The following is a 57671-nucleotide window of genomic DNA, read 5'->3' on the forward strand; positions in this document are numbered from 1 at the left end:
AGCAAAACCCCCTCGGCAAACCCCCACCTCCTCCTCCCCCCCCTCGGTCCGCGTCCGAGGTCGTGAGGGGGGTGGGTCTCAGGCGGTGCCGCGGCGGGCGCGCAGCGCGCTGAGGGCCTCGTCGAGGAGGGCCGCGCCGTCGACGTCGGACCGGCGCTCCTTCACGTAGGCGAGGTGCGTCTTGTAGGGCTCGTTGCGGGGGGCCTCGGGCGGGGCGTCCCGGTCCTGCCCGGCGGGCATGCCGCAGCGGGGGCAGTCCCAGTTATCGGGGGGCACGACCTCGCCGTCGACCGCGAAGCTGGGGTTCGACTCGTGGCCCTGGGCGCACCAGTACGAGACCTTGACCCGGGGGGCGAGCTCGCCGCGCTCCATCTCCCCCATCGGGCCCGCGCCCACGCGCGAGCCACGGATCGCGTTGCCCCCGGCCATGTCAGTCTCCGAACTTCATGATGAGGCCGAGCATGACCACGCACAGGCCCCAGGCGACCGAGGCCGCGACGGTCAGCCGGTTGAGGTTGCGTTCCGCCACGCCGGAGGAACCGACCGAGGAGGTGAGGCCGCCGCCGAACATGTCGGACAGGCCGCCGCCGCGCCCCTTGTGCATGAGCACGAAGAGGACGAGCACGATGCTGAGCAGCACGAGCAGCACGCTCAGGATCACCTTGAGCCAGATCACGGTGGGACAACTCCTCGGGAACGACGCGCGACGCCGGCGGGCGCCCCGACGATGATAAGCGATGACCCGCGGGCCGGGCGCACCTTGGACGAGCGACGGGGCACGGCCCGGGCTGCTCGCCCGCGCCGTGCCCCGTGCCCGGTGTCGGGTAGGTCAGCCGCCGACGTGCTGCTGGTAGCGCACGATCGCGGCGAACTCCTCCGCCTTGAGGCTGGCCCCGCCCACGAGCGCGCCGTCCACGTCGTCGCCCGCCATGATGGCGGCGATGTTGCCGGACTTGACCGAGCCGCCGTAGAGGACGCGGACGGAGTCCGCCAGCTCGGGCGAGTAGAGCTCCGCCAGGCGGGCGCGCACGGCGGCACACACCTCCTGCGCGTCCTCGGGCGTGGCGACCTCACCGGTGCCGATGGCCCACACGGGCTCGTAGGCGACGACGACGGATGCCGCCTGGTCGGCGTCCAGCGCCTCGAACGCGCCGGTGATCTGCGCGGTCACGTGCTCGACGTGCGTCCCGGCCCGGCGGACCTCGAGGCCCTCCCCGACGCAGATGATCGGGGTGATGCCCGCCCCGAGCGCGGCGGCGGCCTTGCGGCCCACGAGCGCGTCGTCCTCGGCGTGGTACTCGCGACGCTCGGAGTGCCCGACGACGACGTGGCTGACGCCGAGCTTGGCGAGCATCGCGGCGGAGATCTCGCCCGTGTAGGCACCCGAGGCGTGCTCCGAGACGTCCTGCGCGCCGTAGGCGATGTCGAGCTTGTCGCCGTCGACGAGGGTCTGCACCGAGCGAAGGTCGGTGAACGGCGGGACGACGACGACCTCGACCTGCTCGTGGTCGTGCTTGGCGTCGGTGAGGGTCCACGCGAGCTTCTGCACGAGGTGAGTGGCCTCGTGGTGGTCGAGGTTCATCTTCCAGTTGCCCGCCATGAGCGGGGTGCGAGCGTTCATGCGTTGTCCTCCAGGACGCTGAGACCGGGCAGCTCCTTGCCCTCGAGGAGCTCGAGGGAGGCGCCGCCACCGGTGGAGATGTGGGAGAAGGTGGACTCGTCGAACCCGAGGAGCCGCACGGCGGCGGCGGAGTCGCCGCCGCCGACGATGGTGTAGCCGTCGGCGTCGGACAGCGCCTGCGCGACCGCCTTGGTGCCGGCGGCGAACGGGGCCATCTCGAACACGCCCATCGGCCCGTTCCAGACGACGGTGCGGGCACCCGCGATGGCGGCGGCGTAGGCCGTGGAGGTCTCCGGGCCGATGTCGAGGCCCATCTGGTCGGCCGGGATCTGCTCGGCGGGAACCGTGGTGGCGGGCGCATCGGCGTCGAACGCCGGGGCGACGACGACGTCGGTGGGCAGGAGGATCTGGACCCCGCGCTCGGCCGCCCGGTCGAGGTAGCCGCGGACCGTGTCGAGCTGGTCCTCCTCGAGCAGCGACGTGCCGACCTCGTGGCCCTGGGCCGCCAGGAAGGTGAACGCCATGCCGCCGCCGACCAGCAGGGTGTCGGCCTTCTCGACGAGGTTGGCGATGACGCCGAGCTTGTCGGAGACCTTCGACCCGCCCAGGGCCACGGCGTAGGGCCGCTCGGGGTCGTTGGTCGCCCGGGACAGGGCCTCGACCTCGGCGAGGACGAGCTGACCCGCCGCCGCGGGCAGCACCTGCGCGATGTCGTAGACCGAGGCCTGCTTGCGGTGGACGACGCCGAATCCGTCGGAGACGAAGGCGTCGGCGAACCGGGCGAGGTCGGTCGCCATGGCCTGCCGCAGGGCGTCGTCCTTCGAGCTCTCGCGGGGATCGAAGCGGACGTTCTCCAGCAGCAGCACCTGGCCGTCGGTCAGCGCGTCGACGGCGGCCGCCGCGCCGTCGTCCACGACGTCGGGAGCCAGTGCCACGTCGTGGCCGAGCAGCTCGCCGAGCCGCGCGGCGACCGGGGCTAGGCTGAACTCCGGGTTCGGCTCACCCTTGGGTCGGCCGAGGTGCGCCATGACGACGACCCGCGCACCGGCGTCGACCAGGCGCGTGAGGGTGGGCAGTGCGGCGCGGATGCGCCCGTCGTCGGTGATGGTGGTGCCGTCCAGCGGGACGTTGAAGTCCGAACGGACCAGCACGCGGCGTCCGGCGAGGTCGCCGAGTGACTCGATCGTCTTCATGCGGTGCTCCTTGCTCGTCGAGGGGTGGTCGGGCCGGGCCCGCACAGGCCGCGACGCCCGCGCACGGCGCTGCTGCGCGGTGGGCGGACGTCGCGGTCAGGCGGTGACGGCGTCGGTCAGAGACGCGCGCCGATGTAGGCGGCCAGCGTGACGAGCGACGAGGAGTAGCCGAACTCGTTGTCGTACCAGGCGACGACCTTGACCTGGTCGTCGATCACCTTGGTCAGGCCCGCGTCGAAGATCGACGTGTGCGAGTTGCCCACGATGTCCTGCGAGACGATCGGGTCCTCGGTGTACTGGACGATGCCCTTGAGCTCCTCGGACTCCGCGGCGGCCTTCATGGCGGCGTTGACGGACTCGACCGTGACGGGCTTGCTGGCGGTGAACGTGAGGTCCGTCGCGGAGCCGGTCGGGGTCGGCACGCGGAGCGCGTAGCCGTCGAGCTTGCCCTTGAGCTGCGGGAGCACGAGCGAGACGGCCTTGGCGGCACCCGTCGAGGTCGGGATGATCGACAGGGCGGCGGCGCGGGCGCGACGCAGGTCCTTGTGCGGGCCGTCCTGGAGGTTCTGGTCGGCCGTGTAGGCGTGGATGGTGGTCATGAGGCCGCGCTCGATGCCGAACTCCGCGTCGAGGACCTTGGCCATCGGCGCGAGGCAGTTGGTCGTGCACGAGGCGTTGGAGACCACGTGGTGGTTCGCCGGGTCGTACTCGGTGTGGTTCACGCCGACGACGAACGTCGCGTCCTCGTTCTTGCCGGGGGCCGAGATGATGACCTTCTTCGCGCCGGCCTCGATGTGCGCCTTGGCCTTGGTCGCGTCGGTGAAGCGGCCCGTGGACTCGATGACGATGTCGGCGCCCAGCTCGCCCCAGGGCAGCTTGGTCGGGTCCGGCTCGGCCAGCGCGCGGAAGGTGACGTCGCCGACGCTGATGTTCTCGTCGTCGTGGGTCACCTCGTCGGCCAGCACGCCGAAGATCGAGTCGTACTTGAGCAGGTGCGCGAGGGTGCGGTTGTCCGTGAGGTCGTTGACGCCGACGATCTGCACGTCGGCGCCCGACGCCAGCAGCGCACGCGTGAAGTTGCGTCCGATACGGCCGAAGCCGTTGATGCCAACCTTGATGGTCACTGTGGTTCTCTCCTCCTCGGTGCACCGGTCGGGGCGCACGCATGTCGGTCGGGCCTGCGTGGGCGGCGCCCGCGACGGACCGTGGCCGTCGGCGTCATCCCCACGCCCCTGATCCTAGTCGGACGCGCGGACGGGCAGCAGCGGCGATCGTCCGTCGTCCGCCCACGGTGAACGGATGCGCACGGATGACCGCGTCGGCGACCCGTCGATGGGAGGAGGCCCACCCGCGGCCCGGCCGGTTCCGGCGGCACGGGCGGGCACGGACGGGCCGCTCAGGCGTCCTCGTCGTCGGGCGGGAGCACCGCCTGCGTGCTGGGCACGCCCAGCTCCTCGGCGCGACGGTCGGCCATGGCGAGCAGCCGCCGGATCCGGCCGGCGACGGCGTCCTTCGTCATCGGGGGGTCCGACATCACGCCGAGCTCCTCGAGGGAGGCCTGCCGGTTGGCCATGCGCAGCCGGCCCGCCTCGAGCAGGTGGTCCGGCACCTCGTCGCCGAGGATCTCGAAGGCCCGCTCCACGCGCGCGCCGGCGGCGACCGCGGCGCGTGCCGAGCGGCGCAGGTTGGCGTCGTCGAAGTTGGCCAGGCGGTTCGCGGTGCCGCGCACCTCGCGCCGGGTGCGGCGCTCCTCCCACGTGAGCACGGCGTCGTGGGCACCCATGCGGGTCAGGAGTGCCGAGATGCCGTCGCCGTCGCGCACGACGACCCGGTCCACGCCGCGCACCTCGCGGTTCTTTCCGGACACGCCGAGCCGCCGTGCGCAGCCCACGAGGGCGAGGGCGGCCTCGGGCCCCGGACAGGTGATCTCGAGCGAGGACGAGCGGCCGGGCTCGGTGAGCGACCCGTGGACGAGGAAGGCGCCCCGCCAGGCGGCGGTCGCCTCGGCGACCCCGGCCCCGACGACGGCGGTCGGCAGCCCGCGGACGGGCCGACCACGATTGTCCAGCAGGCCGGTCTGCCGGGCGAGCGCCTCGCCGTCCTTGACCACGCGCACGATGTAGCGGGTGGAGCGGCGCAGCCCGCCCGGGGAGACGACGAGGATGTCGCCGTGGAGCCCGAACAGCTCGTCGATCCCGGTGCGCAGGCGCCGGGCGACGATCGCGGTGTCGAGCTCGGCCTCGAGCACGATGCGACCGCTGACGATGTGCAGCCCTCCCGCGAACCGGAGGATGGTCGAGAGCTCTGCGCGCTTGGCCGAGGCCTTGGGGACGTCGACGCGGGCGAGCTCGTCCTTGACGGCCGCGGTGAGGGACATGACGCCCATCTTCACATCCCCCGCCCGTCGGTGCGTCCGGCGGTCTCGACGTCGCCCTCCGTGCGCTCCATCGCGTCGCGCAGGGCTGCGGCCAGGCGCAACGGGTCGTGGGTGGCGTCCGCGCCGGTCGCCCGCACCTGCCGGAGCAGGATCCGGGCGCCGAGCGCCGCGGCCGCCCGCTCGAGCTCGTCGAGGTCGTCGACGACCAGCGGGTCCGCGACGACGACGTCGAGCCGGAGGTCCGGCGCGTGGTCGTGCAGGGAGCGCAGGTGGTCGGAGACGGACATGCCCTCGGACTCAGAGTCGTCGTTGGAGAGGTTGAGGACGAGCGCGCGGTGCGCGTCGGTCGTGCACAGGGCGTCGACGAGCTCGGGCACGAGCAGGTGGGGCACGACGGACGTGTACCAGGAGCCCGGACCGAGGATCACCCAGTCGGCCTCCCGCACCGCCGAGACCCCCTCCGGTCGCGCGGGCGGGTCGCCCGGGAGCAGCCGCACCGATCGGACACGGCCCGAGACCTTCGCGACCCGGGACTGACCGCGCACGACCCGGACCTCGCCGGTGGCCGGGTCCACGACGTCGGCCTCGATGTCCAGCGGGACGGCGGACATCGGGACCACGCGACCGCGCACGCCGAGCAGGCTCGCCACCCACTCCAGGCCCTGGACCTCGTCGTCGAGGATCGACCACAGGGCGACGATGAGGATGTTGCCGACGCTGTGGTTGTCGAGCGGCCCGTCGGACCGAAGCCGGTGCTGCAGGACGTCCCGCCAGGTCTGGCCCCACTCGCCGTCGTCGCACAGGGCGGACAGCGCCATGCGCAGGTCGCCGGGCGGCAGCACGCCGAGCTCGCCGCGCAGCCGGCCAGACGACCCGCCGTCGTCGGCGACCGTGACGATCGCGGTGACGGCGGAGGTGAGGTGCCGGACCGCGGACAGGGTGGCCGCAAGGCCGTGGCCGCCGCCGAGGGCGACGACCTTCGCGCCCCGGGCGCCGGTCCCCCTGGGTTCCGGGAGGCCGGAGTACCCGGGCCGGCCGGGGGTGGGTACCGCCATCACTCGCGCCCCACGTCCCGGTGGAGGGTGCGCACCACCTGGCCCCGCGCGCGGAAGAGCTGCGCCATCCGCTCGGTGACCGCGACGGAGCGGTGCTTGCCGCCCGTGCAGCCCACGCCGATGGTGACGAACGGCTTGAGCTCGTCGAGGTAGCGGTCCAGCACGGGCGCGATCGTGTCGACGTAGCTCTCGACGAACTGCTCCGCGTCCGGCTGCGAGAGGACGTAGGAGGAGACCTTGTCGTCCTGCCCGGTGAGGTGGCGCAGCTCGGAGACCCAGTACGGGTTGGAGAGGAACCGGACGTCGACGACGTGGTCGGCGTCGAGCGGGAGGCCGTACTTGAAGCCGAACGACATGATGGACAGGCGGACCTGCCGGTCGACGGACTGCCCCACCTCCTCCCGGACGCGGCGCGCGAGGTCGTGCACGGACAGGCTCGTGGTCTCGATGATGACGTCGGCGCGGCTGCGCAGGTCGCGCAGCAGCGACCGCTCGGCGGTGATCCCGTCGAGGAGCCGGCCGTCGCCCTGGAGCGGGTGCGGCCGGCGCACGGACTCGTAGCGCCGGACGAGCTCGGCGTCGTCGGCGTCGAGGAACATGATGCGGTAGTCGACGCCGCGGTCGCGCATCTCGGCGAGCACGGCGACGAGCTCGGAGAAGAACGCCCCTGACCGCACGTCGACGACGGCGGCGAGCCGGCGCACGCCCGCGCCGGGGGTCAGCAGGCCGGCCAGGGCACCGAGCAGGCGCGGCGGCAGGTTGTCGACGACGTACCACGACAGGTCCTCCAGGGCCGCCGCGGCCCGGGAGCGGCCGGCACCCGACATCCCCGTGATGATGAGCAGCTCCGCCGGCTCCACGTCGGGGAGCGTCGCGGACTCGTCGAGCTCGGGGATGCCGTCGGGGACCGTCGGGGGGCGGGGATCGGCACCGTCAGTCATGGCCTCAGTGTGCCAGTGATCACGCCTGCTCGGTCCGCTCGCCCGTCCCCGTACCCGTCCCGGCGTCCTCCGTCCCCGTCCCGGCGTCCTCGGTCGCACCGGGCGGCGCCAGCGCCTCGAGGACGGCCCGGGCGGTGGCCGGTCCGATCCCCCTGACCTGCGCGATCTCCTCGACCTCCGCCACCCTCAGGCGCTTGACCGAGCCGAAGGTCTTGAGCAGGGCCTTCTGCCGGGCAGGGCCCAGGCCGGGGACGTCGTCGAGCACGGACCTCGTCTGCCGCTTGGAGCGGCGGGAGCGGTGGTGCGTGACGGCGAACCGGTGCGACTCGTCGCGCAGGTGCTGGAGGAGGTACAGCGCGGGCGAGGTGCGGGGCAGGATGACGGGGAACGGCTCGCCCGGCAGCCACACCTCCTCCAGGCGCTTGGCCAGGCCGACGACGGCGACGTCGTCCACCCCGAGGTCGACCATCGCGCGGTGGGCCGCGTTGACCTGCGGCTCGCCGCCGTCGACCACGACGAGCTGCGGCGGGTAGGCGAACCGGCGGGCGCGCCCGGTCGCGGGGTCGACGGGTCCGACGTCGAGCGGGATGCCGTCGTCGTCGATCTCGATCGGACCGGACGCACCGGGGTCCGCGCCCCCTGCGTCCGTGGGCCGGCCGTTCCCGTCGGCCGTCCGCTCGCGCTCGTCCCGCTGCTCCCGCTCGGCGAGGAGCCGGGCGAACCGCCGCCGCAGGACCTCGTCCATGGCCGCGGTGTCGTCCCGGGCGCCGGAGCCGTCCTCGCCCCGGACGACGAAGTGCCGGTAGTCGGACTTCTTGGGCATGCCGTCCTCGAAGACGACCATCGACCCGACCTGCTCGGTGCCCTGCGTGTGGGAGATGTCGTAGCACTCGATGCGCAGCGGGCTGGCGTCCAGGCCGAGGGCCTCCGTGAGCTCGGCCAGGGCGAGCGAACGCGTGGTGAGGTCGCCGGCGCGGCGGCTCTTGTGCAGCGTGAGGGCCTGCTCGGCGTTGGTGGTCACGGTGGCGAGGAGGGTCGCCTTGTCTCCGCGCTGCGGCACCCGGACCCGCACGCGGGCGCCGCGGCGCACGCCCAGCCAGGCCGTGATCTGCTCGGCGTCGGCGGGCTCGAGCGGGACGAGCACCTCCGCCGGCACGGCGGTCGTCGGCGTGTGCTCGACGTCGTCGGGGCTCGTCGCCCCGCCGTCCGAGGGCCGCCGGCGGGCCGTGCCGACGGACCGCGGGTCGCGCGGTGCGCGTCCGCCCGGGGCACCCGGGCCGTCGCCGTAGACCTGACCGAGCAGCTGCGTGAGCAGGCCCGCGTCGTCGATGTCCTCGACCCGGTCCACCACCCAGCCGCGCTGACCGCGGATGCGCCCGCCCCGCACGTGGAAGACCTGGACGGCGGCCTGGAGCTCGTCGGAGGCCAGGCCGAAGACGTCGGCGTCGGTGCCGTCGGGCAGGACGACGGCGTTCTGCTCGACGACCCGCCGCAGGGCGGCGGCGTCGTCGCGCAGCCGTGCCGCGCGCTCGAAGTCCTGGTCCGCGGCCGCGGCGCGCATGTCCCGCTCGACCTCGCGCAGGTAGGGCCCCGTGCGGCCCGCGAGGAACTCGCACATCTCCTCGGCGATCTCGCGGTGCTCGTCCGGGCTCACACGCCCCACGCAGGGGGCCGAGCACCGGTCGATGTAGCCGAGCAGGCACGGACGACCCGAGGAGGCGGCCTGCCGGTAGACGCCCGGCGAGCAGGTACGGACCGGGAAGACCCGCAGGAGCTGGTCGAGCGTGTCCCGGATCGCCCACGCGTGCGTGTACGGGCCGAAGTACCGCGTGCCCTTGCGCTTGGTGCCGCGGAGCACCTGCGCCCGCGGGATCTCCTCCCCCATCGTCACCGCGAGGTACGGGTAGGACTTGTCGTCGCGGTACTTGACGTTGAACCGGGGGTCGAACTCCTTGATCCACGCGTACTCGAGCGTGAGCGCCTCGACCTCGGTGCCCACGACCGTCCACTCGACCCGCGAGGCGGTCGTCACCATCTGGCGCGTGCGCGGGTGCAGGACGGCGAGGTCCTGGAAGTAGCTCGTCAGGCGCTGCCGCAGCGACTTGGCCTTGCCGACGTAGACGACCCGGTGGTCGTCGTCGAGGAACCGGTAGACGCCCGGGTCGGTGGGGATCTCGCCCGTGGCGGGGCGGTAGACGGACGGGTCGGCCATGGCTCGAGCCTACGTCCGCGTGCCGACGGTCGGGCCGGGCGGCGGTCCGACCGCCGGTGGCGCGACCGGGCGGAGATGGGCGGCGGTACGGCGGCCGGCGCTCGGCCCGTGCGCGGGGCTCAGTCCGTGGGCGCGGACGGGCGCACCTCGATGGGCTCGACCCGCACCGGGACACCGAGCGATCGGGCCAGGTGGTTGTGGTCCCGCGCCGAGGCGTGCAGCCGTGCCGCCGTCTCCTCCCCCACGTGCCCGGAGTAGGTGACCCGCGGCCGCAGGACGATCTCGGTGAACGGGCCCGAGCCCCCGCCCTCGATCCGCTGCGTGGCGGTCGCCTGGTCCAGGTACCCGGTGACGACGACGTCCTCCTTGGCGGCGGTGCGCAGGAACCACAGCATCTGCGCCTGCGACACGGCGCCGAGGAAGAGCTCCTCCGCCTTGTGGCGCGAGACGTCGGTGCGGACACGCAGGTCCGAGCTGGCGAGCAGCGTCGGCTTGCCGTCCACGCGTACCTCGTGGTCGCGCGAGTAGGAGGCGTAGCTCGCGGTGCCGCTCTCGTCGGCACCCGTCCAGTCCACGGTGACGTCGAAGGTCTGCAGTGCGCCCATGCGGAGAGTCTAGGCGGAGGTGGAGCCGGTCACGAGGAGGACGCTCCACCGTCTCCCGGCGGGGCCTCCGTTCGCTCCGGCAACGAGGTCGCCGGGACGGACCTGCACGCCCGCGACCGTCGGACCGTCCGGTGTGGAAGAGTTTCCGTGACGGGCCCGCGGTGGGGCCGGCCACGAAGGGGACCTGGGATGACGACGTTCGAGAGCTTCGACGCCGTGGCGCCGATCGCGCCCGGGACGATCGAGAGGTGGCGCGACCGGGCGCCGGGCGGCCTCGTCGAGGTGTGGGAGGCGCAGGGCAGCGGGCTCGTCGGCGACGGGTACGTGCGCGTCGTCGACCCCGACCGGGCGCACCAGATGCTCGACGGCGTACTGACGATGCCGCCCACCGCCGTCCCCGTGCTGACGACCGCGCTCGCCGACCTCGTCATGTACATCGCACCCGTGTTCCACGTCGCACGGTTCCGGCGCGGGACGATCGACCAGCTCGCGTTCGAGTCGGACCAGCTCTACGCGGACCTGACCGACGACCAGTTCCTCGACGGTGTCCTCGAGCGGCAGCCCTACCCGGCCGCCGCCGACCGCCTCGGCGTCCCCGGCATCGACGAGTGCTTCTTCTACGCCCCGCTGCTGACGATCGGCGGCCCCGAGGTCGAGGCCAACCTCCATCGGGGCGGTCTGTGGGAGAACCTCTCCCTCACCGTCCAGATGTCGGGTCTCCCTCAGCCTCGAGGCGCGCGCGGCTGACCGCCTGCCACCCGATCACCGGACCGCTGCATACTCCTCGAGCCGGCGGGTGGGCCGGCGTCTGTCGACCGTGCCCCGCGAGTGGTCGAGCAGCGTGTGGTCCCGCGCGGTGCAGGGCCCGTCCAGGACGAGACCGTCCGGGTCGAGGGTCCGGAAGCGCGGGCTCACGATCCGACCGAGCTGAAGCCCGTGTCGACGAACGGCCTGAGGAGCACCTCGCGGTGCTCGGGGGCGAGATCGTCCCCGCGGGCGACGGCGACCGCCGCCGACTCGACGCGGTCGCGCAGCTGGCGCCTCCGACGGCCGGAGAGATCGTCGTCCGAGAGTCCGACCTCGTCGATGGCCTCGAGCGCCGCGCTGCTCACCGCGCCACGCACGGCTGCGGGCAGCCCGCCGACGATCGCCTTGACGGCCGCAGGACGCTCCTGGACCGTCGAGTCGCCCGCCATGAGATCGACCCAGGTCGCGCGAGGTGTCGCGACCACCTCGTCGAGGAACGCCTGGACCTCGTCGTGGTGCTCGCCGAACTTCTGCGTCATCCCGCTCCCCTGCCGTCGTGCTCGAAGCCGTGGCCCGTGCCCGGCCGGACCGTCCGTGTCACGGTACGTCGACCGTGTGGTCGACGGTGAACCTCGGGTTCAACCGGACGTCGCCCAGGAGCTCGTCCGGGATCCCGCTCCGTTCGATGATGGCGTCCATCTGCGCGCGGAGGTCTGCCGCCCGACCGCTCTCGCCGCCCCACTGGGAGCCGAGCGAGGAGTTCACACCCGCGTCCCCCATCCCGGTGAAGTTGTTCGGGTTGCCGCCGGCCACCTGGTCGGGGCCGTGCAGCACCGCCTGGTCGGACATCTCCCGGTCGGCCTGGGCACGTGCCTGCTCAGGAGACAGCCCCTGTTCCTCGAGCACGTCGGCGCGCTGCTGGACCTGGTTCTCGCGATAGCTCGCCTGGTCCGCCTCGCCGGTACGTCCCCGATCGCTGTAGCCGGTCGTGTGGTCGTCCCAGTCCTGGCCGCTCTGCTGCGCAAGGCTCTGTTGTTGGAGCTCGACCTGACGATCGAACTCCGCGCCGCTGTGGTCGACGTTCGAGTGGGTGAACTCGATGTCGACCTGCTCACCGAAGCGCAGCACCCCGTCGTCGTTGATGATCGAGCCGTCGTCGACGAAGGGCTGGAGCTCGGGTGGAACGACGTCCGGGGCCTGCAGCCGACCGCTGTCGGTGAGTCCGGAGGGGGACTCGACGTCCGGGTCGACCGTGCCGACGTAGCCGTTGTCGTCCGGACGGGCGTCGTGGTGCGGGTGGCGCGGGTCCGCGACGTCATCGCCCCATCGGTCGCCCGAGGTCGGCAGCGGGTCGTCGACGTCCGGGGTGTCCGGTGCGTCGGGTGCGTCCGGTGCGTCGCTCTCCGGCGCGTCGGGCCGTGCGCCGCCCCCGGGGTTCTCGAGCACCCACTCGTCGTTATCCGGGTCCCACTTCATGTGGGTGTTCCGACCGTCCGGGCCGTCCGGCCGCAGCGGCTCGCCCGTGCGATGGTCGACCGGCTGGCCGTCCTGGTTGCGCGGCGCGTTGTCGAGCGCGTCGGCCACGTCCTGGTCCGAGTAGCTGCCGGGAGCGTCGTCGTGACTCTGCGGCACCGTGTCGCGCGGCGACTCGTCCGGGTCCCACTGGTTGCCCGGGCCCTCGGGCTCCGAGTCGGGCCGGGGCGTCGGCGTGTCCGCACCCTCGGACTCCGGGCGCGCAGCAGGCGTCTCGGGCTCCCCCGCGTCGTTCCGGCCCGACGGCGTGTCCGCACCCTCGGACTCCGGGCGCGCAGCAGGCGTCTCGGGCTCCCCCGCGTCGTTCCGGCCCGACGGCGTGTCCGCCCCCTCGGACTCCGGGCGTGCAGCACGCGTCTCGGAGTCGGGCCGCGCACCGGGGGTGTCCGGCGACTGGGAGTCCGGACGCACACCCGGCGTGCTGGACGAGCCAGGACCGTTCGACGAGCCGGGCGTGCTCGGTGAGCTGGGGCTGCTAGGCGACGCCGGCGCGTTCGGGGCCGCTGCCGCCGGCGTCCGGCCACCGGGCGATGTCCCCGGGGAGCTCGGGGCGTTGTTGGACGAGCCCGGACCGCCCGACGTTCCGGGGCTGCTCGGCGCCGTCGAGGATCCTGGTGCGGCAGAGCTCGCCGGTCGGGGTCCGGCCGACGAACCGGAGGCGGGCCCCGACCCGGACGGCTGCCCGGATCCACCGCCGGACGAGCTGGACGGGTTGTTGGCGACGACCGGGCCGTCCGGCTGCGGAGCCGCGCGCGGCGCCGGACTCGGCGCCGCAGAGCCGGATGCGTCGGGCGCAGCCGCTGCCGGGGCGGCGGGGCGCGCGTCGGGCAGTGTGGGAGCGGCGGAGTCCACGTTCACGGCACCTGGTCGTGCTGCAGGCGCGGCTGGGCCGGCTCCGCCCGACGAGGCCGGCGCAGCGTCCGACGGGCCCGACGGCGAGGAGGACTGGTTCGGAGCGGGCGAGCTCGAGCCAGGTGTGCTCGACCCCGGAGAGTCCACGCCAGGGCTGTTCGAGCCAGGGGTGTTCGACCCAGGGCTGTTCGAGCCAGGGGTGTTCGACCCAGGCGTGTTCGGACCGGGCGAGTTCGACCCGGGCGTATCCGCACCGGGGCTGTTCGAGCCGGGCGTGTTCGACCCGGGCGAGTTCGACCCAGGAGTGTTCGACCCAGGAGTGTTCGACCCGGGCGAGTTCGACCCAGGAGTATCCGCACCGGGGCTGTTCGAGCCGGGCGTGTTCGACCCGGGCGAGTTCGACCCGGGCGTGTTCGACCCAGGCGTGTTCGACCCAGGAGTGTTCGACCCAGGCGTGTTCGACCCAGGCGTGTTCGAGCCCGGCGTGTTCGACCCAGGAGTGTTCGCCCCAGGAGTGTTCGACCCAGGAGTGTTCGACCCAGGAGTGTTCGACCCAGGAGTGTTGTGGGACGCCGGCACCGGGTCGCCCGCCTCGCCCGGCGGGCGCGGGCGCGGCATGCCCGGCGTCAGCTCGTCCCAGCCCGGCCGGGCCGGGATGACGGAGCCGGGGTTGGTGAGGATGCGCGGGAGGCGCTTCATGATCCGGTCGAGCCGGTCGAGCAAGCCGCGCAGCGCGCTCACCGACTGGATGACGCCGTCGATCTTGCGCTGGAGACGCGCGGCCGCGCTCGAGACCTTCATGACGAGCCCGCGGATCGCCTCGGGGATCAGCGGCGGAACGAGAGCCTTGAGGCCGGCACTGACGATCGCGCCGACGATCTCCGCGATCGCGTCCCGCACGATGTCGTGCACGGCCTGGACGATCATGGCCGCGCCCTGAAGGGCCAGGGCGGCGGAACCCGCGCCCTCGGCGCAGGACCCGAGCGCGTCGATGTTGCGCTGCTGCACGCCGCGGTACGTGGTGATCGCACCGGCGGACATCCAGCCCATCTGGCCGTCGAGATGCCCCTGCAGGGCCGACTGCGACTCGATCAGCTGATCCTGGACGTTCGTCCAGGTGGTGGCGAAGGCGGTGACGGCATCGGCGTCGCCGGTGAGGTCGTCGAGCCATCCCTTGAGCGGCTGGAAGTGCTCCATGAGCCAGCCGACGCCCATCGAGATGATCGCGCCGAAAGGGTCGACGAACATCGTGAAGTCGAGGACCGCAGTCAGCCCGGAGACCGACGCGGCCACCCAGTCCTCGTTCTGCATGCCCGTGACCACGCCTTCGAGCCCCTCGAGCATGAAGGTGCCCTGGAGCGCGGTCGAGGAGTCCTCGACGGGCGCGACGAGCGGGTTCGGTGCGGACACGTCAGACCTCCACGGTCGTGTCGACGGCGTCGAACTCGACCGATCCGTCGTCGTCGGTCTCGTCGAACGCGTCCGCCATGTCTCTCAGCGGAAGGACCGTGCCGTCGATCTCGTCGGCCACCGACTGGATCGCCTCGGAGACCGCCGAGGTGAGCGGACTGATGATCGGCGGGAGGAACGGCGTGCACATGAGGCCGAACGCGCCGTCGAAGAGGTTGACGCTCCCCGCGGCGTCGGCCGCCATCTGGACGCCGGAGTGGTCGCCGTCGACGCTGGTGGCGTGGCTCCGGATGTCGTCGCTGTTGATGTCGATGGTGTCGTTCATCGGAGCACTCCCCCGTCGCTGCGGCGGCCCACGCCGTCGTCGTCCCCGTCGTCGTCCCCGTCGTCGTCCCCGTCGTCGAGCCGCGGACGGTACAGCGCGTCGAGGGACGCGGCCGTCTCCTCGTCCACCCCACCGACGTCCTCCGCCAGCTCGCGGACCAGTCGCGCGAGCTCGACCCGCGCCGCGTCGTTGGCCTCGAGGATGTCCTGCCGGATCTGCACGAGGGTCGCGTCGCTCAGCTCCTCGGTCAGCGCGAGGTCGACGACGGCGCCGTGCACGTCGAGCGTCACCTCGGCCCCGCGGTCGCGGCTGACGCCGACGGCACGCAGGTCCTCGACGCGCCGGCCGAACTCCTCGTACGCGGACGCCTTGCGCTGGGCCTGCTCGACCTGGTCGTTGATCCGCTGGATCTGCTCGTCGCGCTGGCGCGCGACGTCGGGCGAGACGAAGGCCGATCCGTACGGCAGCTGGCTCATCGGGTCTCCTGTGGCTGGGACGGGTAGGCGGCCGAGGGCCGCATCGTGCCGGGGTCGAGCACCTGACGCCCCTGCTGTCCGCGCCGCGCGAGCAGTCGGGTGCCGACCGGCAGCCCCCACGCTCCCACGACGTAGGGGTCGACGGCGGCAGCCTCGTCGACGGGGACGACGACCACCTGGCGCGTGTCGTCCCGGTAGCGGGGGACGTCCTCCTCCGACCAGAACCGCCAGCCGGAGTCACCCTCCCACGCGGGCTCCTCGCGAATCATCCACGCGACGGGCGCGGCCCCCTCGACGACGTGGTGCGTGGCCAGGCAGACCTGGCCCGTGCCCACGTGGCTCCGGAACGTCGGGACCTCGCCCGCCGCGGCCCGCAGCTCCTCCTGACGGTCGGCGTGGGCGGCCCGGTGCTCCTGCATGCGCCGCAGCAGGACCGGCCGCGAACCGAGCCGGCGGACGAGCACCACCGGGTCGGCGCCGTGCGCGTTCGGGGTGGTGAGATCGACGGGCTCACCGCCGAACCAGAGGTCGTAGAGCTCGGTGAGGCTCTCCTCGGGCAGGCGCAGGAGCGCGAGCAGGTGCGACGGCGCACGGAAGTCGTAGGTCCGCCCGTCCCGGTCCGCACCGACGTCGAGGAGGCGCCTGACGACCCGCGTGAGCGCCGAGGGGTCGGACCAGCCGCGGGCGAACGCCACGTGCAGGGGTCCGAAGCCCTTGGCGTTGGCCACCGGCTCGGCCCCCTGGTCCAGCAGGAAGTGGGTGATCCGGGTACGCGCGACCTCGTCGGCGTTGCCCAGGGCGGCGAGCAGCAGGGGCTGCCCGAGGCGGCGGACGTCCTGCTCGCCGTCGTCGTAGTGCGTGAGGAGCTCGTCGATGCCACCGCACTCCGCGGCCTCGAACAGCGCCAGGCGTCGGTCGGTCTGCTCGGGGGTCGTCGGCGGGGCCTCGGTCATGCGGCGTGCGTCCCCTCGATCGGCGTGCTGCGGTCCGGCTCGACGGTAACGATCAGGTGACGGCGCCCATCCGGCAGGGCGTGGGGAGTGCTCCCCATCCGCCGCGGTGGCGGGCGCGGGCGGGCAGCTCGGCCTCGGCGTCCCGCTCACCCCCCGAACCGGACCGGCTCGGGTGGGGGCCGGGTCAGGCCGGCACGCGGTCCCGGGCACCGCCGAGCACCTCGGCGAGGAACTGTCCGGTGTAGGAGCCCTCGACCCTGGCGACCTCCTCCGGGGTCCCCTCGGCCACGACGAGCCCGCCGCCGGAGCCGCCCTCGGGGCCGAGGTCGAGGATCCAGTCGGCCTGCTTGATGACGTCGAGGTTGTGCTCGATGACGAGGACGGAGTTCCCCTTGTCGACCAGACCCTGGAGCACGAGCATGAGCCGACGGATGTCCTCGAAGTGCAAGCCGGTGGTCGGCTCGTCGAGGACGTAGATCGTGCGGCCGGTCGAGCGCCGCTGCAGCTCGGCGGCGAGCTTGACGCGCTGCGCCTCGCCGCCCGAGAGCGTGGTCGCGGACTGCCCGAGACGGACGTAGCCGAGCCCGACGTCGACGAGGGTCTGGAGGTACCGCGTGATGCGGGCGGAGGCGGAGAAGAACTCGACCGCCTCCGAGATCGGCATGTCGAGCACCTCGGCCACGTTCTTGCCCTTGAAGCGCACCTCGAGCGTCTCGCGGTTGTAGCGCGCCCCCTGGCACACCTCGCAGGGCACGTAGACGTCGGGGAGGAAGTTCATCTCGATGCGCAGCGTGCCGTCGCCCTTGCACTCCTCGCAGCGCCCGCCCTTGACGTTGAAGGAGAAGCGGCCCGGACCGTAGCCACGGACCTTGGCCTCGGTGGTCTCGGCGAACAGCTTGCGGATGATGTCCCACAGTCCCGTGTACGTGGCGGGGTTCGAGCGGGGGGTCCGACCGATCGGCGACTGGTCGACGTGCACCACCTTGTCGAGGTGCTCGGTGCCCGTGACCCGCTTGTGCCGTCCGGGGATCTGCTTCGACCTGTTGAGCGCCCGCGCGAGCGCCGTGTAGAGGATCGAGTTGATGAGCGAGGACTTGCCCGAGCCGGAGACGCCGGTGACGGCGACGAGCACGCCGAGCGGGATCGAGACCGTGACGTCGCGCAGGTTGTTCTCGGTGGCACCGTGCACCGTGAGCATCCGCTTCCGGTCGACGTCGCGCCGCTCGGCCGGGAGCAGGATCTCCCGTCGACCGGCGATGTAGTCGCCCGTGATCGAGTCCTCGACGTCGGCCAGCCCCGCGTAGGGGCCCGAGTAGACGACCCGACCGCCCGTCTCACCGGCGCCCGGACCGATGTCGACGACCCAGTCGGCCGTGCGCATCGTGTCCTCGTCGTGCTCGACGACGATGAGCGTGTTGCCCAGGTCCCGCAGCCGCGAGAGCGTGCCGATGAGCTTGCGGTTGTCCCGCTGGTGCAGGCCGATGCTGGGCTCGTCGAGCACGTAGAGCACGCCGACGAGCCCGGAGCCGATCTGAGTGGCGAGCCGGATCCGCTGGGCCTCGCCGCCGGACAGCGTGCCGGCCGGCCGCGAGAGCGTGAGGTAGGTGAGTCCCACATCGACGAGGAACCCGAGCCGGGCGTGAATCTCCTTGAGCACCTGGGCCGCGATGGTCGCCTCCCGGTGGTCGAGCGGGAGGTCGGTGAGGAACTCCTTGGCGTCGGCGATCGACAGGTCGCACAGCTCGGCGATCGAGCGCCCGCCCACCGTGACGGCCAGGACCTCGGGCCGCAGCCGCGCACCGTGGCACGTGGGGCACGGCACCTGCCGCATGTAGCCCTCGTACTTCTCCTTCGACCACTCGGACTCGGTCTCCTCGTGACGACGCTTGACCTGCGCGATCACGCCCTCGAAGCCGGAGGTGTACGTGCGCAGGCGGCCGAAGCGGTTGCGGAACCGCACCGTGACCTCGTGGTCGTGGCCGTGCAGGAGGGCCTCGCGCGCGTGCTCCGGGAGCGCCCGCCAGGGGACGTCGAGGGAGAACGCGAGCTCCTCGGCGAGCGCCCCGACCTGCCGCGTGTAGTAGTCGCCCTGGCCCGACCACGGCAGGATCGCCCCCTCGTTGAGGGTGAGATCGTGGTCCGGGACGATGAGCTCGGGGTCGACCTCGAGCCGGGTGCCGATACCCGTGCAGTCCGGGCACGCGCCGTAGGGCGCGTTGAAGGAGAACGTGCGCGGCTCGACCTCCTCCAGCGTGAGCGGGTGGTCGTTCGGGCACGAGCGGCGCTCGGAGAACTTCCGCTCCCGCTCGGGGTCCTTCGGGTCGAGATCGACGTGGTCGACCACGAGGATGCCGTCGGCGAGCCGGAGCGCCGTCTCCACGGAGTCCGTCACCCGCTGCTGGACGCCCTCGCGGACGACGAGGCGGTCCACCACGACGTCGACGTCGTGCTTGCGCCGCTTGTCCAGGGCGGGGACGTCGGTGAGCGGGACGACCTCGCCGTCGACCCGGACGCGCGCGTAGCCCTGGCCGGCGAGCTCGCGGAACAGCTCGAGGTGCTCGCCCTTGCGGCCGCGCACCACGGGGGCGAGGACCTGGAACCGGGTGCCCTCGGGCATCGCCATCAGCTGGTCGACGATGTTCTGCGGCGTCTGGGACTGGATGACCTCCCCGCACACCGGGCAGTGCTGCGTGCCGGCGCGGGCGTAGAGCAGGCGCAGGTAGTCGTAGACCTCGGTGATCGTGCCGACCGTGGAGCGCGGGTTGCGGCTCGTCGACTTCTGGTCGATCGCGACCGCCGGGGACAGCCCCTCGATGAAGTCGACGTCCGGCTTGTCCATCTGGCCGAGGAAGAGCCGGGCGTACGACGAGAGGGACTCGACGTAGCGGCGCTGCCCCTCGGCGAAGATGGTGTCGAACGCCAGCGACGACTTGCCCGACCCCGACATCCCGGTGAAGACGATGAGGGAGTCGCGCGGGAGATCGAGGTCGACGTTGCGGAGGTTGTGCTCGCGGGCGCCCTGGACGATGAGCCGGTCAGTCACTCGGGCAACGATAGGACAACCCACCGACAATCGCACGCCTGTTCGAGCGACGTCCCGGTCACACGAGAACCGGGACGCGACCGTCGGCAGGTGGCGTCGCCGGCACGGCAGGCCGGCCTGCCCGGGCCGGGGACCGCCGCGCGGCACCGCCTGGCCCACCACGCGGACCCGTCCACCGCCCGGTCCGTGGGCGCGGTGGAGATTCCCGGCTCGACACCCGAGGATGGTCCGGTGGAGCCGGCCCCGCCGGACGACGCGATCGACGAGGAGCGCACCGCATGCCCCAGCTCACGGACGTGGCCGCCGAGGCCGTGGCCGACATCCCGGACGGCTCGACCGTGCTCATCGGGGGCTTCGGCACCGCCGGGCAGCCGGTCGAGCTCATCGACGCCCTCATCGACCAGGGCGCCGGCGACCTGACGATCGTCAACAACAACGCCGGCAACGGCGACGTCGGGCTCGCGCGGCTCATCCAGCTCGGTCGCGTCGCCAAGATCGTCTGCTCGTTCCCCCGGCAGACCGACTCCCACCACTTCGACGCGCGGTACCGCGCAGGCGAGATCGAGCTCGAGGTCGTCCCGCAGGGCAACCTCGCCGAGCGGATCCGCGCGGCCGGGGCCGGGATCGGCGCCTTCTTCACGCCGACCGGCTACGGCACGCTGCTCGCCGAGGGCAAGGAGACGCGCGAGATCGACGGCCGCATGTACGTCCTCGAGCACCCGATCCGGGGCGACTACGCGCTGGTCAAGGCGCTGCGCTCCGACGTCGTCGGCAACCTCGTCTACCGGAAGACCGCCCGCAACTTCGGACCCGTCATGGCCGCGGCGGCAACGACCACGGTCGTCCAGGTCCAGGAGGTCGTCCCCACCGGGGGCATCGACCCGGAGACCGTCGTCACCCCCGGGATCTACGTCGACCGCGTGGTCACCGTCCCGGCCGCCGCCCCCGACGCCACGAAGGAGCCCGAGGCATGAGCGCCACCGAACGCCTGAGCCGCGACGAGATCGCCGCCCGGGTCGCGAAGGACATCCCCACCGGGGCGTTCGTCAACCTCGGCATCGGCATGCCGACGAAGGTCTCCGACCACCTCACGCCCGCGCACGGCGTCACCCTGCACACCGAGAACGGGATGCTCGGCATGGGGCCGGCCGCCGAGGGCGACGAGGTCGACGACGAGCTCATCAACGCCGGCAAGATCCCGGTGACCGAGCTGCCCGGCGCGAGCTACTTCCACCACGCGGACTCGTTCGCCATGATGCGCGGCGGGCACCTCGACGCCTGCGTGCTCGGCGGGTTCCAGGTCTCCGTGGGCGGCGACCTCGCCAACTGGCACACGGGAGCGGCCGACGCGATCCCCGCCGTCGGCGGCGCGATGGACCTCGCCATCGGCGCCAAGCAGGTGTTCGTCATGATGAACCTCGAGACGAGGGACGGGACCTCGAAGCTCGTCCAGGAGCTCACCTACCCGGCCACGGGGCTGGCGTGCGTGTCCCGGCTCTACACCGACCAGGCCGTCTTCGAGCTGGGCGGCGACCGGGCTCAGGTGCTCGAGACCTTCGGCACGACGGTCGAGTCGCTGCGCACGCTCACCGGCCTCGACCTCGTCGACGCCACCGACACCACCGCCGACGACGGCGAGAACCGGGAGGAGCGGGCATGACCGCCTACGTCTACGACGCCGTCCGCACGCCGTTCGGGCGCTACGGCAAGGGGCTCGCCGCCGTGCGGCCGGACGACCTGCTCGCGAGCACGATGGTCGCCCTCCTCGAGCGGCATCCCGACCTCGACCCCGCCACGATCGACGACGTCGTCATGGGCAACGCCAACGGCGCCGGCGAGGAGAACCGCGACGTCGCCCGCATGTCCTCGCTGCTGGCGGGCATCCCCGTCACCGTGCCGGGCGTGACGGTCAACCGGCTGTGCGGTTCCGGCGTCGAGGCCGTCATCCAGGCCTCCCGGGCGATCGAGGCCGGCGACGCCGACCTCGTGCTCGCCGGCGGCGTGGAGTCGATGTCCCGCGCCCCGTGGGTCGTCCTCAAGCCCGAGCGGGCCTTCCCCGCCGGGCCCGCGACGATGGAGTCCACCTCGATCGGCTGGCGCCTGGTCAACCCGAGGATGCCGAAGGAGTGGACCGTCGCCCTCGGCGAGGGCGCGGAGATCCTCGCCGACCAGCATGCGATCTCCCGCGAGGAGCAGGACGAGTTCGCCCTCGCCAGCCACCGGCGGGCCGACGAGGCCTGGACCGCGGGCGTCTACGACCTCGAGATCGTCCCCGTGCCCGGCGCCGAGCTCACCCGGGACGAGTCCGTCCGCGCCGAGACCTCCCTGGAGGCACTGGCGGCGCTAAGGCCCGCCTTCCGCGCGGAGAACGGCACCGTGACCGCGGGCAACAGCTCACCGCTCAACGACGGCGCCTCGCTCGTGCTCGTCGGCGGCGAGAAGGCCGCAGGGGTGGGCGAGCCCATCGCCCGCATCGTCTCGCGCGGCGTCTCCGGGGTCTCCCCGGAGGTCTTCGGCATCGGACCGGTCGAGGCCGCGAACCAGGCGCTGGCCCGGGCGGGGAGGACGTGGGAGGACGTCGACCTGGTCGAGATGAACGAGGCCTTCGCCGCGCAGTCGATCGCCTGCCTGCGCCTGTGGCCGGACCTCGACCCGGCCAAGCTCAACGTGCACGGCGGCGCGATCGCCATCGGCCATCCGCTCGGCGCGTCCGGCGGCCGCATCGTCGGGCACCTCGCGCACCAGCTGCGGGCCCGCGGCGGGGGCATCGGGGTGGCCACGATCTGCATCGGCGTCGGGCAGGGCCTCGCCGTCGTCCTCGAGGCCTGACGACCGAGCGCGGTTCCACCCGGCGAGTGAGGGGATTTTTCACTCGGCCGGCAGCATCGCGCTCACCCGTCGTGAGGGTGCGGGCCATCGAGCAGGCCCTCGTCGCGCAGGACGCGCGTGGCGATCGCGAACGCCTGGTTGCTCACGGGCACCCCGGCGTACAGCCAGGTGTGCAGCAGGACCTCGCGGATCTCGTCGACTGTGAGGCCGTTGCGCAGGGCCGCCCGCACGTGCATGGCGAGCTCACCCTCGTGGCCGAGCGCGGCGAGCAGCGCCAGGGTCAGGGCGCTGCGCATACGCCGGTCGATGCCCGGCCGCGCCCACACGTCGCCCCAGGCGTAGCGGGTGATGAGGTCCTGGAAGTCGGTGTCCAGCGCCGTCTGACGCCCCCTGGCACGGTCGACGTGCGCGTCGCCCAGCACGGCGCGGCGCACCGCCTGACCGCGCGCGATCTCCGGTCGGCCGGCGTCGAGATGCTCGACGATCAGCCCGGTGACGACGCCGGCCTGCTCGACGGCCGCGACGTGCGCCGCACCGTCGACGACCTCGAGGCGGACGTCTCCCCCGCCCCCGCGGATCCCACGCACGGTCTCCTCGGCCTTGCCCACCGGGGTCGCCTCGTCGGCGGCACCCGCGACGACGAGCGTCGGCGCCGCGATGCGCGCCAGCCCGGGGCGCAGGTCCATCGTCGCGATGGCGTCGCACGCCTGGGCGTAACCCTCCGGGTCGCAGGCGAGGAACCTCTCGCGCAGGTCGGCGCGCACGCCGGCGTCGTCGAGATCGGGCGTGAACCACCTCGCCACCACGGGGTCGACGATCGCGCCCAGCCCCTGGGCCCGGACCGTCGCCGCGCGCTCGCGCCAGGGCTGCGCCGTGTCCGTCCAGGACGAGGAGCACGCGATCACCAGCCGGTCGACGCGCTCGGGGTGGTGCTGGGCCGTCCAGCTCGCGAGCATGCCGCCGAGCGAGAGGCCGACGTGGTGCGCCCGCGCGATCCCGAGGGAGTCCATGAGGGCGACGACGTCGGCGCCGAGGTCGTCGATCGTCACGGGGCCCTCGACCTCGGGAGTCGCGGTGGCGCCGTGGCCGCGGTGCTCGTAGCGCACCACCCGGTAGCGGCGCGCGAGGACGCCCGCGGCGTGCTCCCACATCCGCCGGTCGGTCCCCAGGGAGGACCCCATGAGCACGACGGGCGCGTCCTCGGGGCCGTCGACGACGTGGGCGAGCGACGTGGTCACGAGTTCTCCTTCAACGATCGCAGGGCGCGCTCGATCAGTCCCGGGACGGCCGAGAGGGCGCGTTCGGGCTCGAGCAGGGCAGGGTCGTCCAGCTCGGGGGCGTCCCCGACGGCGGACCGCAGGGCGGCACGCACCTCCTCGTCGGTCGGCGGGCGACCGTGCGTCGGTGACAGCGCCTCGGCCACGGCACGCTGGGCTGCGGAGCGGCCGAGCCGCGGCGCGAGGGCGGTCGACAGCGCCTCCGACATGACGTGCGGGCGTGCGGCGTCGAGGTTCTCGGACATCGAGACCTCGTCGACGTCGAGGCGGTCGAGCAGCTCCGTCACCCGTTCGGCCGAGCCGCGCCCCAGGCGCACGAGGTCGGCGAGCGGCTGCCACTCGGCGTGCCACGCCCCCGTGGCGCGCTCGTTCTCGGCCAGCGCGGCGGCGAAGACGGTGGACAGCAGCCCGGGCGCCCGCATGCCGGCGGCCCGCAGCAACGCGGACCGGACCGGGTTGCGCTTGTGCGGCATGGCCGACGAGCCGCCGGCACCGCCCTCGGTGAGCTCCCCGACCTCCGTGACCGCGAGGGCCGCGACGTCGGTGCCCACCTTCGCCGCCGCGGCACTCGCGCCCGCCAGCGCCGCGGCCGCCGCCCGCACCCGGGAGCGTTCGGTGTGCCAGGGGGCGTCGGGCACCGGGAGGTCGAGGCGGCGGCCCAGGGCCGTCGCGACCGCCTCCCACGAGGCGCCGTGCACGCCGGCCGTGCCGGCCGCCCCCGCCAGCGACAGCGCGAGGTCCTCGGCGGCGACCCGCGCCGCCCGCGCCGCGCGGTCCAGGCCCACCGCCCAGCCGGCGCAGGTCAGGCCGAAGGTCGTCGGGACGGCTGCCTGCCCGAGCGTCCGCCCGACGCGGGCGGTCGCGGCGTGCCGTACGGCCAGCTCGGCGGCGGCGGTGGCCCCTCCCGCGAGGTCGGCCGCGACCCGCCGCAGGGCCTCCTTGAGGAGAAGGGCCTGGGCCGTGTCGACGACGTCCTGGCTCGTGGCGCCGAGGTGGACCCAGGCCCGCAGGTCCTCCGGGGCGGCGTCGAGCAGGTCGGCCACGAGCGGGATGGCGAGGTTGCCGCCGGCCCGCATGCGGCCCGCCAGGTCACCCGGTGCGGGCCAGTCGCGCTCGAGCGCCGCACGCAGGCGGGCGTCCGGCGGTCCGTCCGCCCCGGCGTCGACGAGGCCCGCGTCGTGCAGCGCACCGAGGAGCTCCACCTCGACCCTGACGCACGCGCCGAGGAGCAGCTCGTCCGGCATCGGTTCGTCCGGCTCAGCGCTCGGCCCGAACAGACCGTCGTCGAACATCGCTCACAGCCTTCCGCCCGGTGGGTACCGCACGATGGTAGGCCCGCCCGCACGCCCGTGCCCGCGGTGCGCGGATCCCCGCGCCGGGGGGCGCCCGAGGAGGCGCCCCCGACCGGCCGGCCGAGGGGCGCCCCGGCGGGCGTCCGGCTCAGGACTCGTCGACGCCGGCGCGGTCGCCGGAGCTCGACCCGCTGCTGCGGATCGACCGGCTCTTGGCGATCGAGGCGACGACGGTGATGACGAGTACCCCGACGATGAAGCTCAACGAGACCGCGATGGTCGGCTCCGGGATGCCCATGAGCAGGTCGTAGCCGTGGAACGCGTGGATGAGGAGCTTGACGGCGATGAACCCGAGGATCGCGGCCAGTCCGTAGTGGAGGTAGACGAGGCGGTCGAGCAGCCCGTCGATGAGGAAGTACAGCTGGCGCAGGCCGAGCAGGGAGAAGGCGTTGGCGGCGAAGACCAGGTAGGCCTCCTGCGTGATGCCGAAGATCGCCGGGATGGAGTCGACGGCGAACATGACGTCGGCGGCGCCGAGGGCGAAGATGCACAGCATCAGCGGCGTGATGAAGGTCTTGCCGCCGTGCCGCGCGAGGAGCTTGCCGCCCTCGAAACCGTCGGTGACCGGAAGGAACCGGCGCATGAGACGGATGAACCAGTTCTCCTCGTACTCCTCGTCCTCGCCCGGCTTCTCGACGCCCTGGCGCGCCTGGGAGATGGCGGTGTAGAGCAGGAACGCGCCGAAGATGAAGAAGATCCAGACGAAGCGCTCGACGAGCGCGGCGCCGACGAGGATGAAGACGAGCCGCAGCACGAGGGCGATGACGATGCCGATGAGCAGGGCCTCCTGCTGGTACTTCCGCGGTACCCGGAACCCGGCGATGATGATGACGAACACGAACAGGTTGTCGATCGAGAGCGACTTCTCCGTGACGTAGCCGGCGAAGTACTCACCGGCGAAGCCGGCACCCCAGAAGTACCAGACGACGAACCCGAAGATCACGCCCATGGCGATGTAGCCGATCGACCACCAGGCGGCCTCCTTGAGGCTCGGCTCGTGCGGCGTGCGCACGTGCCCCACGATGTCGATGGTGATCATCGTGAGGATGACCGCGGCGAGCCCGATCCAGGCGATCGCGTGAACGTCCATGCATACCCCTCCGGTACGACCTGTCAGCTGGTACCGGAGGTCTCTTCCGTCCACCCGGGGTGGACCGCGCTGCCGAGCGGGCCGGGCCCACCGTGGTGACGACAGTCGCTGCGGGGGAATACTCCCCTCCGTCGGGCATGAGGCTACCCGAGAAGGAGCCTCCGGCCCCGCCCGCTCCGACGAGACGTATGTCGCGCTCAGGCGTTGGCGGCCTGCATCTGTCGGAGCTCCTTCTTCAGCTCGGCGATCTCGTCGCGCAGCCGGCCCGCGAGCTCGAACTTCAGCTCGCCGGCCGCCGCCTCCATCTGCCCGGTGAGCTCGGTGATGAGCTCGACGAGCTCGGACACCGCCCTGCCGGCGAGCCGGTCGCGCGCCGCGTCGGCCCCCGTGCGCGTCACCGGCCGGGGAGCCCGACCGCTCTCCTTGCGGTAGCCGCCCTCGAGGAGCTCGGCGGTGTCGATCTGCTCGCGCGCGAGCATGTCGGTGACGTCGGCGATCCGCTTGCGCAGCGGGGTCGGGTCGATCCCGTGCTCCTCGTTGTACGCGAGCTGCTTGGCCCGCCGCCGCTCCGTCTCCTCGATGGCGAACGCCATGGACTCGGTGACCTCGTCGGCGTACATGTGGACCTGGCCGGACACGTTGCGGGCGGCGCGGCCGATCGTCTGGATGAGCGACTTCGAGGAGCGCAGGAAGCCCTGCTTGTCGGCGTCGAGGATCGCCACGAGGGACACCTCGGGCAGATCGAGCCCCTCGCGCAGGAGGTTGATCCCGACGAGGACGTCGGCCGAGCCGGTGCGCAGCTCCCTGAGGAGCTCGACGCGGCGCAGCGTGTCGACGTCGGAGTGCAGGTACTGGACCTTGACGCCGCGCTCGAGGAGGTAGTCCGTGAGGTCCTCCGCCATCTTCTTGGTCAGGGTGGTGACGAGCACGCGCTCGTCCTTGTCGACCCGGTCCCGGATCTCGCCGAGCAGGTCGTCGATCTGGCCCTCGGTGGGCTTGACGACCACCTGGGGGTCGATGAGGCCGGTGGGCCGGATGATCTGCTCCACCACGCCGTCGGACTGGCCGAGCTCGTAGTCCCCGGGGGTGGCGGAGAGGTAGACGGTCTGCCCGATGCGCTCGAGGAACTCCGCCCACCTGAGCGGACGGTTGTCCATGGCCGAGGGCAGCCGGAACCCGTGCTCGACGAGCGTGCGCTTGCGGGACATGTCGCCCTCGAACATCGCCCCGATCTGAGGCACGGTGACGTGCGACTCGTCGATGACGAGCAGGAAGTCCTCGGGAAAGTAGTCGAGCAGCGTGTGCGGGGCGGTACCGGGGCCGCGGCCGTCGATGTGCCGGGAGTAGTTCTCGATCCCCGAGCACGTGCCGATCTGCTGCATCATCTCCAGGTCGTACGTGGTGCGCATGCGCAGGCGCTGCGCCTCGAGGAGCTTCCCGGCCGACTCCATCTCCGCCAGGCGCTCGGCCAGCTCGTCCTCGATCGACCGGACCGCCCGCTCCATGCGCTCCGCGCCCGCGACGTAGTGCGAGGCCGGGAAGACGTGGACCGATCCGGGCGTGCTGACGACGTCGCCCGTCAACGGGTGCAGGTAGGACAGCGCGTCGATCTCGTCACCGAACATCTCGATGCGGATGGCGAGCTCCTCGTACACCGGGATGATCTCGATCGTGTCGCCCCGCACCCGGAAGGTCCCGCGCGTGAACGCGAGGTCGTTGCGGGTGTACTGCATCTCGACGAACCGCCGCAGCAGCGCGTCCCGGTCGATCTGCTCGCCCCGGCTCAGGTGCATCATCCGGGCCACGTACTCGGTCGGCGTGCCCAGGCCGTAGATGCAGGACACCGAGGAGACGACGACCGTGTCGCGGCGCGTGAGCAGGGAGTTCGTCGCGGAGTGCCGCAGCCGCTCGACCTCGTCGTTGATCGAGCTGTCCTTCTCGATGTAGGTGTCCGTCTGCGGGACGTAGGCCTCTGGCTGGTAGTAGTCGTAGTACGAGACGAAGTACTCGACGGCGTTGTTCGGCAGCAGCTCGCGGAACTCCGTGGCGAGCTGCGCCGCCAGCGTCTTGTTCGGTGCCATCACCAGGGTGGGGCGCTGCACCTGCTCGACGAGCCAGGCAGTGGTGGCCGACTTGCCGGTGCCGGTCGCGCCGAGCAGGACGACGTCCTTCTCCCCCGCGTTCAGGCGCTCGACGAGCTCGGCGATCGCCCTGGGCTGGTCGCCCGCGGGCGTGTAGTCGGAGATGACCTCGAACGGAGCGTCGTCCCGCTGGATGTCGATGACCTCGCGCATGCGTCCAACCTACGTCGCGCCGCCGACATCGACGACGCGGCCGGGACGGACCGCGGGTGCTCCGCGGGTCGTCCCGGCCGCGCGCGGCGTGCCGGAGGGGCGCCGGGTCAGGTGACGACCAGCGAGATGAAGCCCGCGTCGCCGGCCCAGGACTCGACGATCGCGACCGCGGGGCCGACGAGGTGGTCGGCCTCGACCGCGGCGGCCCGCCAGTTGGACAGGCCGATCGAGTTGTCGTCGTTCGACCAGCTGTAGCCGTCCGAGTCGACGACGTGGAGGATCGGGTCGACGTCCGGGCTGTCGGCCGAGATGAGCGCGGGGCCGGTGTCGACGTCGACGATGGCCAGGCCGTGGCCGCCCTCGGCGATGTCGACGCCGGTGGAGCCGAACCGGTCCATCGACGCGGTGCCGCTGAGGAGCTCGAAGGCCATGGCTGTCGCGTCGCCGGAGTACTCGGAGATCGTGAGCTCGTAGACGCCGGCGTCGAGGACGGTCACCGCCGCGGCGTCGAGCGTGCTCGTGCTGGTGGAGAACAGCTCGACGTGGTCGGCGCGGTCGTCGTAGCGCTCGTCCACGCCGTTGCCCGTGATCTCGATGACCATGTCCTCGTCGGCCGAGGTCGCGGCGAGCGCGACCGCCGCGCGCTCACCCACCACGAGGCGGCCGTTCCAGTCGTCGCCCTCGAGCATGGTGCCGGTGCCGGAGACGCCGACGACGGTGCCGTCGTAGGCCTCGATGTGGACGGTGTCGGCGACGCCGTCGCCGTACAGGGTGCTCTCGGGGGCGGTGGACGGGCCGGGGTCGACCGGGCCGGCGCCCGTGCCGCCCGTTCCGCCGGGCCCGCCGCCGGGGATGGGGTCGCCGGCGCAGGCGGACATGCCCGCCCCGAGGACGAGGACAGCTGCTGCCGCTCCGATGCGGCGAAGGTCGGTGGTGGTCATGATCGCTCCAAGGGGGTGTGGCTCTCGACCCGCGGACGATGCTGTCCGTCGGGCCGTCACCGGTGATCCGGGGACTGATCACGAACGTAGGGATCGCGACGCCGCCGTACCACCGTTCGTGTGGGGCAGGGCACACCTCCCCGCTCGCGCGCCGCTCCTGCGCACGCCGGGACGCGGGTCGTTCCCTGGCAGCCGGCGCACGGTGTCCCGCGCCGCTCCGCGAATGCACACGCGCGACGGCGGCGGCCCCTGGCCTCAGCTCACGCGGATGTCCTCCGGGACGTGGGCGATGAGGATGTCGTAGACCGCCCGGTCGAGCTCGAGGTCACCGGTGCTGCCGGCCACCAGGGAGCCGGACATCACGTCGCCGGCCTCCCAGTAGTAGATCTCCTCGGTGGTGTCGTCCGGCGGGCCCTGGCCCTCCTCGACGGCCGTGAGCCCGAGCGCGGACAGCTCGGTGCGGATCTCGTCGCCCGTGCCCGGGTCGAGCTCGACCGTCTCCTCCACCTCGGGCTCCTGCTGGGCGACGTCGCCGCTGAGGTAGGAGAGCGTGTCGCCGTCGAGCATGACGACCTCGGCGGTCGTCACCCCGCCCTCGGGCACCATGTGGGCCATCGAGACCGCGTGCTCGGGGGCGAGGGTCACGCTCTCCCCGGCGGCCGGCCCGTCGCCCGCGTCGTCCCCTCCACCGGTGCCGTCCTCGCCGTCCGTCCCGGGAGCGAAGCCGGTCGACCCGCCGTCGTCCCCCGTGGCGGCCTCGTCGTCACCGGCCGCGTCCGACCCCGTCTCGGCGGGCGGCGCCTCGGACTCGGACTCGGAGGGAGCCGCGTCCTGCGAGCCGCTCTCCGCGTCCTCGGGGTCGGTCTGCGAGGTGGCAGGGGGCTCCGTGGTCTCCTCGGGCTCGTCGTCTCCGCCACATGCGGACAGGACCAGTCCGAGCGCGGCGACGGCCGCGGTGGTGGTCAGTGCTCGTCGTGCTCGGGTGGTTCGCATCGTGCTCTCCTCCGTCTGGTGAGGGTGGTGCCGCGGCGCGCACGGAGCACGCCGGACGTCCGACGGCGGCCGGCACCGAGGTGCCGGCCGCCGGGTGGGGCGATGGGTCAGCTGATGCCGACAGAGGTGGTGCCGGCGTCGCCACCATAGGTGTTGACGGCGATGACGACCGGTTCGACGGTCTCGCCCGGCAGGACGATGAGCGAGTTGAGACCGTCGCCGCCGTCGTCGTCCTCGTACGCGGTGTGCGAGGACGGCATGAAGGTCCACAGGACCGAGTCGACCTCGCCGTTCGTCGCGATCGACTCGTTGCCGGTCGCGAGCTCGCCGATGGCAAGGGTCGCGGCCTGGCCCGTGATTTCGAGGTTCGCCGTCCCCCCGGCCGGGATGACGGTGGTGCCGGAGAGCACCTCGAGATGGTACTGGGCCGCGTCCCCGCCGTACTCCGTGAGCTCGAGCGTGTAGCTGCCCGGCTCGAGGACCTGGGTGATCGCCGGGTCGAGGTTGCCCTGGTCGAAGCTGAAGATGTCGGCGTACCCGTAGGTGTCGTCGATGCCCGCGTCGACGTCGCCGCCGGAGATCGCGAGCTGGAGGTCACCGCCGTCGGGCGAGGTCGCACCGACCGCGACGGCCGCGCGCTCGGTGACCTCGAGGGTCACGGTGGCCGCGCCCCCGGAGGGCACCTCGCCGGTCAGCTCGCCGGAGACCTCGACGCCCTGGCCGCCGCCGGAGACGGGCGGCTCCTCGGGGGGCGGCTCCTCGGAGGTGGGCTCCTCCGTGGTCGGCTCCTCGGAGGTGGGGTCCTCCGTGGCCGGGGGCTCCTCGGAGGTCGGCTCCTCGACCGGGGGCTCCTCGGTGGGCGGTGCCTCGGTGGAGGGAGGCGCCGGGGGCTGACCCGTCGGCGCGATCGGGCCGGAGTCGCTGCAGGCGGCGATCCCCGAGGCGGCAAGAAGGACGATCCCGGCGGCCGCCACTCGGCGGCGGTTCGTGGCGATGCTCATGGTGCTTCTCTCTGTGTGGTCGAGGCGGTGGTCACCTCGGTGGATGGTCAGGGGCGTCCGGGTCACGAGCGGATCACCGTCCGCGCCCCGTGTGGCGGCACATCCGGCTCGCAGCCCTCGCGAGCCGTGTGACCGACTGCCACTGGTGGAACCGTATGTCCGGCCGGGGCGCACGGATGACCGGGTCGTTGGGGAGGGCACCCCACCCCATGCCCGGCAGACCTCTGACCAGGGGCGACGCCGGGAGGGCACGCATCATGCGGCGGACGCGTCGCGCAGGTCGAGGTCCGGGACGACCCCGTGGCCCGCCAGCCGGCCCGCGACGAGGGCGGTCCCGCGCAGGCCGAACCACGGCTCCTTCCCCTCCGCGTAGCCGCCGGTGCGCGCGTCCGTCGCGTGCCGGGCCGCCAGCGCCTCCTTCATCGCGGCGTAGTCCCTCCGCGCGTCGGTGTCGTCGCGCAGCGCGTCGCGCATGGCGAGGGCATACCGCCAGCCGGGCGAGCCGCTCTCGCGCACGTGAAGATTGACGTCGCGACCCGGGTCGGCGTTGAGGTGGAACCGCTTGCGCCAGACCGGGCCGTCCGCCGGGTGCGGCCGGTCCCGGGCCTCGGCGTCACGGACGGGGAAGCCCGCCGCAGCGAGGACGCCGGTCACGCGGTCGTCGTCGAGGTCGTCGACGCCGACCTGCAGGTCGATCACGTCCTTGGCCACGAGGCCGGGCACCGCGGTCGAGCCGACGTGCGAGACGTCCGCGGGGATCCCCGCGGCCCGGAGGACGGCGCCGACGCGCGAGACGAGGCGCGCGCCCTGCGCGGCCCACAGCGCGCCGACGTCCCGGCCGTCCTCGGTGCGCGAGGCCGGGTCGAGCAGCACGGGACCGCCCGAGCGGTCGGCCACCACACCCGCCCGCACGTTCGCCTCGTAGGGGCGGATGCGCTGCGACCAGACGCGGTCCACCGACGTACGCAGCTCGTCGGGGGTGCCCGTGTTGTCGAGCCAGATGTCGGCGACGGCCCGCCGCTGATCGTCGGTGGCCTGGGCGGCCACCCGAGCCCGGGCCTCGTCGACCGTCATGCCCCGCCGTTCGACCATCCGCCCGATCCGCACGTCCTCGGGCGCGTGGACCACGAGCAGGAGGTGGTACCGGTGGGCGAGGTCCGCCTCGACGACGAGCGCCACGTCGTGGACGACGACGGCGGCCGGGTCGGCCGCGACGGCCTCGGCCTCGAGTCGGACGTGCTCCGCGTGCACGAGCGGGTGCGTGATCTCCCCCAAGCGGCGGCGGGCCTCGGGATCGGCGAAGACGATCGCCCCGAGGGCGGCCCGGTCGAGCGTCCCGTCGTCGGCGAGCACGCCGGGCCCCCACTCCTCGACGACGGCGCGCAGCCCCGGCGTCCCGGGCTCGACGACCTTCCGGGCGAGCACGTCCGCGTCGACGACCACGGCGCCGAGCCGCGCGAGCTCCGCCGAGACGGTCGACTTGCCCGACGCGATCCCGCCGGTGAGGCCGACGGTCAGCACGGACGGCCCCCGCGGTCAGGACGTCGGCGAAGGTCCGGCTGCCGGACGAGGTCGCCGCTCACAACTTGGCCGTCGCGAGTGCGGCGACCATCGCGCCCAGGGCCCGGGTCGCGTCGCCGACGGACAGGTGCTCGGTCGGCGGGAGGTGGACGAAGCCGGCGCGCGTTCCCGGTGCGTGCGCGCGTGCGGTGTCCAGGGCGGTGTACAGGACCGCGTTGCACACGTAGAGGCCCGCGCTCGCGGACGTCGTCGCCTCCACGCCCGTGCCACGGGCCGCCGCCAGTGCCGCGCGGACGTCGATCGTCGCCAGGTGTGCGTCGGGGCCACCGTCGCGGACGGGCTCGTCGACGGGCTGCTCGCCGTCGACGTCCGGTATCCGTGCGTCGACGAGGTTGACGCCGACGCGTTCCACGCTGATCACCGTGCGGTCCGCAGCGAGCCCGAGCGCCAGCAGGAGTCGGGGCGCGTGGGTGGACACGAGCTCGCGCATCCTTGCGGTCGCCCGCGCGAAGGACGTGGGCAGGACCTCGGTGACGAGCTGCGTGCCGTCCACGGGCGGTCCGGCGGCGGCGAGCTCGCGGACGACGTCGGCGGTGGGGTTCTCGGTGTGCGGGCCGAAGGGCCCGAAGCCGGTGACCACGATCGTCCCGGCGGTCATCGGCGGATCCGGGCACGGACGGAGGTCTGCTCGGCGAACACCCGTCAAGCGTAGCCGCGCGGCGGGGACGGGCTCAGTCGTCCTCGCTCGCGTTGTACTCCTCGATGGCGGCCTCCCCCTCGTCGCGCACCTCCTGCGGCACGACGTCGAGCGCCGCGTCGACGAGGTCCCACATGGGCTGGTGGTCCCCGGTCGCTGACGAGTCGTACCCCGTTCCGGTGACCTGGGTGATGACGTAGTCGCCACCGGCCCCACCGCTGGAGTGCGAGTCGTCGTACCCGTCCCCCGTGTCGGCGGGGACGCCGAGGGCCTCCCAGGCGGCCATGACCTCCTCGAGGTCGCCGTCCTGCGCGTCGAACGTCTCCGAGAAGAGCGGCTCGTCCTCGTAGCGCGACCCGGCGGTGTAGGTGATGCCGTCGGGGCCCACCGTGACGGTCTCCATCGAGTCGTGCGGCGGCGGGACCGAGCCGGACAGCGAGCGGACCTCGATCGTGAGGTCGTCCGGGTAGTCGGCGGAGGGCCCGTCCGCGGTGGTCGTCTCCTCCCCGTCCGCGGTCGGCTCCTCGGTCGGGGCGACGCTCGGGTCGTCGCACGCGGACACCCCGAGGGTCAGCAGCGCGGCGGCCACGACGGCGGTCAGGCGACGGTGGGCGGTGGGCAGCATCGGGGTGGGTCCTCTCGGCGTGGGCTGGATGCTCGGACGCTACGCCGCCCGGCGATCGGTCCGCGTCGCCGACGTGGGCCCGGGGTACCCCTCACCACCTGGGTACTCGTCCGGCACGGGATGACCGTCCGGCGGGGCGCTGCCGAACACCCGGGCGCAGCGTTATGCCCGGGCGCAGCGGCACGCAGCGACCGGCACGCCGATCCGCCCGCACCCACGAACGCCGACGCCCGGCCCCCGTCAGGGGGCCGGGCGTCGGATGCGATCCGAGGATCGGGAGGCTGCGCTCCGGGTCAGTTGCCCGTGAGCTTCTCCCGCAGAGCGGCCAGGGCCTCGTCGGACGCGAGCGTGCCCCCGGCGTCCTCCTCCGGAGCGTCGGACGAGTAGGAGGCGGCGAGGTCGTCCCCGGCCTCCGAGGCGTCCTCGACGACGTTCTCGCCGGCGGCCTCCGCCGCACGCGAGGCGGCGATCTGCGCCTTGTGGGACTCCCAGCGCGCGTGCGCGGCCGCGTACTCGGCCTCCCACGCCTCGCGCTGGGCCTCGAAGCCCTCGAGCCACTCGTTCGTCTCGGGGTCGAAGCCCTCGGGGTACTTGTAGTTGCCCTGCTCGTCGTAGTCGGTCGCCATGCCGTACAGCGAGGGGTCGAAGTCCTCGGAGTCCGGCTCGACGCCCTCGTTGGCCTGCTTGAGCGAGAGCGAGATGCGGCGACGCTCGAGGTCGATGTCGATGACCTTGACGAAGAGCTCGTCGCCGACCTTCGCGACCTGCTCGGGCACCTCGACGTGGCGCTGCGCCAGCTCGGAGATGTGCACGAGGCCCTCGATGCCGTCCTCGACGCGCACGAACGCACCGAACGGGACGAGCTTGGTGACCTTGCCGGGCACGACCTGGCCGATGGCGTGGGTGCGCGCGAAGGTCTGCCACGGGTCCTCCTGGGTCGCCTTCAGCGACAGGGAGACGCGCTCGCGGTCCATGTCCACGTCGAGCACCTCGACGGTGACCTCCTGGCCCACCTCGACGACCTCGGAGGGGTGGTCGATGTGCTTCCAGGACAGCTCGGAGACGTGCACGAGGCCGTCCACGCCGCCGAGGTCGACGAACGCACCGAAGTTGACGATCGAGGACACGACACCGGGGCGGACCTGCCCCTTCTGCAGCGTGTTGAGGAAGTGCGAACGGACCTCGGACTGGGTCTGCTCGAGCCAGGCGCGGCGGGACAGGACCACGTTGTTGCGGTTCTTGTCCAGCTCGATGATCTTGGCCTCGATCTCCTTGTCCACGTAGGGCTGAAGGTCGCGCACACGACGCATCTCGACCAGGGAGGCCGGCAGGAAGCCGCGCAGGCCGATGTCGACGATCAGGCCGCCCTTGACCACCTCGATGACCTTGCCCGTGACGACGCCGTCCTCGTCCTTGATCTTCTCGATCGAGGACCAGGCGCGCTCGTACTGCGCCCGCTTCTTCGACAGCAGGAGGCGGCCTTCCTTGTCCTCCTTCTGGAGGACCAGCGCCTCGATCTGGTCGCCCACGGCCACGACCTCGTCGGGGTCCACGTCGTGCTTGATCGACAGCTCGCGGGACAGGATGACGCCCTCGGTCTTGTAACCGATGTCGAGGAGGACCTCGTCACGGTCCACCTTGACGATGGTGCCCTCGACGATGTCCCCGTCGTTGAAGTACTTGATGGTCTTGTCGATCTCGGCGAGGAGCTCGTCCTCGGAGCCGATGTCGTTGATCGCGACCTGCGGGGTGGTCGGGGCGGGGGTAGTGGTGGTCATGTAGCGGGAAACTCCGATGCGGACAGGGATACTCGAGCGGACAGGGATTCAATCGGCGACCGGGCGGCTGCGCGCGTGCGCGCGGACAGACGGCGCCGACGAGCAATGGTACCCGCGCCCGCAAGACGGGACAACCACGACGGCGCGGCGGCGCACGCTCGTGGGCCGCGTCACCAGTCGAGCCGGCTCAGGCCCTCCGGGCCGTGCACGACCACCGCGTCGCCCACCGGCTCGAGCGTGCCGTGCACCGGGGTGCGCCACTGCTGCTCGACCCCTCCCGTGGTCGGGTCGACCTCGACGAGGTCCGTCCCGGCGACGACGAGGCTCTCGTCCCGGGCGAGCACGCCGTCGGGACGGACGTCCGTCGCCACCTGGTCGACGACGTGGGAGCGGTCCGGCGCGAGGAGGTGCAGGTCGGGCTCGCCCCGCACGAGGACGTGCTCGCCGTCGACCAGCCCGCCCGGGTCGAGGGTGCCGGCGAACGTCTCGGCGACCCCCGGGTCGAGGAGGACGGAGTCGGTGGCTCCGGCCTCGAGGTCGTACCGCAGGAGTCGCCGGGAGCCGTCGAGGACGAGGGGCATGACACGGGCGTCCGGGTCGAGCGCGGAGGTGGCGGCCAGCCGGTTGTGGGGGTCCGCCCACAGCTCGGTCCCGTCCGTGGCGTACGCGCGGATCCCGGCGCCCGGCTCGTTGCACCACAGGGTGGCGCCGTCGGTGGACAGGCGGGTGCAGGGTGGGGCGATGATCAGCTCGCCCGCCCGGACGTTCAGGACGGCGGTGCGGTCGCCCGCGCCGAACGAGAGCACGTCGTCGGTGACGGGACGCCAACGGGGCCGGTCGAGCATCGCCTCGCCGCGCTCGCCGATCCCTCGGGAGACGATCCGTCGGTCCCCGGCGAGCATCTCCGCGGAGACCTCCGGGCCGAGCTCGACCGACCATCGTGGGCTCAGGTCGGCCGCGTCGTAGCCCTGCAGGACGACGTCGGTCCCGCCGCCCGGCTGGTCGAGCAGGACGAGCGCGTCGCCGTGGACGTAGAGGGACGTGAGGTAGCCGTCGATCTCGGTGGAGGCGGTCGTGTCGCCGGTGGCGGGGTCGAGCAGGTGGGCGGTCCAGCTCGTGCCCAGACCTCCCGGGTCCGTGTCCGTGGCCTCCAGGCAGACGAGGCTTCCGTCCGGCGTCGCGTGGCGGGCGCAGAGGACGTGGCTGAGCTCACGGGACCAGATCGTCTCGCCCGACGCGGGGTCCAGACCGACGAGCTCTGCCTCGAGGGACTCCTCGTCCTGCGCGACGACGGCCCAGCCGCCAGGCGCGCCGAGCACGCCCGCGTCGTCGAAGGAGCCGTCGACGTTGCCCCTGAGCTCGGCGCCGGCGATCCCGGTGAGGTCCGCGACCGCGACCTCCCACAGATCGGGGAAGGTCTCGACGTCCGGCTCGGCATCGGGCGCGGGGTCCACGCTCGGCGTGGTGGCGTCGGGATCGTCGTCGACGAGCTGGACCACGGTGGCGATCGGGACGAGCACGGCGAGGACGGGCACGACGACGAAGAGCGGGCGGAGGCGACGCCGGAGCCACGTGCTGACATGCAGCGAGGGCGGGAGGGATACGGGGTAGCGCGAGGCGTGGGGCGCTCCGGCGCGGAAGCCGGACGGCGCGGTGGGACGCGGCTCCGCTGCGCGGGAGCGCCCGGCGGTGCGGACCGGGTCCGCGGGCCGGTCGGCGCCGCGGTCGTCCGGCTCACGGCTCTCGCGGCCGCGCGGTGCGTCGTCGTCGGGGCGACGCCGTGTGTCCTCGGGGACGATGCCGTAGCCGCCGAGGTAGCCCTCGAGCGGATCGCGGTCCCGACCTCTGGACCGCGGCCGGAATCGACGGTCGGCCATCGGGCGCTACAGCGCGACGATCATGGTGACGAGGCCGATGAGCAGGGGCAGGCCGAGGAAGAGGCCCACATAGACGAGGATCGCGGCGACGGAGGCCTTGTGCGCCCCGCCCCGACCGGCGTCGGTGTCCGCGGGCGCGCGCCCGTAGTCGTTGCGGACGTCCCCGCCGTACGGTCCGGCCGCGTTCTGCCCCGCGCCGCCGTAGGCCTGGCCGGGCCCGTACGCCTGACCCGGACGGTGGGCCGGACCTGACCCGTAGGGCTGGTCGGATCCGTATGCCGGGCCGGATCCGTAGGGCTGGTCGGGGCCGGCGGAGGAACCGTGCCCGTAGGGCTGGTGGCCGCCGGAGAACCGACCGCTGCGGCCGCGCTCGGGGTACACCCCGCGCGCGTCCGGCTCACCGTGCTGGTACGGGTCCTGCTGGTTCCATCCGTATCCGCTGCTCATGACACTCCCTGGGTCGCGGGCGGCCGCCCTGGCAGGACCGTAGTCCCTGCGGCCGAGCCCGTGGGGCCGAACCCCGTGGAGACCTCCCCGCCGTGGGAGCATCGGCCGATGGACGGACGGCCGCAGGCGTGGGCGGGCTACCGGCGGGTCGACGGCGAGGCCGCCGCGCGCGCGAACGCGACCGCGTGGTCGGCGGATGCTCAGGGCTACCTCGCGGAGCACGGCGCCACCCTCGGCGCGGCCGATCACGTGTGGGGCCCCGAGGGGCTGCGGGAGGCCGACGCTTGCCTGCTCGGCGACACCGCGACGCTGCGCGACCGGATCGTCGTCGAGGTGGGTGCCGGGGCGGCCCAGTGCTCGCGCTGGTTGGTCACGCAGGGCGTGCGGGCGCTGGCGACGGACGTCGCGCAGGGGATGCTGGACGCCGCCGCAGCGCTCGACCGGGCCACCGGGATCCGCACGCCGATGCTAGTGGCCGACGCCCGCGCCCTCCCCCTGCCGGACGCCTGCGCCGACGCCGTGTTCACCTCGTTCGGAGCCATCCCGTTCGTCCCCGACGCCCACCGCGTGCACGCCGAGGCCGCGAGGGTCCTGCGACCGGGCGGTCGATGGGTCGCCTCGGTCACGCACCCGGCGCGGTGGATGTTCCCCGACGACCCCACACTGGCCGGCACGACCGTCACGCGCCCCTACTTCGACCGGCGGCCCTACGTCGAGGCCGACGGCGACGCCGTCACGTACGCGGAGTTCCACCGCACCGTCGGGGACCACGTGCGCGACGTCGTGGCGGCCGGGCTCGATCTCGTCGACCTCGTCGAGCCCGAGTGGCCGCCGGGCCGCGAGGTGGTCTGGGGCGGCTGGGGGCCGGAGCGCGGGGCGCTCGTGCCGGGCACGCTCATCCTCGTGGCCGACAAGCCCGGGTAGCGGCCGACGTCGAGAGGCGCCGAGCGTTACCCGGCCCGCGCGCACGGATTCGCGCTCACTCGTCGGGCAGAGAGCCGCTCACTCGTCGATGGAGGGTCAGTGGGCGGCGTCGCGCCAGCTGCGGCCGAGGCCGACGGAGACGTCGAGCGGGACGGAGAGCTCCACCGCCCGGCCCATGGTCTCCCGCACGACCTGCTCCACCTCCTCGCGCTCCCCCGGCGCGATCTCGAGCACGAGCTCGTCGTGGACCTGGAGGAGGACGTCGGAGGCGAGGCCCCGCTCGGCGATCTCCGCGTCGAGCCGGATCATCGCGAGCTTGATGATGTCCGCGGCCGACCCCTGGATCGGGGCGTTGAGGGCGATGCGCTCCGCGAGCTCCCTGCGCTGCCGGTTGTCGGAGGTGAGGTCCGGCAGGTACCGGCGGCGGCCGAGGATCGTCGCCGTGTAGCCGCGCGTGCGCGCCTCGTCCTGGACGCCCCGGAGGTAGTCGCGCACGCCGCCGAACCGTTCGAAGTACCCCTCCATGAGCGACCGGGCCTCGTCGACCTCGACGCCGAGCTGCTGGGACAGGCCGAACGCGCTGAGCCCGTAGGCCAGGCCGTAGCTCATCGCCTTGATGCGTCGGCGCTGCTCCGGGGTCACCGAGCCGACGTCGACGCCGAAGACCCGGGCGGCGACGAACGCGTGCAGGTCCTCCCCGGAGCGGAAGGCCTCGATGAGCGCCTCGTCGCCGGACAGGTGCGCCATGATCCGCATCTCGATCTGGGAGTAGTCCGCCGTCATCAGCGACTCCCCCGCCTCGCTGACCACGAAGGACTGCCGGATGCGCATGCCGTCCTCGCTGCGCACGGGCACGTTCTGCAGGTTGGGGTCCTTCGAGCTGAGCCGACCGGTGGCGGCCACGGTCTGCTGGAAGGTGGTGCGGATCCGGCCGTCGGACTGGACCTCGGCCCGCAGGCCGTCGACCGTCTGGCGGAGCTTGATCTGCTCGCGGTGCCGCAGCAGCGCCACGAGGAACGGGTGCTCGGTCTGCACGAGCAGCCACGCGAGCGCGTCGGCGTTGGTCGTGTACCCGGTCTTCGTCTTCTTCGTCCGCGGCATGTCGAGCTGGTCGAACAGGACCTCCTGCAGCTGCTTGGGGCTGCCGAGGTTGACCTCGCGGCCGATCGCCTCGTAGGCGGCCGCGGCGGCCGCCTCCACCTGCCCGTCGAACTCGCCGGACAGGCCGTCGAGGTACTCGGTGTCGACGGCGATGCCCCGGTCCTCCATCCCCTGCAGGACACGCTGGACGGGGAGCTCGAGGTCGGTGAGCAGGCCGCTCCCGCCGGCCTCCTCGAGCTCGGCGGTCAGCGGCGTGACGAGGGCGAGGGTCGCGTGCGCGCGACGGGCGAGGGACTCCTCCGCCGCTCCCTCCTCCAGCGAGAGGTCCAGCTCGCCCTGGGCCGGGCCCGAACCGGGGTCGAGCTCGAGCCCCAGCCGCTCGGTCGAGAGGTCGGCGAGCTCGAGGTGCCGGGCGTCGGGCCGTGAGATGTACCCGGCGAGGGCCGGGTCGAACGTCACGCCGTCCAGGGTGAGTCCGCTGCCGCGCAGGGCGTGCCAGGCCGCCTTGGCGTCGTGCACCGACTTCGGCTCCGCGGCGTCGGCCAGCCAGGCGCGCAGCGCGGCCTCGTCGGGGCCGGCGACCTCGGTGAGGTCGACGGTGACGGCGTGCGCCTCGTCGTCGGCGATCGCGACCTGCGTCGCCTCCCCCGCGCCCGGTCGGCCCGTGCCCTCGACGAACAGGCCCAGCCGGGCGCCCGCGCGGGCCTCGAGCCAGGCTCCCAGCTCGCCGTCGGCCGGCCGGTCCACGACCAGGACCGGGCCGTCCGCCTCGGGCGCGGTCCCTCCGTCGTCGGGCAGGACGGCGAACAGCCGCGTGCGCAGCTCGGTGAACTCCAGGACGTCGAACAGGCGCGTGAGCTCGCCGCGGTCGGGGTCGGCGGGGGTGAGGTCACCAAGGGCGGCCCCGACGTCGGCGTCGGTGAGCAGGTGGTTGAGCTGCCGGTTGCGCAGCACGTCTGCCAGGTGCGCGCGCAGCGAGTCGCCGGCCTTGCCGGGCACCTCGTCGACCCGGGCGACGATGTTGTCCAGGCCGTCGAACTGGTTGATCCACTTCGCGGCGGTCTTCGGCCCCACCCCGGGCACGCCGGGCAGGTTGTCCGCAGTCTCGCCGGTGAGGGCGGCGATCTCCGGGTACCGGTGCGGCGGGACCCCGTACTTCTCCTCGACGGCCTCCGGCGTCATGCGGGACACCGTCTTCACGCCCTTGATCGGGTACAGCACGCTCACGCGCTCGTCGACGAGCTGGAACGTGTCCCGGTCGCCCGAGACCACGGAGACGGTCATCCCCGCGGCCGAGCCCTCGTGGGCGAGCGTGGCGAGGATGTCGTCGGCCTCGAGGCCGTCCTTCTCCAGCGTGGGGACGCCGGCCGCGCGCAGCACCTCGGCGATGAGGGGGACCTGGCCCTTGAAGGCCTCGGGGGTGACGTCGCGGCCGCCCTTGTAGTCGGCGTAGACCTCGTCCCGGAACGTCGGGGCGTGGGTGTCGAACGCGACGGCGACGTGCGTGGGCCGCTCCTCGGCGATGAGGTTGATGAGCATCGCGACGAACCCGTAGATCGCGTTCGTGCTCTGGCCCGCGGAGTTGACGAACTTCTCGGCCGGCAGCGCGAAGAACGCGCGGAAGGCCATCGAGTGCCCGTCGACGAGCAGGAGGCGCTGGTCGGTGGCCTGGTCGGTGTTCTCGCTCACCCGACCCACCCTAGGACGCGGCGCCGACACCGACGTCACCGCGGCCCTGGCAGGGTGGGTCCGTGCCCGAGCCCCGCGTCCCCGGTTCCCGCCGGCTCGCGTACGCGGCCGGCATGTTCGGGTCGTCGCTCCCGATCAACCTCGTGCGCGGCTCGATCCTCCTGTACTACGTCGACACCCTCGGCATGGACGCGACCGCGTACGGGATCGTCATGGTGGTCTACGCGATCGTCGACGCGATCGACAACCCGCTGTTCGGCCACCTCTCGGACGGCACGCGCACGCGGCTCGGCCGCAGGCGGCCCTGGCTCCTCGTCGCCGTACCGAGCCTCGTGGCCGTGTTCGTAGCCCTGTTCTCCGCCCCGACGTCCCTCGACGGCGCGGCGCTCGTCGCCTGGTTCGCGGTCTTCGTCATCCTCACCGAGGCGGCCGACTCGCTGTACAACGCGAACTACACGGCGCTGCTGCCCGAGCTGTTCCGCACCGAGGCCGAGCGGTCGGTCGTCAACGCCGTGCGGCAGGCCTTCCAGCTCGCGGCGATGGTCGTCTCCGTGGCGCTGACCCCCGCGCTGACGACCCGGTGGCTCGGCAGCGAGCACGGCCCCGAGGGCTTCACGCGGACCGCGGTGCTGCTGGGCGTCGTGGCACTGCTCGTCATGGGCGCGATGGTGCTCTCCGTCCGTGAGGACGCCGCCGTGCAGCACGAGCCGCCCACGAGGTTCCTCCCCGCGATCGGCGGCGTGCTGCGCACCCGCGAGCTGTGGCTGATCGGGGCGACGACCGCGGGGTACGGCGCAGCGCTCGGCCTGCTCATCTCCGGCATCCAGCTGTGGATGCGCTACACGCTGGAGAGGCCCGTCGCGATGACGACCCCGGTGCTCGGCGCCGCGATCCTCACCGCCGCCGCCGTCCTGCCCGCGTGGGCGTGGCTCGTGCGCAGGGTCGGCGCCCCGCGGGCCTGGCGCTGGGCCCTGACCTGGCTGGCCGTCTCGTTCCTCCCGCTGTGGTTCGTCACGTCCGTCCCGCTCGCCGTGGTCGCGGCCGCCGTGGTCGGGGTCGGGTACGGCGGGGTCCTCGCGACGACCGACCTCGTCACGGCCCGGGTCCTCGACCGCGACGCCCGACTGACCGGCCTGCACCGCGAGGGCGTGTTCCTCGGGACGTTCGGCGTGTTCGCCCGCCTCACCGGCGCGCTCGGCGGACTCGCGCTCGCCACGCTCGAGCCGCTGTTCGGCTACGTCTCCGGGGACGACCCCGGCGAGCGGCCCGGGCTGGCGTTCCGCGTCTACACCTGCCTGTACCCCGCGGCCCTCGTCGGTATCGCCGCTGTGGCGGCGCGCTTCGTCCGCGTCGACGACGAGGTGGGCGGTCGGCCCGGCGCCCTCCCCGACGCACCCGGGGTCGTCGACCGCCCCGGCACACGGACCACGCCGGGCGGGCCAGGTCCTCGTGGGACGCTGGACCAGTGACGACTGCGCGACCACGACGACGCACCGGTGTCGGCGTGCTCCGCGTCGTCGGGCCCCCGTACGCCCGCACGGCCGCGAACGTCGTCGCCGTCCTGGCGCTGCTCTCGCTCGGGCTCGCCGCCCTCGTCGACGCGGTCGCCGTCGCGGTGGCGGCTCTCGTCCTCGGGGCCCTCACGCTCGCGCGCGTGCTCGCCGTGCCCGCAGGTCTCCAGGCCCTGCTCGGCGCCACGGCGCTCGTGGCCGCGTGGTCGTCGGCCCTGCTCCTGTACGAGCGGCTGTGGTGGTTGGACATCGCCGTACACCTGACCCTCAACGGCGTGCTCGCCGCAGTCGCCGGGGAGCTCGTGCGCCGCGGCCGGCTCGTGCCGCCCGGCGACGACCCGCGCGGCAGGTGGGGTCTCGCGCTGACCACCACGGCGGTCGGGACGAGCCTCGCCGCGGCCTGGGAGGTCGCGGAGTGGATCGGCCACGCCTACGTCGACCCCACGGTCCACGTCACCCCCGCAGATACCGCGGGCGACCTCGTCGCCGGCGCCGTGGGATCCGCCGTCGCGGGGCTCGTGCTCGCCCGACGCGCCGGGAGCGGCCGGTGACGCCGCCGACCGTGAGCGTGGTGATCCCCGCCCGGAACGACGCCGCGGCGCTCGAGCACTGCCTGCGCGCCCTGGCGAACCAGCGGGAGGCGCCCCTGGAGGTCATCGTCGTCGACAACGCCTCCACCGACGGCACCGCGGCCGTCGCCCGGCGCCACGGCGCGGTGGTCGCGGCGGAGGACCGGATCGGGATCCCACCCGCCGCCGCCACCGGCTACGACGCCGCCCGGGGGGACGTCGTCGCGCGGCTGGACGCCGACTCGCGTCCCGGCCCCGGATGGGTCTCCCGGGTCGCGCACGTGATGGGGACGAGGCAGGTGGCCGCCGTCACCGGCGTCGGCAGCTTCTACGGGCTGGGCAGGGCCGGGGGGCTCGCCGCCGCGGTCTACCTGGCCGCGTACTACGGCCTGTGCCACGCCGCCCTGGGACACCACCCGCTGTGGGGATCGAGCATGGCCGTGCGCCGCTCGGCGTGGCTGGCGGTCCGCGACCGCGTCCACGACGACGACCCCGAGGTCCACGACGACCTCGACCTCGCCCTCGCGCTGGGCCCGGCGCGGCCCGTCGTGCTGGACCTCTCGCTCCGCGTCGGTGTCTCTGCCCGCAGCCTGGTGGGCGCGGCGCAGCTGAGCCGGCGCCTCCGGCGTGCCTTCCGCACGCTCCGGCTCGGGTGGGCGGACATGCCGCCATGGGAGCGCTGGTCGATGCGGTTCGGGCTGCCGGGGGCCGCGCCCGCCGCTGACGACGACCCGGGCCGGGCACCGGGGCGGGACGACGGCGGCCGCCGTGGCAGTCTGGCACCGTGACCGCCGACCACGCCGACACCCGGCGCCCCGAGGAACCCGCCCGGACCGACCACCGCAGCGGCGGCGACGACCTCGCCGAGACCTTCGCCCGACTGTCGGAGTCCGGCCTCGCCGAGCGCATGGGGCTCGAGATGCTGCGCATGGAACGGGGCGACGTCCGGGCCCGCATCCCCGTCGAGGGGAACACCCAGCCGATGGGGCTGCTCCACGGTGGCGCCAGCGCCGCGCTCGCCGAGACCGTCGCCAGCGTCGCGGCCGTGCTCGCGGCGCCGGAGGGACACGCGCCGGTCGGCGTCGACCTCAACGCCACCCACCACCGGGCGGCGCGCACCGGGCACGTCACGGCGCGCGCTTCGGCGGTGCACGAGGGACGCCGGAGCGCCACCTACGGCATCGAGGTGCGTGACGACGACGACCTGCTCGTCTGCACCGCGCGGCTCACCTGCATGTTCATCCCGTACCCGCGCTGAACTCGGCGCCGGCGGGCGGAACGACGAACGCCCGGCACATGCCGGGCGTTCGTCGTCGCGGGTCGGCCGTCAGCCGCGGCCGCCGACCTGCTCGATGACGGCGTCCGCGACCTCGCGCATGGTCAGGCGACGGTCCATGGACGTCTTCTGGATCCAGCGGAACGCCTCGGGCTCCGAGAGACCCATCTTCGTCTGGAGGAGTCCCTTGGCGCGGTCCACGCGCTTGCGCGTCTCGAACTGATCGACCAGCGAGGCGACCTCGGACTCGAGCGCGATGATCTCCTCGTGCCGGCTCACGGCGATCTCGACGGCGGGCACGAGGTCGGCGGGCGTGAACGGCTTGACGACGTACGCCATCGCGCCGGCCTCGCGGGCGCGCTCCACGAGCTCCTTCTGGGAGAACGCGGTGAGCATGACGACGGCGCACGTGCGGTCGGCCATGATCTTCTCGGCGGCGGTGATGCCGTCCATCACAGGCATCTTGACGTCCATGACGACGGCGTCGGGCTCGAGCTCGGAGGCCAGGCGGACGGCCTGCTCGCCGTCGGCCGCCTCCCCGACGACCTCGAAGCCCGCGTCGCGGAGCGTCTCGACGATGTCGAGCCTGATGAGCGTCTCGTCCTCGGCGACGACGACGCGGCGGCCGTCTCGCTCGGTCTCCTCGACCGCCTCGGGGGCGGAGGTGAGGAGGTCCGAGAGGTCAGGCTCGGTGGTCGTGGGGTCCGCCGAGGCGTCGTCGCCTGCGGAGCTGTCGGTCGTGGTCACCCGTACAGCCTAGGACACGGCGGGATCACGGGGCGATCCGCGTGCATGTGAGCCGTGCCGCGCGGCGCGCGTGCGCGATGGTGCTCCCGGCGGGACTCGAACCCGCACGCCTCGCGGCGCCGCATTTTGAGTGCGGTGTGTCTGCCGATTCCACCACGGGAGCGGGCGTCCCCGCGCCGTGAGGGCGCGGGGACGGAACACATCATGCCCTGAACCGGCGGGCCGCCGTCGTCGTGCCGGGCGGCCCGGCCGGTGCCGGACGTCACTCTCAGGAGGAGCGGTACCGCTCACCGATCCGGTGCACGCGGATGGAGTTCGTGCTGCCGACCTTCTGCGGCGGCATGCCGGCCACGACGACGACCGGGTCGCCGTTGCCGGCCAGCCCGTTGTCCCGCAGGAACGTGTCGACCTGGTCGACCATCTCGTCGGTGTGCTTGACCGCGTCGACCTGGTAGGGCTGCACGCCCCAGGAGAGCGCGAGCCGGTTGCGGGTCTCGGCCGACGGCGTGAACGCCAGCAGCGGGATCGGGGAGCGCAGCCGGGACATCCTGCGCGCGGTGTCGCCGGACTGGGTGAACGTCGCGAGGTAGGTGACGTCCAGCGTGGCGGCGATCTCCGCCGCCGCCCGGGTCAGGACGCCCGAGCGGGTGGCGGGCGTCGAGCCGAGCGGCGCGATCCGCTCGCCGCCGTGCTCCTCGGTGTGCTCGACGACCCGGGCCATGGTGCGGACGGCCTCGATGGCGTACTTCCCCACCGAGGTCTCCCCCGAGAGCATGACCGCGTCGGCCCCGTCGAGGACGGCGTTCGCGCAGTCGGAGGCCTCGGCCCGGGTGGGGCGCGGGTTGGTGATCATCGACTCGAGCACCTGGGTGGCGACGATGACCGGCTTCGCACGGCGCCGCGCGATCTCGATCGCCCGCTTCTGCACGAGCGGCACGTCCTCCAGCGGCAGCTCGACGCCGAGGTCGCCGCGCGCGACCATGATGCCGTCGAAGACGTCGACGATCTCCTCGAGGGCGTCGACGGCCTGCGGCTTCTCGATCTTGGCGACGACGGGCAGCCGACGGCCGACCTCGTCCATGATGTCGTGGACCATCTGGATGTCCTCGGCGCTGCGCACGAAGGACAGGGCGATGAAGTCGACCGGCAGTCCGAGCGCCCAGCGCAGGTCCTCGGTGTCCTTGTCCGACATGGCGGGCACGGACACCGCGACGCCGGGCAGGTTGAGGCCCTTGTGGTTGGAGACCGGGCCGCCGACCTCGACCCGCGTGACGACGCGTGGCCCGTCGACCTCCACCACGCGCACCGCGACCTTGCCGTCGTCGATGAGGATCCGGTCGCCGGGGTGGCAGTCGCCCGGGAGCCCCTTGTAGGTGGTCGAGGCGAGGTCCTTCGTGCCCTCGACCTCCTCGGTGGTGATGGTGAACGTGGCGCCGTCCGCGAGCTGGACCTCGCGGTCGGCGAACGTGCCGAGCCGGATCTTGGGGCCCTGGAGGTCGACGAGGACGGCGACCGGACGCCCGGCCGCGTCGGCGGCGGCGCGCACGCGGTGGATCACCTGCTCGTGCTCCTCGGCGAGACCGTGGCTGCGGTTGATGCGGGCGACGTCCATGCCCGCGTCGACCAGCTCCTGGATCTTCTCGGGACTGTCGGTGGCCGGTCCGAGGGTGCAGACGATCTTTGCTCTACGCATGGCTCACAGCCTAGTGACTCCGACCGGCCCGCCGCTCCATCGGCCCGGACCGCAGCGGCGGTTGGACGACGTCGCGCCCGCCGGCCGCCCGGGCGCACGGACGTGCGCCCGGGGCGTCGCTGATCAGACCGTGACCTGGACGGTGGTGGGCGCCACCGGCGCGGGCAGCTCCGTGGAGCCGCGCAGGTGCCGGTCGACGGCGGCGGCCACCGACCGGCCCTCGGCGATCGCCCACACGATGAGCGACTGGCCGCGCCCGGCGTCGCCGGCGGCGAAGACGCCCGGCACGGTGGTCGCGAAGTCGGCGTCGCGCTCGATGCGGCCGCGGCCGTCGACCTCGACGCCGAGCTGGGCGACGATCCCGTCGGTCGGCACCCCTGTGAAGCCCATCGCGAGCAGCACGAGCTGGGCCGGGATCGTCCGCTCGGTGCCCTTGACCGGGACCGGACGGCCGCCGTCGAACGCCACCTCCGTGACCAACAGGTGCGTGACGGTGCCCTCGCCCGCCGAGCCGTCCGAGCACAGCTCGGCGGTCGAGGTCGAGTAGACCCGCTCGCCGCCCTCCTCGTGCGCCGAGGAGACGCGGAAGAGCATCGGGTAGGTCGGCCAGGGCTGGCCCTCGGGCCGGTCCTCGCCGGGGCGCGGCATGATCTCCAGCTGGGTGACCGAGCGCGCGCCCTGGCGGGTGGCCGTGCCGAGGCAGTCCGCGCCGGTGTCGCCGCCGCCGATGATGACGACGTCCTTGCCCTCGGCGGTGATCTGGTCCGGAACCTCCTGGCCGTGGACCGCGCGAGTGGCCTGCGGCAGGTACTCCATCGCCTGGTGGATGCCGGCCAGCTCCCGGCCCGGGACCGGCAGGTCCCTCGCCACGGTCGAGCCCATGGCCAGGACGACGGCGTCGTAGCGCTCGAGCAGGTCCTCCCCCGAGAGCGCGCCCTCGCCCGAGCCGCCGACGTCCGTCGAGGTGCGGAAGATCGTGCCCTCCGCGCGCATCTGCTCGAGCCGGCGGTCCACGTGGGACTTCTCCATCTTGAACTCGGGGATGCCGTAGCGCAGCAGCCCGCCGACCGCGTCGGCGCGCTCGAGGACGGCCACGGTGTGGCCGGCCCGCGTGAGCTGCTGGGCGGCCGCGAGCCCGGCGGGACCGGAGCCGACGACGGCGACCGTGCGGCCGGTGAGGCGCTGCGGCACCTGCGGGGTGACGAGGCCCTCGTCGAAGGCGCGGTCGATGATCGACTGCTCGACGTTCTTGATCGTCACCGCGGGCTGGTTGATGCCGAGCACGCACGCCGTCTCGCACGGGGCCGGGCACAGCCGGCCGGTGAAGTCGGGGAAGTTGTTCGTCGCGTGCAGCCGCTCGATCGCCCGGGCGAAGTCGCCGCGGCGCACGAGGTCGTTCCACTCGGGGATGAGGTTGCCGAGCGGGCAGCCGTTGTGGCAGAAGGGGATGCCGCAGTCCATGCAGCGCCCGGCCTGCCGCCTGAGCGTGGGCTCGAACGCGTCGTCCGCGCCGCGCTCGGCGTAGACCTCGCGGTAGTCGCGGATGCGCACCGGGACCGGCCGGCGCGCCGGCAGCTCCCGCTCGCGGGTCGTCAGGAATCCTCTGGGGTCAGCCACGGGTCGCCTCCATGATGTCGGCCCACACGGTGGGTGCGGCAGGATCGAGCCCGTCCTCCGCCGCCCGCGCGAGCGCGGCGGAGACCGCGGCGAACTGGCGGGGCAGGACGCGGGTGAGGCGCTGCGTGAGGGCGGCGCGGTCCGCCAGCAGCGCGGTGGCCACGGCGGATCCGGTGAGGTCGCGGTGGCGCTGGAGCAGGTCGACGATCACGGCGAGGTCGTCGGTGTCGGGCTCTCCCAGCAGCAGGTCGCCGGCCGCGGCGGCGGCCGGGTTGATCAGGCTGGGGTCGAGGTCGAGGACGTAGGCGACGCCGCCGGACATGCCGGCGCCGACGTTTCGCCCGGTCGGGCCGAGGACGAGCATCGTGCCGCCGGTCATGTACTCGGCCGCGTGGTCGCCGACCCCCTCCACCACGAGGGTGGCGCCGGACAGGCGGACGCCGAAGCGCTCGCCCGCGCGTCCGCGCAGGAAGATCTCTCCGGCCGTGGCGCCGTAGCCGATGACGTTGCCGGCCACGACGTTGTCCTCGGCGACGAAGCCGGCCCGGTCGTCGGGGCGCACGACGATGCGCCCGCCCGACAGCGACTTGCCGACGTAGTCGTTCGCGTCGCCCACGAGCGTGAGGGTGACGCCTCGGGGCAGGAACGCGCCGAACGACTGTCCGGCCGAGCCGCGCAGGGTGAGGTCGATCGTGCCGTCCGGCAGTCCCGCGCCGCGGTAGCGCCTGGTCACCTCGTGGCCGAGCATCGTGCCGACCGTCCGGTTGACGTTGCGCACGGCCACCTCGGCGCGCACCGGCTCGCCGCGCTCGAGGGCGGGCCCGGCCAGTGCGATGAGCTCGTTGTCCAGGGCGGCGTCGAGGCCGTGGTCCTGGTCCTTGGTCCTGTGCAGCGCGGCGCCGGGCCGCGGCTCGACGCGCTCGAGCAGCGGCGCCAGGTTCATGCCGGAGGCCTTCCAGTGGGCCACGGCTCGGTCGGCGTCGAGCAGCTCGACCCGGCCGACGGCCTCGTCGATCGAGCGCAGCCCGAGCGAGGCGAGGATCTCGCGGACCTGCTCGGCGAGGAACTCGAAGAACGTGACGACGTACTCGGCCTTCCCGCTGAAGCGGGCGCGCAGCTCCGGGTTCTGGGTGGCGACGCCGACCGGGCACGTGTCGAGGTGGCAGACCCGCATCATCACGCACCCGGAGACCACCAGCGGCGCGGTGGCGAACCCGAACTCCTCCGCGCCCAGCAGCGCGGCCACCACGACGTCCCGGCCGGTCTTGAGCTGGCCGTCGGTCTGGACGACGATCCGGTCGCGCAGGTCGTTGAGGACGAGCGTCTGCTGGGTCTCGGCCAGGCCCAGCTCCCACGGGCCGCCGGCGTGCTTGAGGGAGGTCAGCGGGCTGGCGCCGGTCCCGCCGTCGTGCCCGGAGACGAGCACGACGTCGGCGTGGGCCTTGGACACGCCGGCCGCCACGGTGCCCACGCCGACCTCGGAGACGAGCTTGACGTGCACCCGGGCCGAGGGGTTGGCGTTCTTCAGGTCGTGGATGAGCTGGGCGAGGTCCTCGATGGAGTAGATGTCGTGGTGGGGCGGCGGAGAGATGAGGCCGACGCCGGGCGTGGAGTGCCGGGTCGAGGCCACCCACGGATAGACCTTCGGGCCGGGCAGCTGGCCGCCCTCGCCGGGCTTCGCGCCCTGCGCCATCTTGATCTGGATGTCGTCGGCCTGCGTGAGGTACTCCGAGGTGACCCCGAACCGACCGGACGCGACCTGCTTGATCGACGAGCGGCGCTCGGGGTCGTAGAGCCGGTCGACGTCCTCGCCGCCCTCCCCCGTGTTGGACTTGGCGCCGAGCCTGTTCATGGCGATCGCGAGCGTCTCGTGGGCCTCGGCGGAGATCGAGCCGTAGCTCATCGCGCCGGTGGAGAACCGCCGGACGATCTCGGAGACCGGCTCGACCTCCTCGATCGGCACGGGGTCGAGCTCGCCGGTGCGCAGCCGGAGCAGCCCGCGGATGGTCATGAGCCGCTCGGCCTGGTCGTCGACCCGGTCGGTGTACTGGCGGAAGATGTCGGCCCGCCGGTTCCGGGTCGAGTGCTGCAGCCGGAACACCGTCTCGGGGTCGAACAGGTGCGGCTCACCGTCGCGGCGCCACTGGTACTCGCCCCCGGTGTCGAGCTCGCGGTGGGCGGGCGAGATGCCCGAGCGCGGGTAGGCGACCGCGTGCCGGGCGGCGACCTCGGCCGCGACGACGTCGAGCCCGACGCCCCCGACAGGGCTCGGGGTGGCGGTGAAGTAGCGGTCGACGAGCTCGGCGGAGAGGCCGACCGCCTGGAACAGCTGCGCGCCGCGGTAGGACGGGACGGTCGAGACGCCCATCTTCGACATCACCTTGAGCACGCCCTTGCCGAGCGCGTGGATGACGTTGCGGACGGCCGTCTCGGCGGAGACGCCCGTGACCTCGCCGTCCGCCACGAGCCGCTCGGCCGTCTCCATGGCGAGGTAGGGGTTGACCGCCGCCGCGCCGTAGCCCACGAGCAGGGCCACGTGGTGGACCTCGCGGACGTCGCCCGCCTCGACGAGCAGGGAGATCTTCGTGCGGGTGCGCCGTCGCAGGGTGTGGTGGTGCACGGCGGACGTGAGCAGCAGCGAGGGGATGGGGGCGAGCGCGGCGGTCGCGTCCCGGTCGGAGAGCACGACGAAGCTGGCGCCCGCGTCCACCGCCTCGTCGACCTCGGTGAAGATCTCCTCGAGGCGGGCCCGCAGCGCCTCTCCCCCGCCGGCGACCGGGTAGAGGCCGGAGATCGTCACCGCGGTGAAGCCGCGACCCGTGCGCCGTGCACGGTCGATGTGCCGCACCTTGGCGAGCTGGTCGTTGTCGATCGTCGGGAAGGGGAGCACGATCTTGCGGGCGTGCTCGGGCGACTCCTCGAGCATGTTCGGCTCCGGACCGATCGCCCCGACCAGCGAGGTGACGAGCTCCTCGCGGATGGCGTCGAGCGGTGGGTTGGTCACCTGCGCGAACGTCTGGGAGAAGTAGTCGAACAGCAGGCGCGGCCGGGCGGAGAGCACCGCGATGGGCGTGTCGGTCCCCATCGAGCCGATGGCCTCGGCGCCCGTGGCGGCCATGGGTCGCACGAGGAGCCGCACCTCCTCCTCGGAGTAGCCGAACATCTGCTGACGCCGCACGACCGAGTCGGCCGAGTGGCCCGTGTGCTCCCGCTGGGGCAGCGCCTCGAGCTGCACGAGCCCGTCGTCGAGCCACTCCTGGTACGGGTGAGCGGACGCCAGGGAGGACTTGATCTCCTCGTCGGGGACGATCCGCCCCTCGACCGTGTCGACGAGGAACATCGTGCCGGGCTCGAGGCGGCCCTTGCGCACGACCGTGGCCGGGTCGAGGTCGAGGACGCCGGACTCCGAGGCGAGCACGACGAGGCCGTCGGCGGTCTCCCACCAGCGTCCCGGTCGCAGTCCGTTGCGGTCCATGACGGCGCCGGCGACCGCGCCGTCCGTGAAGCAGATCGCGGCCGGCCCGTCCCAGGGCTCCATGATCGTGCCGGTGTACTCGTAGAAGGCGCGCACGTCGGCGGGCATGGTCTCGTCGTTCTGCCACGCCTCCGGGACCATCGTCAGCACCGCGTGCGGGAGGGAGCGGCCCCCGAGGTGGAGCAGCTCGAGGACCTCGTCGAACGTCGCGGAGTCCGAGGCGCCGGGGGTGTTGATCGGGAGCAGCGGCGCGAGGTCGCCGAGCAGGTCGGAGGAGAGCGTGCCCTCGCGAGCGGCCATCCAGTTGCGGTTGCCGCGCACGGTGTTGATCTCGCCGTTGTGGGCGACGTACCGGAAGGGGTGCGCGAGCGGCCAGCTCGGGAACGTGTTCGTCGAGAAGCGCGAGTGCACCAGCGCGATCGAGGAGACCACGCGCTCGTCGGCGAGGTCCGGGAAGAAGTCCTTCAGCTGTCCCGTGGTGAGCATCCCCTTGTAGGTGATGGTGCGCGGGGAGAGCGAGGCGAAGTAGACCCCGGCGTTGTCCGCGCGCTTGCGCAGGCGGAACACGCGGCGCTCCAGGTCCAGGCCCGTGAGCCCGTCGGCGGCGACGAACAGCTGGCGCATCGTGGGCATGGTCGCGCGGGCCGTGGGGCCGACGCCCGACGGGTCGACCGGGACCGCTCGCCAGCCGAGGACCTCGACGCCCTCCTCGGCGGCGATCCGTTCGACGAGCTCGACCGCCTCCGCGCGCTCTCCGATGCCCGGCAGGAACGCGATGCCCACGGCGTAGGCGCCGGCCGGCGGGAGATCGAGGTCGACGACCTCACGGAGGAAGGCGTCGGGAACCTGCAGGAGGATGCCCGCGCCGTCGCCCGTCGCCTCCTCGGCGCCGACGGCGCCGCGGTGCTCGAGGTTCGCCAGAGCCGTCAGCGCGGCGTCGACGATGTCCCGTCCGGGGCGGCCGCGCGTGGTGGCGACCATGGCGACGCCGCAGGCGTCGTGCTCGTGGGCGGGGTCGTACAGGCCTCGTCGTGCAGGGATCCCGGTCTGGACCATCGTCCGTCCTCCCTCCGGGCGCGCAGGCGCCCGAGTCGTGCCCCGGCGCGGACGCCGGTGGGTCGGACAGCACGATACGCAGACTTGGCCGTTTCATGGCACTACCCGCCCATGGCTGTGGGACGGCGCGGATCCGCACGAGGACGCCGGATCGTCGGACGGGGGTTGCCGTCGTGTTTCGTCGATGTTTCGCCGAAACACTCGACGGTCGGGTGATGATCCGGTCAAGGACCGGCACGCTCCGGTTCGTCGTCGGACGCGGCCCTCTCCCCCGTGGCGGAGGCGTCGGCGACCGCGCCCTCCCCCTCCGGGGCGGTGTCGCCGACGGCGGGGGCGCCGGCGGCGGAGGGGCCCTCCGCGGTGGCGAGCGGGCCGCGACCGGGGAGCCAGATCTCGTCCCGGTCGGGCGTCGCCCGCGCCCGGCGGGTGAGCCAGACGATCATCGCCACGCCGATCACGCAGCCGGCGATGGCGATGATCTGGTGGATCCGCATGCCGGCGACGAGGTTGGAGGGGTCGGTGCGCAGGGACTCCGTCAGCGTGCGGCCGGTGAGCCAGATGATGACGTAGAGCCAGAAGACCCGTCCGCCGTCGAGCCGCAGGCGGCGCTGGGCGAGCACGAGGACCAGCGCCCCGGCGAGGTTCCACACCCCCTCGTAGAGGAAGGTCGGGTGGACGAGCTCCGGGAGCTCCCGGTCGATCCGCAGACCCCACGGCAGGTCGGTCGCGGTGCCGTAGAGCTCCTGGTTGAAGTAGTTGCCGAGCCGGCCCACGGCCTGGGCCACGAGCATGCCCGGGGCGAGGGCGTCGGCGAACGGGCCGATCCGCAGCCCGCGCCGCCTGAGCCCGAGGTAGGCGCCCAGCGCGCCGAACGTCACGGCCCCCATGATGCCGAGGCCGCCCTCCCAGACCTTGAACATCTCCCACGGGCTGATGCCCTCGCCGAAGTAGTTCTGCGGGTTGACCACGATCTCGTAGATCCGCGAGCCCACGATGCCGAACGGCACCATCCAGTACAGCGCGATGTCGATCGCGGTGTCGGCCGGCCCTCCCTTGGCGGTGTACCGCCGGTCGAGGATCCACCAGGCGAGCACCGCGCCCACGATGATCGCCAGGGCGTAGGCGCGCAGCGGGAACGGCCCGAGGTACCAGACGTTCTCCGGGGGGCTGGGGATGCCGCGCACTCCGGCCCAGGCCCCGGCGTTCACCAGGGCGGCCTGGGCGCCGGTGATCATGCGCGGCCCTCCCGCACACCCTGCGCCAGCTCGGCGGTCAGCGCCCCGAGCGCGTCGAGTCCGGCGGCGTCACCCTCGCCGAGCGCCTGGATGAGCGCGGAGCCGACGATGACGCCGTCGGCGTAGGCGGCCACCCGGGCGGCCTGCTGCCGGTTCGAGACGCCGATGCCGACGCACGCGCGGTCCGCCCCCGCGGCACGGGTCCGCGCCACGAGCTCGTCCCCGCCGCCGGCGAGCGAGTCCTGCACGCCGGTCACGCCCATGCGGCTGGCGACGTAGACGAACCCGCGCGAGGCCGCGGACACGGTGCGCAGCCGGGCGTCGGAGGACGCGGGTGCCACGAGGAACACCTTGTCCAGGCCGTGCTCGTCCGCCGCTGCCGACCAGCGGCCGGCCTCCTCGGGGATCAGGTCCGGGGTGATGAGACCGGCCCCGCCGGCGGACGCGAGGTCCGCGGCGAAGCGCTCCACGCCGTAGGCGTAGACGGGGTTGTAGTAGGTCATCACGAGCACGGCAGCACCGGTCTCGGCCACCTGCTCGACGGCGGAGAGCACCTCGCGCGTGCGCGTGCCGGCCGCGAGGGCCTGCTCGCCGGACCGCTGGATCACGGGCCCGTCCATGCCGGGGTCGGAGTAGGGCAGGCCGAGCTCGACGACGTCCGCGCCGTGCTCGACGGCGACCCTCGCCGCCCGCACCGAGGTGTCCAGGTCGGGGTAGCCGGCGGAGAGGTAGGCGACCAGGGCGGCCCGGTCCTCGCCCAGCGCCGCGTCGATCCGGTCCCCGGCGGTCACGTTGCTCACTTCTCGCCTCCGAGGTCGAAGTACTCGATCGCCGTCTCCATGTCCTTGTCCCCGCGGCCCGACAGGCTGACGAGGATGACCGGCGGCTCGCCCTGCCCACCGGCGTCCTGCCACTCGCGGCCGATGCGCAGGGCGCCGGCGAGCGCGTGGGCGGACTCGATCGCCGGGATGATGCCCTCGGTCCGCGACAGCAGGGCGAACGCGTCCATCGCCTCGGCGTCGGTGACCTGCTGGTACTCGGCGCGGCCGAGGTCGGCGAGCCACGCGTGCTCCGGCCCGACGCCCGGGTAGTCCAGCCCGGCGGAGATGGAGTGGGACTCGATGGTCTGTCCGTCGTCGTCGTGCAGGAGGTAGGACAGGGAGCCCTGGAAGACCCCCGGGCGCCCGCCGCCGATCGCGGCCGCGTGCCGGCCGGTCTCCACGCCGTCGCCGGCCGCCTCGAGCCCGACGAGACGCACGCCCTCGTCGTCGAGGAAGGCGTTGAAGATGCCGATCGCGTTCGACCCGCCGCCGACGCAGGCCGTGACGACGTCGGGCAGCCGGCCGGTCAGCGCGAGCACCTGCTCGCGCGCCTCCTCGCCGATGACCTTCTGGAGGTCGCGGACGAGCTCGGGGAAGGGGTGCGGTCCCGCGGCGGTCCCGAACACGTAGTTGGTCGTGGCCACGTTCGTCACCCAGTCGCGGAAGGCCTCGGAGATGGCGTCCTTGAGGGTCTGCGAGCCGTTGGTCACCGAGACGACCTCGGCGCCGAGGAGCTGCATCCGGGCGACGTTGAGCGCCTGGCGACGCACGTCCTCGGCGCCCATGTAGATCGTGCAGTCGAGTCCCATGAGGGCGGCCGCGGTGGCGGTGGCGACGCCGTGCTGACCGGCCCCGGTCTCGGCGATGACGCGGGTCTTGCCGACCTTCTTGGTCAGCAGACCCTGGCCGAGGACGTTGTTGATCTTGTGGGAACCGGTGTGGTTGAGGTCCTCGCGCTTGAGCAGGACCCGTGCGCCGCCCGCGTGCTCGGCGAACCGGGGCGCCTCGGTGAGCAGCGACGGGCGGCCGATGTAGGTGGCCGCCAGCTCGCCCATCTCGCGGGCGAACTCCGGGGAGTCCCGCATCTCCTCCCACGCGGCGGTGAGGTCGTCGAGCGCGACGATGAGCGCCTCGGAGACGAACCTGCCCCCGAACTGCCCGAAGTAGGGTCCGTGCGCCTCGGACAGCTTGCCCGGGTCGTCGGTGTACTGCACGTGCAGCTCCTTCCGGGCGCGCGCCCGAGTCAGCGCGGCCGGCGCCGTCGGGCGCGGCCGGTGGTGCGTGGGGCCGCCGGCGGGCGGTCCCGGTGGACGCCGGTCAGTCCCGGCCGGCGCTGAGCGACGGGTGGGCGCCCGCCGCCACGTAGTCGGCCACGGCCCGGCGCGGGTCGGCCTGCGTGACCAGGGCCTCGCCGACGAGCACGGCGTCGGCCCCCTGACGCGCGTAGTCCAGGACGTCGTGGACGGAGGCGACGCCGGACTCGGCGACCTTGACGATCCCGTCCGGGACCACGTCGACGACCTGGTCGAACACCGACCGGTCGACCTCGAGCGTCTTGAGGTTGCGGGCGTTGATCCCGATGACGCGGGCGCCGGCGTCGCGGGCCCGGAGTGCCTCCTCGCGGTCATGGGCCTCGACGAGCGCGGTCATGCCCAGGGAGTGCACGCGCTCGACGAGCGAGGTGAGCACGGTCTGCTCCAGCGAGGCGACCATGAGCAGCACGAGGTCGGCGCCGTGCGCCCGGGCCTCCCACACCTGGTAGGGGGTGACGATGAAGTCCTTGCGCAGCACGGGGACGTCGACCACGGCGCGCACGGCGTCCAGGTCGGCGAGCGAGCCGCCGAAGCGGCGCTCCTCGGTGAGGACCGAGATGGCGGCGGCGCCGCCGTCGG

At 73.2% G+C, this 57671-nt stretch carries 48 protein-coding genes and 1 tRNA gene (1 of these 49 running past the window's edge); 9 read left to right on the plus strand and 40 right to left on the minus strand.

The window, feature by feature from the left end; genetic code table 11:
• Positions 1–78: 78 nt before the first annotated feature.
• The 10 genes from ACZLKG_RS07300 to ACZLKG_RS07345 all read right to left on the minus strand — a co-directional run bounded on the left by ACZLKG_RS07300 (position 79) and on the right by ACZLKG_RS07345 (position 10004).
• Positions 79–429 (minus strand): RNA polymerase-binding protein RbpA, encoded by a 351-nt coding sequence (locus tag ACZLKG_RS07300; RefSeq protein WP_463648361.1) that lies wholly within the window; start codon positions 427–429, stop codon positions 79–81.
• Between the two features lies 1 nt (position 430).
• On the minus strand, positions 431–676 hold the full coding sequence (gene secG, locus ACZLKG_RS07305; protein ID WP_463648363.1) for a preprotein translocase subunit SecG: 246 nt from the start codon (positions 674–676) through the stop codon (positions 431–433).
• A gap of 153 nt (positions 677–829) precedes the next feature.
• Entirely contained in the window at positions 830–1621 is a 792-nt protein-coding gene (gene tpiA / locus ACZLKG_RS07310) for a triose-phosphate isomerase (protein ID WP_463648364.1), read from the minus strand.
• A complete protein-coding gene (locus tag ACZLKG_RS07315) occupies positions 1618–2814 on the minus strand; it encodes a phosphoglycerate kinase (protein WP_425709640.1) in 1197 nt (398 codons plus the stop codon). Before ACZLKG_RS07315 ends, tpiA begins: the two co-directional genes overlap by 4 nt.
• Positions 2815–2930: 116 nt before the next feature.
• The gene (gene gap, locus ACZLKG_RS07320) at positions 2931–3938 is read right to left on the minus strand and encodes a type I glyceraldehyde-3-phosphate dehydrogenase (protein WP_425709639.1); all 1008 of its coding nucleotides are present in this window, start codon (positions 3936–3938) and stop codon (positions 2931–2933) included.
• Between the two features lie 272 nt (positions 3939–4210).
• Positions 4211–5191, minus strand: coding sequence for a DNA-binding protein WhiA (gene whiA, locus ACZLKG_RS07325; protein ID WP_425709638.1), 981 nt, complete (start codon positions 5189–5191; stop codon positions 4211–4213).
• 11 nt (positions 5192–5202) lie between these two features.
• Positions 5203–6246, minus strand: coding sequence for a gluconeogenesis factor YvcK family protein (locus ACZLKG_RS07330; RefSeq protein WP_425709637.1), 1044 nt, complete (start codon positions 6244–6246; stop codon positions 5203–5205).
• On the minus strand, positions 6246–7187 hold the full coding sequence (gene rapZ / locus ACZLKG_RS07335; RefSeq protein WP_425709636.1) for an RNase adapter RapZ: 942 nt from the start codon (positions 7185–7187) through the stop codon (positions 6246–6248). Before rapZ ends, ACZLKG_RS07330 begins: the two co-directional genes overlap by 1 nt.
• A gap of 19 nt (positions 7188–7206) precedes the next feature.
• Complete coding sequence (gene uvrC, locus ACZLKG_RS07340; protein WP_425709635.1) at positions 7207–9399, minus strand: excinuclease ABC subunit UvrC; 2193 nt, start codon at positions 9397–9399, stop codon at positions 7207–7209.
• Between the two features lie 119 nt (positions 9400–9518).
• Positions 9519–10004, minus strand: a complete 486-nt coding sequence (locus ACZLKG_RS07345) for an OsmC family protein (RefSeq protein WP_425709634.1) — start codon at positions 10002–10004, stop codon at positions 9519–9521.
• Between the two features lie 189 nt (positions 10005–10193).
• On the opposite strand from ACZLKG_RS07345, the gene ACZLKG_RS07350 reads away from it, so the two are divergent.
• The gene (locus tag ACZLKG_RS07350; protein ID WP_425709633.1) at positions 10194–10751 is read left to right on the plus strand and encodes a T6SS immunity protein Tdi1 domain-containing protein; all 558 of its coding nucleotides are present in this window, start codon (positions 10194–10196) and stop codon (positions 10749–10751) included.
• 15 nt (positions 10752–10766) lie between these two features.
• On the opposite strand, the gene ACZLKG_RS07355 is transcribed toward ACZLKG_RS07350, so the two are convergent.
• From ACZLKG_RS07355 to uvrA, 7 genes are all read right to left on the minus strand, one after another.
• Complete coding sequence (locus ACZLKG_RS07355; protein ID WP_463648365.1) at positions 10767–10919, minus strand: hypothetical protein; 153 nt, start codon at positions 10917–10919, stop codon at positions 10767–10769.
• The gene (locus ACZLKG_RS07360; protein WP_425709632.1) at positions 10916–11290 is read right to left on the minus strand and encodes a hypothetical protein; all 375 of its coding nucleotides are present in this window, start codon (positions 11288–11290) and stop codon (positions 10916–10918) included. The genes ACZLKG_RS07355 and ACZLKG_RS07360 overlap by 4 nt, the downstream gene beginning before the upstream one ends.
• A gap of 58 nt (positions 11291–11348) precedes the next feature.
• Entirely contained in the window at positions 11349–14546 is a 3198-nt protein-coding gene (locus ACZLKG_RS07365; RefSeq protein WP_463648366.1) for a polymorphic toxin type 15 domain-containing protein, read from the minus strand.
• A 1-nt stretch (position 14547) separates the two neighbouring features.
• A complete protein-coding gene (locus ACZLKG_RS07370) occupies positions 14548–14871 on the minus strand; it encodes a type VII secretion target (RefSeq protein ID WP_425709630.1) in 324 nt (107 codons plus the stop codon).
• Complete coding sequence (locus ACZLKG_RS07375; RefSeq protein WP_425709629.1) at positions 14868–15347, minus strand: hypothetical protein; 480 nt, start codon at positions 15345–15347, stop codon at positions 14868–14870. Before ACZLKG_RS07375 ends, ACZLKG_RS07370 begins: the two co-directional genes overlap by 4 nt.
• Positions 15344–16300 (minus strand): immunity protein Imm33 domain-containing protein, encoded by a 957-nt coding sequence (locus ACZLKG_RS07380; RefSeq protein WP_425709628.1) that lies wholly within the window; start codon positions 16298–16300, stop codon positions 15344–15346. The genes ACZLKG_RS07375 and ACZLKG_RS07380 overlap by 4 nt, the downstream gene beginning before the upstream one ends.
• 184 nt (positions 16301–16484) lie before the next feature.
• Entirely contained in the window at positions 16485–19343 is a 2859-nt protein-coding gene (uvrA, locus tag ACZLKG_RS07385; protein WP_463648367.1) for an excinuclease ABC subunit UvrA, read from the minus strand.
• A gap of 278 nt (positions 19344–19621) precedes the next feature.
• Here uvrA and ACZLKG_RS07390 point away from each other — a divergent pair, with 278 nt between their 5' ends.
• The 3 genes from ACZLKG_RS07390 to ACZLKG_RS07400 are packed head-to-tail and all read left to right on the plus strand — an operon-like array spanning position 19622 to position 22172.
• Positions 19622–20317, plus strand: coding sequence for a 3-oxoacid CoA-transferase subunit A (locus ACZLKG_RS07390; RefSeq protein ID WP_463648368.1), 696 nt, complete (start codon positions 19622–19624; stop codon positions 20315–20317).
• The gene (locus ACZLKG_RS07395; protein ID WP_425709625.1) at positions 20314–21003 is read left to right on the plus strand and encodes a 3-oxoacid CoA-transferase subunit B; all 690 of its coding nucleotides are present in this window, start codon (positions 20314–20316) and stop codon (positions 21001–21003) included. The genes ACZLKG_RS07390 and ACZLKG_RS07395 overlap by 4 nt, the downstream gene beginning before the upstream one ends.
• A complete protein-coding gene (locus ACZLKG_RS07400; protein ID WP_425709624.1) occupies positions 21000–22172 on the plus strand; it encodes a thiolase family protein in 1173 nt (390 codons plus the stop codon). The genes ACZLKG_RS07395 and ACZLKG_RS07400 overlap by 4 nt, the downstream gene beginning before the upstream one ends.
• Before the next feature lie 62 nt (positions 22173–22234).
• Here the strand turns inward: ACZLKG_RS07400 and pcaDC are convergent, their stop codons facing one another.
• The 13 genes from pcaDC to ACZLKG_RS07465 form a co-directional block, all read right to left on the minus strand.
• Positions 22235–23410, minus strand: a complete 1176-nt coding sequence (gene pcaDC / locus ACZLKG_RS07405; protein WP_463648369.1) for a bifunctional 3-oxoadipate enol-lactonase/4-carboxymuconolactone decarboxylase PcaDC — start codon at positions 23408–23410, stop codon at positions 22235–22237.
• On the minus strand, positions 23407–24741 hold the full coding sequence (locus ACZLKG_RS07410; RefSeq protein ID WP_463648370.1) for a lyase family protein: 1335 nt from the start codon (positions 24739–24741) through the stop codon (positions 23407–23409). Before ACZLKG_RS07410 ends, pcaDC begins: the two co-directional genes overlap by 4 nt.
• A 148-nt stretch (positions 24742–24889) precedes the next feature.
• Positions 24890–25891 carry a TerC family protein gene (locus ACZLKG_RS07415; RefSeq protein ID WP_425709621.1) on the minus strand — a complete coding sequence of 334 codons (1002 nt, stop codon included), beginning with the start codon at positions 25889–25891 and terminating at the stop codon, positions 24890–24892.
• Positions 25892–26088: 197 nt separating this feature from the next.
• Positions 26089–28185: an excinuclease ABC subunit UvrB gene (gene uvrB, locus ACZLKG_RS07420; RefSeq protein WP_425709620.1), complete on the minus strand. Its 2097-nt coding sequence runs from the start codon at positions 28183–28185 to the stop codon at positions 26089–26091.
• Positions 28186–28292: 107 nt separating this feature from the next.
• Positions 28293–29126 (minus strand): hypothetical protein, encoded by an 834-nt coding sequence (locus ACZLKG_RS07425; RefSeq protein WP_425709619.1) that lies wholly within the window; start codon positions 29124–29126, stop codon positions 28293–28295.
• 255 nt (positions 29127–29381) lie between these two features.
• Entirely contained in the window at positions 29382–30119 is a 738-nt protein-coding gene (locus tag ACZLKG_RS07430; protein ID WP_425709618.1) for a hypothetical protein, read from the minus strand.
• A gap of 107 nt (positions 30120–30226) precedes the next feature.
• The gene (locus ACZLKG_RS07435; protein ID WP_463648371.1) at positions 30227–31120 is read right to left on the minus strand and encodes a hypothetical protein; all 894 of its coding nucleotides are present in this window, start codon (positions 31118–31120) and stop codon (positions 30227–30229) included.
• 255 nt (positions 31121–31375) lie between these two features.
• Positions 31376–32641 carry a dephospho-CoA kinase gene (coaE, locus tag ACZLKG_RS07440; RefSeq protein ID WP_425709616.1) on the minus strand — a complete coding sequence of 422 codons (1266 nt, stop codon included), beginning with the start codon at positions 32639–32641 and terminating at the stop codon, positions 31376–31378.
• Between the two features lie 58 nt (positions 32642–32699).
• Positions 32700–33299: a pyroglutamyl-peptidase I gene (locus tag ACZLKG_RS07445; protein ID WP_463648372.1), complete on the minus strand. Its 600-nt coding sequence runs from the start codon at positions 33297–33299 to the stop codon at positions 32700–32702.
• Positions 33300–33372: 73 nt separating this feature from the next.
• Positions 33373–33963, minus strand: coding sequence for a hypothetical protein (locus ACZLKG_RS07450; RefSeq protein ID WP_425709614.1), 591 nt, complete (start codon positions 33961–33963; stop codon positions 33373–33375).
• 293 nt (positions 33964–34256) lie between these two features.
• Complete coding sequence (gene rpsA / locus ACZLKG_RS07455; protein WP_425709613.1) at positions 34257–35741, minus strand: 30S ribosomal protein S1; 1485 nt, start codon at positions 35739–35741, stop codon at positions 34257–34259.
• Between the two features lie 170 nt (positions 35742–35911).
• On the minus strand, positions 35912–37618 hold the full coding sequence (locus tag ACZLKG_RS07460) for an outer membrane protein assembly factor BamB family protein (protein ID WP_463648373.1): 1707 nt from the start codon (positions 37616–37618) through the stop codon (positions 35912–35914).
• A gap of 6 nt (positions 37619–37624) precedes the next feature.
• Complete coding sequence (locus ACZLKG_RS07465; RefSeq protein WP_425709611.1) at positions 37625–38065, minus strand: hypothetical protein; 441 nt, start codon at positions 38063–38065, stop codon at positions 37625–37627.
• A 108-nt stretch (positions 38066–38173) separates the two neighbouring features.
• Between ACZLKG_RS07465 and ACZLKG_RS07470 the strand changes: the two genes are divergently transcribed.
• Positions 38174–38989, plus strand: coding sequence for a class I SAM-dependent methyltransferase (locus ACZLKG_RS07470; protein ID WP_425709610.1), 816 nt, complete (start codon positions 38174–38176; stop codon positions 38987–38989).
• Positions 38990–39085: 96 nt separating this feature from the next.
• On the opposite strand, the gene polA is transcribed toward ACZLKG_RS07470, so the two are convergent.
• On the minus strand, positions 39086–41779 hold the full coding sequence (gene polA, locus ACZLKG_RS07475) for a DNA polymerase I (protein ID WP_425709609.1): 2694 nt from the start codon (positions 41777–41779) through the stop codon (positions 39086–39088).
• A gap of 62 nt (positions 41780–41841) precedes the next feature.
• Between polA and ACZLKG_RS07480 the strand changes: the two genes are divergently transcribed.
• Genes ACZLKG_RS07480 through ACZLKG_RS07495 form a run of 4 tightly spaced genes read left to right on the plus strand, consistent with a single transcriptional unit; the run spans position 41842 to position 45117 of the window.
• The gene (locus ACZLKG_RS07480) at positions 41842–43248 is read left to right on the plus strand and encodes an MFS transporter (protein WP_425709608.1); all 1407 of its coding nucleotides are present in this window, start codon (positions 41842–41844) and stop codon (positions 43246–43248) included.
• Entirely contained in the window at positions 43245–43841 is a 597-nt protein-coding gene (locus ACZLKG_RS07485) for a hypothetical protein (RefSeq protein WP_425709607.1), read from the plus strand. The genes ACZLKG_RS07480 and ACZLKG_RS07485 overlap by 4 nt, the downstream gene beginning before the upstream one ends.
• Entirely contained in the window at positions 43838–44647 is an 810-nt protein-coding gene (locus ACZLKG_RS07490) for a glycosyltransferase family 2 protein (RefSeq protein WP_463648374.1), read from the plus strand. The genes ACZLKG_RS07485 and ACZLKG_RS07490 overlap by 4 nt, the downstream gene beginning before the upstream one ends.
• A complete protein-coding gene (locus tag ACZLKG_RS07495) occupies positions 44644–45117 on the plus strand; it encodes a PaaI family thioesterase (protein ID WP_425709605.1) in 474 nt (157 codons plus the stop codon). The genes ACZLKG_RS07490 and ACZLKG_RS07495 overlap by 4 nt, the downstream gene beginning before the upstream one ends.
• 69 nt (positions 45118–45186) lie before the next feature.
• On the opposite strand, the gene ACZLKG_RS07500 is transcribed toward ACZLKG_RS07495, so the two are convergent.
• The 9 genes from ACZLKG_RS07500 to trpC form a co-directional block, all read right to left on the minus strand.
• Positions 45187–45882, minus strand: coding sequence for an ANTAR domain-containing response regulator (locus ACZLKG_RS07500; RefSeq protein ID WP_425709604.1), 696 nt, complete (start codon positions 45880–45882; stop codon positions 45187–45189).
• A 78-nt stretch (positions 45883–45960) separates the two neighbouring features.
• Positions 45961–46045: transfer RNA gene (locus ACZLKG_RS07505), tRNA-Leu, on the minus strand.
• Between the two features lie 105 nt (positions 46046–46150).
• The gene (gene pyk, locus ACZLKG_RS07510) at positions 46151–47575 is read right to left on the minus strand and encodes a pyruvate kinase (protein ID WP_425709603.1); all 1425 of its coding nucleotides are present in this window, start codon (positions 47573–47575) and stop codon (positions 46151–46153) included.
• Positions 47576–47698: 123 nt separating this feature from the next.
• On the minus strand, positions 47699–49192 hold the full coding sequence (locus tag ACZLKG_RS07515) for a glutamate synthase subunit beta (RefSeq protein WP_463648375.1): 1494 nt from the start codon (positions 49190–49192) through the stop codon (positions 47699–47701).
• Complete coding sequence (gene gltB / locus ACZLKG_RS07520; protein ID WP_463648376.1) at positions 49185–53723, minus strand: glutamate synthase large subunit; 4539 nt, start codon at positions 53721–53723, stop codon at positions 49185–49187. Before gltB ends, ACZLKG_RS07515 begins: the two co-directional genes overlap by 8 nt.
• Before the next feature lie 224 nt (positions 53724–53947).
• Positions 53948–54958, minus strand: coding sequence for a prolipoprotein diacylglyceryl transferase (gene lgt / locus ACZLKG_RS07525; protein ID WP_463648377.1), 1011 nt, complete (start codon positions 54956–54958; stop codon positions 53948–53950).
• On the minus strand, positions 54955–55758 hold the full coding sequence (gene trpA / locus ACZLKG_RS07530; protein WP_463648378.1) for a tryptophan synthase subunit alpha: 804 nt from the start codon (positions 55756–55758) through the stop codon (positions 54955–54957). Before trpA ends, lgt begins: the two co-directional genes overlap by 4 nt.
• Complete coding sequence (gene trpB / locus ACZLKG_RS07535; RefSeq protein WP_463648472.1) at positions 55755–56999, minus strand: tryptophan synthase subunit beta; 1245 nt, start codon at positions 56997–56999, stop codon at positions 55755–55757. The genes trpA and trpB overlap by 4 nt, the downstream gene beginning before the upstream one ends.
• A 97-nt stretch (positions 57000–57096) precedes the next feature.
• Positions 57097–57671, minus strand: the 3' portion of a protein-coding gene (gene trpC, locus ACZLKG_RS07540) for an indole-3-glycerol phosphate synthase TrpC (protein ID WP_425709597.1). Its footprint extends 238 nt past the window's final position; only the last 575 of its 813 coding nucleotides appear in the window; its start codon lies off the right edge, out of view; its stop codon occupies positions 57097–57099.

Source organism: Georgenia sp. Z2081 (genome assembly GCF_055326445.1).

Bases quoted from the DNA above. Each gene is read 5' to 3' on its own strand.
- ACZLKG_RS07300 (WP_463648361.1), bottom strand. From the start codon at position 429: ATGGCCGGGGGCAACGCGATCCGTGGCTCGCGCGTGGGCGCGGGCCCG.
- tpiA (WP_463648364.1), bottom strand. From the start codon at position 1,621: ATGAACGCTCGCACCCCGCTCATGGCGGGCAACTGGAAGATGAACCTC.
- ACZLKG_RS07315 (WP_425709640.1), bottom strand. From the start codon at position 2,814: ATGAAGACGATCGAGTCACTCGGCGACCTCGCCGGACGCCGCGTGCTG.
- whiA (WP_425709638.1), bottom strand. From the start codon at position 5,191: ATGTCCCTCACCGCGGCCGTCAAGGACGAGCTCGCCCGCGTCGACGTC.
- ACZLKG_RS07330 (WP_425709637.1), bottom strand. From the start codon at position 6,246: ATGGCGGTACCCACCCCCGGCCGGCCCGGGTACTCCGGCCTCCCGGAA.
- rapZ (WP_425709636.1), bottom strand. From the start codon at position 7,187: ATGACTGACGGTGCCGATCCCCGCCCCCCGACGGTCCCCGACGGCATC.
- uvrC (WP_425709635.1), bottom strand. From the start codon at position 9,399: ATGGCCGACCCGTCCGTCTACCGCCCCGCCACGGGCGAGATCCCCACC.
- ACZLKG_RS07345 (WP_425709634.1), bottom strand. From the start codon at position 10,004: ATGGGCGCACTGCAGACCTTCGACGTCACCGTGGACTGGACGGGTGCC.
- ACZLKG_RS07350 (WP_425709633.1), top strand. From the start codon at position 10,194: ATGACGACGTTCGAGAGCTTCGACGCCGTGGCGCCGATCGCGCCCGGG.
- ACZLKG_RS07360 (WP_425709632.1), bottom strand. From the start codon at position 11,290: ATGACGCAGAAGTTCGGCGAGCACCACGACGAGGTCCAGGCGTTCCTC.
- ACZLKG_RS07370 (WP_425709630.1), bottom strand. From the start codon at position 14,871: ATGAACGACACCATCGACATCAACAGCGACGACATCCGGAGCCACGCC.
- ACZLKG_RS07375 (WP_425709629.1), bottom strand. From the start codon at position 15,347: ATGAGCCAGCTGCCGTACGGATCGGCCTTCGTCTCGCCCGACGTCGCG.
- ACZLKG_RS07380 (WP_425709628.1), bottom strand. From the start codon at position 16,300: ATGACCGAGGCCCCGCCGACGACCCCCGAGCAGACCGACCGACGCCTG.
- ACZLKG_RS07390 (WP_463648368.1), top strand. From the start codon at position 19,622: ATGCCCCAGCTCACGGACGTGGCCGCCGAGGCCGTGGCCGACATCCCG.
- ACZLKG_RS07395 (WP_425709625.1), top strand. From the start codon at position 20,314: ATGAGCGCCACCGAACGCCTGAGCCGCGACGAGATCGCCGCCCGGGTC.
- ACZLKG_RS07400 (WP_425709624.1), top strand. From the start codon at position 21,000: ATGACCGCCTACGTCTACGACGCCGTCCGCACGCCGTTCGGGCGCTAC.
- ACZLKG_RS07410 (WP_463648370.1), bottom strand. From the start codon at position 24,741: ATGTTCGACGACGGTCTGTTCGGGCCGAGCGCTGAGCCGGACGAACCG.
- ACZLKG_RS07415 (WP_425709621.1), bottom strand. From the start codon at position 25,891: ATGGACGTTCACGCGATCGCCTGGATCGGGCTCGCCGCGGTCATCCTC.
- uvrB (WP_425709620.1), bottom strand. From the start codon at position 28,185: ATGCGCGAGGTCATCGACATCCAGCGGGACGACGCTCCGTTCGAGGTC.
- ACZLKG_RS07425 (WP_425709619.1), bottom strand. From the start codon at position 29,126: ATGACCACCACCGACCTTCGCCGCATCGGAGCGGCAGCAGCTGTCCTC.
- ACZLKG_RS07430 (WP_425709618.1), bottom strand. From the start codon at position 30,119: ATGCGAACCACCCGAGCACGACGAGCACTGACCACCACCGCGGCCGTC.
- ACZLKG_RS07435 (WP_463648371.1), bottom strand. From the start codon at position 31,120: ATGAGCATCGCCACGAACCGCCGCCGAGTGGCGGCCGCCGGGATCGTC.
- ACZLKG_RS07445 (WP_463648372.1), bottom strand. From the start codon at position 33,299: ATGACCGCCGGGACGATCGTGGTCACCGGCTTCGGGCCCTTCGGCCCG.
- ACZLKG_RS07450 (WP_425709614.1), bottom strand. From the start codon at position 33,963: ATGCTGCCCACCGCCCACCGTCGCCTGACCGCCGTCGTGGCCGCCGCG.
- rpsA (WP_425709613.1), bottom strand. From the start codon at position 35,741: ATGACCACCACTACCCCCGCCCCGACCACCCCGCAGGTCGCGATCAAC.
- ACZLKG_RS07460 (WP_463648373.1), bottom strand. From the start codon at position 37,618: ATGGCCGACCGTCGATTCCGGCCGCGGTCCAGAGGTCGGGACCGCGAT.
- ACZLKG_RS07465 (WP_425709611.1), bottom strand. From the start codon at position 38,065: ATGAGCAGCGGATACGGATGGAACCAGCAGGACCCGTACCAGCACGGT.
- ACZLKG_RS07470 (WP_425709610.1), top strand. From the start codon at position 38,174: ATGGACGGACGGCCGCAGGCGTGGGCGGGCTACCGGCGGGTCGACGGC.
- pyk (WP_425709603.1), bottom strand. From the start codon at position 47,575: ATGCGTAGAGCAAAGATCGTCTGCACCCTCGGACCGGCCACCGACAGT.
- gltB (WP_463648376.1), bottom strand. From the start codon at position 53,723: ATGGTCCAGACCGGGATCCCTGCACGACGAGGCCTGTACGACCCCGCC.
- lgt (WP_463648377.1), bottom strand. From the start codon at position 54,958: ATGATCACCGGCGCCCAGGCCGCCCTGGTGAACGCCGGGGCCTGGGCC.